This window comes from Gimesia sp., from assembly GCF_040219335.1.
GTDB lineage: Bacteria > Planctomycetota > Planctomycetia > Planctomycetales > Planctomycetaceae > Gimesia.
The window spans coordinates 173,014-215,161 of the sequence record NZ_JAVJSQ010000028.1 but is presented as its reverse complement, the minus strand read 5'-3'; the positions used below and the strand labels follow the sequence as shown (position 1 = coordinate 215,161).

The window sequence follows — 42,148 nt, the reverse complement described above, 5'->3', positions numbered from 1 at the left end:
GCCTGCCTGATGCGCTACAGATTGGCTCAATAATTTTAAATTGACCTGAATCGTTCTGTGACCATCCCGAAGGACAATCACATAACATTCTGGCATCCACTCTTAAAATTTGGGGCCACCAACCATTTTGTCAAAGATCATGAGCTAAATCGGGTGTGCGAACGAGTTACGCACGCCTGAATCAGCTCAGGTTCGTTAATCATAGCCGTCGCGCTCTGAGAGTCAATGAACTTGGTTACGAAAAATTTGAAATCTGGATGAAATCTTTTTCCGGCCTCCAATATCTTCTATACGTCAGCGTTGAGAATGCCCTCAAAACTTGTCAGACTCTGTCTATTGTGACAAGATAATCTGTCTTTTCCTGCGCGTTCACAACAAAGGTACAGTTAACCCAGCCTCAATCAGGAGGGCCTGCTGACGTGAGTGTTTCCCGAATTATTTCTCTCTGCGTACTCTCAACCGTCTCTGTAATCGCTGCCCCTGCCCTGCTCTCAGCTGAGGACTGGTTTGAATTTCGTGGTCCGACCGGCCAGGGACATTCTTCCCAGACATCGCTGCCGACCGCCTGGAGCCCGACCGAACATGTGCTGTGGAATACCAATATTCCCGGCGTCGGCTGGTCATCTCCGATTATTGTTGGCGAGAAAGTGTTTGTTACCACGGCCGTCCCCGAGGGGAATGGCCCCATGCCCGAACAGTCGCTGCGGGTCGTCTGCCTGGATCTGGAGTCGGGGAAGATTCTCTGGGATAACGAGATCTTCCAGGAAACCAAAGAAACCGCACAACGGATTCATAAGAAGAACAGCCACGCCAGCCCGACACCGATTTCAGACGGTAAAGTGCTCTACGTGCATTTCGGTACGCACGGCACCGCCTGCCTGACATTGGACGGAGACGTGATCTGGAAGACAAATGCCCTCAAATATGAGATGCAACACGGCAACGGAGGATCGCCGATCCTGGTCGACGATAAACTGGTTGTGATCTGCGACGGTAAAGGTTCCAACTTCATCGCCGCCCTGGATCGCAAGACGGGCGAGATCGCCTGGAAGGTGGAACGGAATGTCGATGGCCGGAAAAAGTTTTCGTTCGCCACGCCGCTGCTGATTACCGTAAACGGGGAAGAACAGATTGTGGCCCCGGGCACCGATGTGATCTCGGGACATTCTCCTAAGGACGGCAAAGAGATCTGGCACCTGGATTACACCGGTTACTCCGTCATCCCCCGCCCGATTTACAGTCATGGTCTGATCTTCGTGACGACCAGTTACGACCGCCCCACTCTGCTGGCGATTCGTCCGGACGGTAAGGGGGATGTGACGGAAACGCATCTGGCCTGGTCCAACAAGAACCAGATTCCGCATACGCCTTCCCTGCTGGTCGTGGGCGACGAACTGTATACAGTGAGTGACAAAGGGATTGCCCAGTGTTTTGACGCCAAAACCGGCAAACTACACTGGAAAGAACGCGTGGGTGGTAACTATTCTGCATCTCCGCTGTTCGCAGATGGCAAGATTTATTTCCAGAGCGAAGAGGGGGAAACCACGATTATCGCTCCCGGAACAACCTATAAAGAGATCAGCCGCAATCACCTGAAAGAGCCGACACTGGCGTCTTACGCCGTCGCCGGCGACACGCTGCTGATTCGCACGAAATCACAACTCTACCGGATTGGGAAGTAAGACCTCGATTCACAGTTAACCCTTTTTATTTGATCCGGCGTTCCCTGCCGATGTGAGCGGGCACTGCGGTCTCTGTTGTGTGAGATCCCTGCCCGACGCGTCCGAAGAGCGCCCCTGCACGATTGCTCGACACTAGAATTTCAAACGCATGACCGCTCCAGTACCTTCAGAAGAACCTGTTAAAAAAATTGTCGTTGCCTCCGACCACGCCGGTTATCGCTACAAACGACGAATCATCGAATACCTGACGCAACAGGGCTACCAGGTCGAAGATTTCGGCACCGATTCGACCGAGTCAGTCGATTACCCGGACTTTATCTTCCCCGCCGCCAAAGCGGTGGCTGCAGGTGAGTTCGAGCGAGGTATTGTGCTGGGAGGATCAGGAAATGGCGAAGCGATTGCCGCCAACCGGGTCAAAGGGGTGCGGTGTGCGTTGTGCTGGAACGAGAAGTCAGCCCGACTGGCACGACAGCACAACAATGCGAATATGATCTCGCTGGGCGAACGCATGGTCTCGATGCACGACGTGTATGAGATCATCGATATCTGGCTGAGCACCTCCTTTGAAGGGGGACGTCACCAGAGACGTATCGAAAAACTGGACGAGTAATACAAACAGGCTGTGGCACTTCCCGGGTGCCACAGCCTGTTTTTTTTGTACGCATCGCTTCAGTGAACTTCAAATCTCAGGGATTGCTTTTGAGATCGAACTGGAACGAGGTGTGATCGGCGTCGACAGTCGCTTTGAGGGTCGAGTCTTGATTGTACGCCGCGGGGATCTTGCCGGGAGCCGCTTTCTGCTTGCCCCCTTCATCCGAGTTCCCTGCATCGTCGGGTGCTTCTCCCATGCCTTCGGGAGTCCCCGCCATCCGAATGCGGACCGTTTTTTCACCGGTCAGACAACCGGACTTTTCAGTGTTGAACATCAGTTCGAAATTCCCGCTGGAGTCCGTCACCCCCGCGGAATAAGTGCCATCGGGAGCTTCGAAGGCAACCTCGGCCCCCGAAAGAGGCTGTCCGTCGAGGGTCACGGTTCCGGAGACATCGACCAGACCGAGCTGGCTGTAATCGGGATGGATCGAACCGCCACAGCCAACCGTTGCGCTGAGCAGACAAAGGGTCGCCAGCATGCGAACTGCGCGACCGGAAATTAGAAACTGTTTCATCAGAGATCACCTTTAAAATCAATCAGCATTGGATGTTACGGAGTCACAACTTCCCGGCCATTGCGTGTAGCCAGGCCGCGGTAGACGTTCAGATCCATATTTTCCGAGAGGAAATGAACCGAGCCATCCGCATAGGCCATGTGTCCGCCCCCGACGTGCCAGCTGCCATAAGAAAGTTCCATCAGATGTCCGCTGACGGTCGGTTCGGTACGACGGGCATTCATCCGGGGATAGGCTGAGCCGACGAATTCGGTGAACTCCGTTCCGCCTGTGCCGTTGTTGCAGCCGCAGGGATCGGTCTGGGGAGAACCGATGATCCAGTGGTCCATGGACTGCCCGTCTTTGCCGAACTCGATGTCCGTCTGTGTTTCGCCGAGCATGAAGGTATTGGAGGTTCCATCTTTGATATCGCGGAGTACGACGCTGCTGCAGGCGTAGAACAGACCGTTCTGCGTGGTATCTTCCAGCGACTTGGTACCTGAAATTTTGGTCGATTCATCATCCGAAGATGCTTCTGAGCCGGAGTTCCCGAGGTAAGTCGAGGGGGCCCGGTTCGGGATGCCGTTGAAGCTGTAGTGTTTTTTGATGGGAGCACTGGGACAGACGAGTACGGGGAGATAGGTGCTGGCAGCGGTGGTGTTGGCAGAGCCGGAGTCCCAGTTACCGTCGCCTGATTCCTGGAAGATGAGCGTGTTGTAAATATTGGCCCGATCGATCATGGGCAGAATCATGGCACTCCAACCGGCCCCGCGCTGATCCCAGCCGAAGGGGAGCAGACCGTGGACATCGTGGTAGTTGTGCATGCCGATGGCGAGCTGCTTGAGATTGTTTTTACATTGTGAGCGACGGGCGGCTTCGCGTGCCTGCTGAACGGCGGGCAGGAGCAAGGCGATCAGAATGGCAATAATCGCGATGACGACCAGCAGCTCAATCAGGGTGAAGCCGGTGCGTCGTCGGGGTGCGTGGGCGTTGGGTAACATTCGGTTTCCTCACATAAACGGGATAAAGCAATAACAAAACCGGAGGTGTTATCTCCACCGGAGTGAATCAGTCTGCGAGCCAGGCAGTGAAATTGCTGATGTTCCAGAAACTGCGGCGGCGGGTTGGGAGAGTGCAGGCAGCACAACCGGAATGAGCGGGAACTCAGCCTGTAAACGTGGTTTGTTATACCCGGCCTGTTGAAAGATTTAATGAAGCGCCGGTAAATACCGGGTAGCAGAGCGCACTCTTATTTTGAAAAAATGTGTACTGCATTTCGTGGTCTCAAGGTCACTCACGCCAACTCATAACCACTTTTCTAAAAGACACTTACAACCGAACCCCAAGCTATTCCACCAGGGTGTTCAGGACAATTTCCTGGCACTCTTCGGTGCTTAAAAACGAGCCATTTCGCCGCAGCAAGAAGATTTCGTGAGTTTTGTTTGAAGTTCTGGTCAATCTTATTCGAAGAACCGCGGTGCATAAAAAAACGCCCCGTAAAAACGGGGCGTTGTGAGGCTGGCGTTCGCTCTGCTTCAGGAGATCGCGCGGCGGATGATGTTGTGTGTAATTCGCTGCACACGTTCATCGGGTCCGTGCGGTCGGGACCAGTGTGACCAGGGAAGCATGTGCCCGGGCGGGCTGGAAAGATCCTGGCACCAGAAGATGGTCGAGGCGTTAAACACGAAGTTGTTCTTCGGGCCGGGGTAAATCGTAGCGGTCCACTCTTGTGGATTCACACCTCCCTGCAGGGCGGTTCCCTTAGCCACGACTTCGAGTCCGGGAATATCCTGGGGCGGATCGCCGTGATATTCCCAGCCGATGAGACCGGGAATCGAGTCGCCCTTTTTCATGCCCGTCCCTGCGAAGATCCAGTGGTCGGGCAGTTCGCAGACCCAGTCGCCGCCCCCGTTGACCGGATCAACATTACGGGATCCCATCAGGTAACCTTCGTCGGGACCGCGGTGCGGGAAGGGGCCGTTGTCTCGCTCACGGTCTTCGGCGTATTTATATTTTCCGCCGTAAGGACCACCGCGGAACATGATCCGTTTGGGACGCCCGTCGGTGCTGTTCATCAGCGGTGTGACCCAACAGACGGAATTACCAGAGAAGAAGAGCAGGTTCACGCCCGCGTCGCGCATTTTGACCGCCGACTCGTACTGGCGAATATCCCAGTATTCATCGTGGCCCACCGAGAGGAACGACTTACATTTCAGTCCGTGATCGGGGGTGATCATATCACTGTTGGAGCAGTAGGTCACATCGTAACCATGTTTCTCCAGCCAGTAGGCGAAGGGGAATTCAAAGCAGAGCCATTCCCCGGAACCGAGTGACTGCGGATTCTCATAGATCTGGGCATACTTGGCGTAGGGACGGTCAAAGCTGACGTCAGCCCAGGGCCCCTGATTCCCTTTAGGATGCGTGTAAACCGAATAGTTACTGGGCCACTTGTTGTAAGCCTGCCAGGTGTTATCGGAACACTGGAAGAGGATGTCCGCGGGTCGATCATCTTTGACGATGAAGACGACATAGCTCTGCCAGTAGCCGTGGCCGGTCTTGTCTTTGAGCGTGGAGAGCCGGCCCAGATAGACGCCGCTGGGCCAGTCATCGGGAATCGTCAGTGTGACCGCGGAGTCCCAATGGCATTCGTGCAGATTCTTTTTACCTGGCTTTGGAACGGGCTGCGGTTTGCCCTCGAACGGGCCGAGTGTGGTCATCAGCCGGGCACCGCGACCGCCGTAATAGCCGGTGCGGAAGATTTCGATTTTGAACTCTTGCGCCGGTCGGGTGGAGACCATGATGTCGATCGGCTCGCCGGCGGCGACGCTCTGCTTCGAACAGTAGCCTTCAATCTTGGATGAACGAAAACCGTTGCGGCTGTCGAGCATGACGCGGGTGAGCTGCCAGTCGGTGGATCCTTCTTTGAGGTTTTCCCGATGAATTAAATCGGGGTCTGCTTTCGCAGCATGGGCACTGTTGAGTGAGAAGTTTCCGGCGAGTGAAGCCAGCGATGTCGCGACGGCCCCTTTCAACAGATTCCGGCGATCTGCATCAATCTCTTTCATGTTACTGATTCCTAAATTCGCTGTGGTCGATTCGGTCGCAGAAATTCGGTGTGGCGGTTTCCAATAATTATTTAGGACGCTTAATTTTCTGCTTCTGCCTTTATGATAACCTTAACTTCATTAAAATAAGAAGTACAAATAAATGCTTTTTCATATCAGCCCATGATTCATCGGCTGTCGCGCAGACGGTCTGTCGGCATCATGGCAACGACGCGGAGTACTCAGTGGCCTCATTCTCAATAGATCAGACGGAAAGCCGAGCCTTTTATCAATCACTTACGAAACAACTGCATGAGGAGTTGGACGAGCTCGAGCCAACACTCATTCAAACACGACGCACACTGCATCAGAAACCGGAAATCAGCGGGGAAGAAAAAGAGACTTCGCAACTGATCTGCAACACGCTGCGGGAGATCGGCCTCGAACCGCGGCTGATGAATAACGACATCGGCGTGGTCGCCGACATGACGCTGGGAACGCCGGCCGAGGACGCACCGCTGATCGCGATTCGGGCCGACATTGATGCGCTGCGGATCACGGACCTCAAAGAGGTCGATTACTGCTCGCATAATCCAGGCGTAGGTCACCTGTGCGGTCATGATGCTCACACGTCGATTGCCCTGGGCGTGGCACTCGCTGCGGGTCGGGTGAAGGAGCTGTTCGAGAGCGAATGGCCGGGCCAGGGATTACGGCTGCGGTTCATTTTTCAACCGGCGGAAGAGATCTGCATGGGCGCCCGCTGGATGGTGGAACAAGGGGCACTGGAAGGGGTGAGTGCGATCATCGGGCTGCACATGGATCCGGAAATCCAGGCGGGAACGGCGAACATCCGCTATGGCGTGATGACGGCGTTCTGCGATGAAGTCCATTTTGAAATTCATGGTCGCGGCGGACATGCTGCCCGTCCGCATCATGGAAATGATCCGATCACCACGGCAGCCCAACTGATTTCGAGCCTGTATCAGAACCTGCCCCGTTCGATCGACTCACGCATGCCGGCGGTATTTACCATTGGTCAGATCTCCTCGGGGCTGGCACCGAATGTGATTCCCGAAATTGCGGAACTGAAAGGGAGCCTGCGTTCCACGAACGACCAGGCGCGCGAAGTCCTGCACAATCGGATTCAGAATATCGCCAGCGGCGTCGCTCAGAGTACGAATACCCGGATCGAGGTGTTGTTCAAATCACCCCTGCCTGCGGTCGTGAATGACAAAACGATTTCGGCTGCCCTGGAACAGGCGTCGATCGACGTGCTGGGGATGGAACAGGTCGGTCTGATCGATCTGCCCAGCATGGGTGGTGAAGATTTTTCCATTTATCTGCAGCATGTCCCCGGTTCGATGTTGCGACTGGGGTGTGCCCGTCCCGATCAAAAAACCGTGTTTTTGCATTCTCCCTATTTCGATATCGATGAGCGTGTGCTTAAAATAGGAAGTCGCATCTTACTGCAGGCTGCCCTGCTGCTTTCTCTCAACCCGCAACTCATCCAAAAAGGGAATTAGTACGATGGGGACCCTCTCTTTTGCCCGTAACGATTACCCGACCCTGGGTGTGGAACTGGAACTGCAGCTCGTCGATGCGGAGACGTTTGCCCTTTCGAATTCAGTTTCGGAACTGTTAAGTGGTCTGCCCGAGGGAATGGGCCAGTCGATCAAACCGGAGCTGATGCAGAGCTACCTGGAGATCAACACGGGCGTCTGTCGGACGGTGAGTGATGTCCGCAAAGATCTGACACGCAAACTGGAAGCGGTAACCAATGTCGCCGACGAGCTGGGGCTGAAGCTGTTCTGGGCCGCGACGCACCCCTTCTCTTCCTGGCGGGATCAGAAGATAACGGTCAACGATCGTTATTACGAACTCGTGGAACTGATGCAGGACGTGGCCCGCCGCCTGGTGACCTTCGGCCTGCACGTGCATGTGGGCGTTGATTCGGGCGACAAAGCGGTGATGGTCTGCGACCGGATGCTGCGTTACCTGCCACTGCTGCTGGCACTCTCGTCGAACTCGCCGTTCTGGGAGAACCGCAACACGGGTCTGCATTCGAACCGTTCCAAAATCATGGAAGGCCTGCCGACCGCGGGGCTGCCGCCGAACATGCGGAACTACAGCGAATACACGTGGCTGATCAACCACCTGATCAGCACGGGCTTCATCAATACGATCCGCGAAATCTGGTGGGACATCCGCCCGCATCATAATTTCGGCACCGTGGAGATCCGCGTGTGCGACATGCCGGCCAACCTGGAGCAGGTACTGTCGATCGCCGCGTTCGTGCAGTGCCTGGTGAAATGCATTTCGGATGAAATCGACGAAGGCGCCTACCAGTTGCAGCATCACCCGATGATGGTGCAGCAGAACAAGTGGCGGGCGACCCGCTACGGCATCGATGCGAGCCTGGTCAACAGCGACAGTTACCAGCTGTATTCGGTGATTGATTCGACGACGCACCTGGTCGACCTGGTCTCTCCGATGTCGGAGCGCCTGGAGTGTACGGACGAATTACAGCGGATCTACGATCTGGTTCATAACTCCGGTGCCAAGCGGCAGTTGGCCATCATGGAAGAGACCAATGATAAACGGGAAGTCGTGAAACGGATGATCGAGGAAAATAGCCTCTTCTGATTTCATGACGCCGCTTCTATAATCGTTTAGTCCGCGATCCATTCGAACTGTCACCCCGCGTTTGCAGGAATCTGATTTCGTGTCTGATTCAGACCCCCAGCCTCCAGAAGAAACTCCCACCGTTGAAACGACGTCCGCGTCGAGCGGGGAGACTCCGCAGACACCCCACGAGAAAGTGCGTACGTTTCCGACCACACCGGGTGTGTACCTGATGAAGGATGCGCAGGGACGTGTGATTTATGTGGGAAAAGCGGTGAACCTCAAAAGCCGTGCGTCGAGTTATTTCACGCAGGCAGCAGCGGTCGAACGCAGGACGGCGGAACTGGTAACCGAAATCGCGGACATCGATTATCTGGAGACCGAGACCGAGGTCGACGCCCTGCTGCTCGAAGCGCGGCTGATCAAGGATATTCGGCCCCGCTTCAATTCCGAACTCAAAGACGACAAGACGTTCCCCTACCTGGAGATCACCACCCGCGAAGATTTCCCCCGCGTCGAATTCACCCGCACACCGCAGAGCAAAGGGACGAAGCTCTACGGCCCCTTCACCAACGCGAAACAGCTGCGGGGGGCGATCACGGTGCTGCAGAAGATCTTCCGGTTCCGCAACTGTTCGCTGGACATCGATGAGGGGGACGAAAAGTGGCGCTGGTTCCGCCCCTGTCTGCTGCACAGCATCAATCAGTGCACGGCGCCCTGCAATCTGCGGATCAGCAAAGAGGACTACCGCAAGGACATCAACAAGCTGAAGCTGTTTCTGGACGGCAAGAAGGACCGGCTGCTGAAAGAGATGCGGAAGGAGATGCTGGCGGCGTCCGAACAGCGACTCTACGAAAAAGCGGCCCGGCTGCGGGATGAAATCGAGCTGCTGGACAACATCAACCTGCGGGGCAACCTGGAAGACCATGCGCAACCCGAGGTGTTTTACATCGACCCGAAGAAAGGCATGCAGGGGTTGAAGAAAGTCTTCGGCCTGGCTGAACTGCCGCGGCGGATCGAGGGAGTCGACATCGCGCACCTGCAGGGGGGCGAAACGGTGGCCAGCCTGGTGCAGTTCATCGACGGGCTCCCCTTCAAGCATGGCTACAAGCGGTTCAAGATTCGCACCGTCAAAGGGATCGACGACTTCGCCTCGATCCGCGAAGTGGTCAGCCGACGCATCCGGCGACTGCACCAGGAGGGGGAATCGTTCCCCGACATCCTGCTGATTGACGGCGGTAAAGGCCAGCTCAATGCCGCGATGACCGCGATGCGTGAATTGGGAGTCGAGCCCCCGTTCACAATCTCCCTGGCCAAACGCGAAGAAGAGGTCTACGTCCCGGGCGAAGTCGAACCCCGCCGCCTGAGCCGGCATTCCTACGGCTTAAGACTGTTGCAATACGTCCGCGACGAATCGCACCGGTTTGCGCAGCATTATCATCACCTGCTGCGGAAGAAATCGCACTTTGATGAGTGAGGGGGAGAAAACTTTACCCTTCTAATTAACTAAGATGTCGCTTTTTCAATATTCTCGACTTCCGGCATTTCATCCCAAGTTCGTCCATCGAGCAACCTTCCATTTTTCTTTTTATTAACTCCTCCCCATTGTTTAAAAAAGAATGGGACTTTATCTTCTTGACATTGATTAAGAATTGCTCTGACCCATTCTTCATGGATTGGTCGAGCGCCGGGTCCAGATTCTCCACCGACAATCACCCAATCAATATCTGTAAGATCTAGATCATCAATCGGACCTATAAGTGGCTCGATTGAAAGGAACTTTATATGAGCGTTCGTGTGTCTCAGATGATCGATACGGAAAGTATACTCTTGATCCTCAACACTCACTCCCATCCAGACATTTTCTGGCCAATCAATTACAGGGCTTAATTCTTCGAGTCGATCAGCTCTCTTGGTTAGGACTTGGAATCGATGCCAATACGCCCTTCTCATCACGTCGAATATTCGATAAATGTATTCAACTTCAACCTCTTTATGAAATAAGTCGCTCATAGAATTAACGAAAATTGTTTGTGGTTTCTTCCAACTTAAAGGACGTTCAAGCATTTGTGGTTGGAGAGTTAATTTGAATCCGTTTGAATAGTTCTTAAGCCCCATGGCATTAAGTCGTTTTGAAAGACGCTCTGCATAACAAAATTTGCAACCAGGACTGACCTTAGTACAACCTGTAAGCGGATTCCAAGTTGATTCAGTCCATTCAATATTCGATTTAGACATAATATGTCCTTATGGAAAAGTTACTTTGACATTATCGCCGAAAGTACCTTTTTTACGTTTATCAACTGGAGGGTCTGTGGATATTTTATTCTGTTTTTCCATGAGCTTTAAAATGTCTTTATAATTCTTCGAGACAAATCGCCTCCCAACATGATGCTCATTAAAAATATCAATCATTTTCATAGTTCTGCCACTAAACACATCAAGTAACATCTCTCCTAGATCATCAAGTGGTCTTGAGAGTTCAAAAAGTAAACCTTGGCTTTTTATAGAAGGGTTGTATTCAAATGTTGGTACACCTTGTTCTTCCTCAGAGCTTTCTCTTGCCATAATGTCTTTCATTATCTCGTACCCACGAATATTTTTGGACACGAAAATTAAATGATGACTTGTTCTGACTCCTTTTTTGTTTCGAAAACGAAATGGTAAGACATATTTCCCACCCATTTCCTGCAAAGCATCACCTATTGCCTCCACGATTGTAAGTTCGCGGTCTTCAGGACGTAAATCGTTAAGTTCTTGTCTTAATAAATCAGCGCGTGCCTCACCAAATAAAGCATCCATATGCGACTTTACTATCGAATTGTTTAGACCCATATTTATGCGATTATAATTAAAGAAAAAAACGCAATCGCATCCCCAATGCTTAAGAACAGAATTAATTAATTGGAGTGATAGTCCTTTATATCCCCAAGGGTCAACAAAGAAAAAAGTAGGAACGAGCCTAGTTTTCTCAAAGATCTTTACGATATCTTCACCAACTTCACCTGTGTAAATAGTTGGTCTGTACTTTAAATTTTCGACGCCGGGTAGCTTTTTAATTTCATCAGCTAATTTATCTGTAGAAGTTCCCTCTTTATCATTAAATATTGTAACTAATCTTTCCCGTAAGAAATCATCTTCAATCGCTTGTTCCAAAACCAACAGTGGCGTTGACTTTGTTCCATCATTATATCGCCCCGGACCAGCAAACAGATCGATATAAGCTAGCTTTGAATTTTTTTGAATGACGGCTCTCTTTATAACTTTAGCCCAAACACTGAAGTACTTTGAGACTATTGAAGTTTTGATTACAGATTGCTCTAAGGATTCAGTGAAAAAATTCTTTGACATTTCTCGAAAGTTCCTCACAACAATTATCAACGACCGCAAAATATACAATTGACCACGTCTCTTAATGTTATTATATGCACTGTTTTAATAGAAGACTAAAAATGCCAATAAATATATTTTGAGACTACAGATTGTATGTAATTGTATTATTAAGAGCCTGTTTTTCATTATTGAAATGTGACGTCTTTGTAATGGTAAATGAAGAAGTTACTGACTACATACACTTGGACAATCTGTCGCAACAAAACACAGTTTTTTTAAGTAAGTATTCCAGCTTGTTCAGCTACAGCATTAATCAAAGTTACGGTAACTTGGAATTACTTGCTCTAAAGAAATCGCACTTTGATGAGTGATCTGCTTAGCGCGATCTCCTACAGCGAATCGCGAAACAGATAGGACAGATTCTCGGTCAGGAAGAGTTCCACTTTTTCGTCGGAATCGTTGATTCCCGGATAGACGCCGCAGGCCTGGTAGCGTTCGTAGAAATCGGCGGCCAGGGGATCGGGGATTTCTTTGACGGTGCCTTCCCCGGGGGTGAAGCAGTAGCCGGGTCGATGCGCTCCGATGGCGTCATCGCGTGGCTGCTTGAACGAAATCAGCCCCGTTAAGCGGGTCCAGAGCGTTTCGTCCGGTCGACGGGCGACGATCCAGCTGTTCGTGTTATACCGCAACCGATTATGGTGCTCCAGATAATACTGGCTGAGTGCTTCATCTTCGATCAGCAGCAGCAGTTCCGTGTTGATATACAACGAACGGGGATCCAGATTGGGTGAGCCAAGTACTGTCTTTGTGCCATCAATGATGAAATACTTGCAGTGCAGGGTCGTGTGGAGTTGCTCATACTCAAAGGGATTGGCTCCAAAGCCGGAGGCTGGCTGTTCGTCCGTTTTCTGATTCTCATCAGCAAGCCTTGGAAAGCTGGGAATAACTTCAGCCACATCTTCAGGAACCGCACGAATTTCATGCAGAGAGGCGTGGAACAAGTTGATCAGCTTTTTTCGTTGTTTGAGTCCCGCCGCATAGGTGTAAAGGTTGTCTGTGGAAACCAGGCTGTTTGTAACAATCGAGAGCAGAAACCCGTCGTTTTGCTCACGCAGTTTTTCCAGTCGCTCGAACCACGAAAGAGGAAAGATCGTAATCGGCGAAGTGAGATGAATGCTTTTCCGGGCTGAGGCCAGAGCCTCTTCCAGCCAGTTCCCCGTCTCGTCCGGTAACCGGGTGTCGACACGAGGCTGATCATAACAGAATTCGATCGAGCGGGGCTCAAAAATGCGCGCGGTATAGTCGGGGCAACACTCTGCTGCGATGGTTGAAAAAGGTTCCGGCAGATTAGAAGCGGCATCAGAATCAGACGGTGCCGTGGCATCCTCTTGCTCCGTTGCGAAATCCAGCAGGTTCACACTCAGATCGTGATCCCAGAAGCGGGCAAATGCGTCGTGTGCTTCGGGGACGACGGGACCGCTGACCAGAATTTCCGTATCGGTAAAACAGCGGAAACGGTGCATGTCGAAATACTCGTCACCCAGATTTCGGCCTCCCAGGATGACGCAGGCATCGTCAAACAAGGCGATTTTACCGTGCATCCGGCGGTTCAACGTGTCGCCTGAAAGCGCCGCCGCCCACATGACTTCCACATCCCCGGGTTCCATCTTCTCTACAACGGGGTTAAACAGCCGTACTTCAACATCACTCGAATCTGCGAGCTGACGCAGGCGTGGTAAAATTGAGTCTTCTGATTGCAGCGTGACCCAATGGTCGAGCAGGATCCGTACTTCCACACCTTCCCGGGCACGGCGTTCGAGTTCGTTGACCAGGAAGTTTCCCGCCCGGTCATTCCGCCAGAGAAAGGTACTGAACCAGATGCGATGCTGCGCGTGGCGGATCAGTCGTTTGCGGCAGTCAAATGCGGAAAGCCCTTCGCTCAGCGGTATGCATCGATGCTCGCTGGCGGGAACCAGAAAAGAGGAAAGCACGGAAGAGGCCGAACTGCTTCGACTCATATCAGAGTTTTAATTCCACTTTAACAGGAAAATGATCAGAGGCTTGACGCGCGCCTGGAGAGGCGAGTACCTGGCTGGGCTGAGGCTTCAGAGCCCCACCCGTGAAAATACGATCTAATTGTAGCAATGGAAAACGGCTGGGGAAAGTGGCACGCGGCTTTCCTGTCGGAATGCACTCTGACAGCAGGGTACGAAGCCTCCTGATCGCCCGCGACTGTCCGGTTGTATTAAAGTCTCCCAGCAGGATCGATGCCTCATGTTCGGTACCGGTCTGTTGAATCAACTCACACAAAGCTTGCATCTGGAGCAGATTTTCCCGGCGGTGCACGCTCAAATGCGTGTTCAGGATCGAAATCGATTTCCCCTGCCACTCTGCCTGGATTTGAAAGACACCCCGCGGCTCGCTTAACGGGCTCAGCAGGGGCAGGTGAAACTCCCGGGAATCAATCAGCCGTAAGTCTTTACGCGACAGAAAAGCCAACCCGTAGCGCCCCTGCTTTTCATGTCGACTTTGAAACTGAGTCCAGTCCACCAGACTGAAAAAGTGTGGCGTCATCTCCAGCCTCCGACCGATCTCTTCCGCCTGATGAATTTGATCTGTGCGGGGGCAGTCTACATCCACTTCCTGCAGAGCGACCACGTCCGGCTGAGCATCACCAAGCACATTCACCACATCATCCAGAGACGGTTCCAGCCTGGCTGAGCGACACGAATGAATATTGTATGACACAAAGCGGAGTGAGTCTCTCTGCACATTGTCCCTTTCAAGAGAGGACACCCTGATCTTCCGCCTGCACTTTTGAGCTACCGCAACGGGAGACCAGCGGGTGTCTCCGGAAGTTCCTGTTAAACTTCCTCGTCAATTTCATTCTCAGCATTATCGAAGGAGTTCTCCAGATTTTCCCAGGCGGTATCCAGATCCTGTTTGAGACCTTCCCAGGCATCCGCAGAGGCGTCATTAAACTCTTCGAGTTTCTCACTTACGTGGTCGCGCTGGACTTTCAATTCGTCCATCTGCTCGTTCCATTTGACTTTCGCGTCATCTTTCAGATCGCTGCCTTTTTCCTGCAGTTGATCGATTTTGACGTTCAGTTCTTTGAGCTGTTCATCCAGCTTGGCCGCGTATTCATCGTGCTTCTGCTGCGTGAACTTTTTAGTGGTGTCGTAAGCTTCGCCGAATTCCTTAGAAACGTCCTCTTCGGTTACCGGGTCAGTGATCGGTTTTTTCACGACGACCGTTTCAGAAGTATCCTCGTTCGCACAAGCGACCAGGAACAGACTGAGACACAGACAACAGGGGGTTACATATTTCATGGCGTTCTCCTTTTTGTTGGTGAGGGATTCTTTTTAAAGCGGCTACAGCCGCAATCGCCTCTGTGTGACAGACTGTCGCAAAACACATGCCAGTGCCTGATCGGCCCGATCTGGTGGAAATACTGGTTTCTGACCGCGCAGCCTGCTTGCTGATCTGTCACCAAATGAATTGTCAGAGAGCGGGCGCTCGTTGTCATTTCATTCGCGAACCACTCCAAGTTCGGTTAAAATTCAGATTGCTGCTGAATTGACTTTCTTTTCAACGAGTTATGTAAACGACAGAGGAGTCCCCGATGGTGCGCTTCGCCGGGAGAGTGTTCTGGTTTGTGGTGTTACTGCTGAGCATGCCGATGGTTGTGACCGCGGCACCGTTGAATGTGGTCTATATCATCGTCGATGATCTCGGCGCCCACGACCTGGCCTGTTACGGGAATACGTTGCATCAGACGCCGCACATTGATCGACTGGCGCAAGAGAGCATGAAGTTCACGCAGGCGTACGCGGCTTCGCCGGTCTGCAGTCCGACGCGGGCTTCGCTGATGACGGGAAAGAACCCGGCCCGACTGAAGATGACCGTCTGGCATGAACAGGCCAAGTCGCACCGCAAAACAAAGCGGCCGCTGATCGAAGGGAAGTCGCTGCCCAACCTGACGCACGATGAAACCACCATCGCCGAACGGCTGCACCAGGCAGGTTACCGGACGCTGCACGTCGGCAAATGGCATCTGGGCGAAGCGGGCTTTTATCCTGAGAGTCACGGCTTTGAAGTCAACATCGGCGGCACACTGTGGGGCGCACCGCAGACGTTCTTTTATCCCTTTGCCGGGGACAGACATTACGGACACGAGTTTCGCTATGTGCCGGGTGTGCTGGAGCGGAGTGACAAAGACGACTACCTGACCGATCGGCTGACGGACGAAGCGATCCGCCTGCTGAAGTCGTCGGCTAACGGTAAGCGTCCCTTTTTTCTGAACATGGCTTATCACACGGTGCACACACCCATCGAGGGGAAGCCGTATGTGGTGAAAGCGTACGAGAAAAAAATCCAGCCGGACTCTCCCTGGCAGAACGCCGAGTATGCGGCGATGGTGGCCAGCCTGGATGAGAACGTGGGCCGGATTCTGAAAACGCTGGAAGAGTTGAAACTGGACGACAGGACCGCGGTGCTTCTGATGTCGGACAACGGCGGTTTCATCAACCAGTATGAAGGCAAGACGGTCACGAACAATCACCCACTTCGTTCCGGGAAAGGGTCGCTGTATGAAGGGGGGATCCGCATTCCCCTGCTCGTCCGCTGGCCGGGCGTGACGACTGCGGACAGCGTCTGTGGAGAGCCGGTAGTGACGTCTGACCTGTATCCGACCCTGATCGATCTGCTGGAACTGGAAGCAGACCAGGAGCAGCGGGACGGGGTTTCGCTGAAGCCGCTGCTCACCGGTTCCACACAGAAACTGAAACGCGACCGACTGCACTTTCATTACCCGCATTACTATCCCACGACCACGCCCGCCAGCGCAATGCGGGCCGGGAACTGGAAGCTGATTCATTACTACGAAGACGATCGCAATGAGCTGTATGACCTCAGCCGGGATCCGTCAGAGACGACCGATCTGTCAGCGGAGAAACCAGAGCAGGCACAACAGTTGTGGAATCAGTTGCACGCCTGGCTGAAAGGCGTCGATGCGAGTTTTCCACAGGAGAATCCGGAGCGGCGGAAGTAATGAGTCACCCTCCCCCATCTCAAGACGACGAAGCATGGAAACCAGCGGCTGCCGGCTGTTTATGGGGGATTGGCACATGGGTTGTTCTGATTGGTATCGCGATCCTGATTGAGTTCTTCCTCAACTCAGGCAGCGGTCCGGGAGCAGGAAGCCCGGGGATGGCTCCCATTCCAGCAGTGTTCCTGGTCGCCCTGTTTCTGGGCTGGATTCCGGCCGGCATCGCTGGTTTCTGGAAGTATCGGAAACAGAAATCCAAATGACAGAACCGGATTACCGTTCCCCCGGCTTTCGTGGGGAGATGCGTATTTTCTCGCCGGTAAAGGGGTTGGTGATTTCTACCGCTTCGGTTGCCGATGGTTTAAAGTCCAGCAGATCGATGCCGTTGAGCCAGAGCTCAAAGAACTCCGTGAGCGAATAGTTCTGCGGCGTGAGTGTGCCAGCATCAAAGGTCGTGATGAGATGCCGGGGATCGTGGCAATCCACGCAGGAAAAAATATTGTCGCCCCATTCGCAGAAGGGGAGCAGACCGGGCGGCCAGATTTCCCCTTCCGATTCGTGATCGGTCTTCAGTTGCTGATATGTTTCCAGAAGATCGCCAAAGTCGGACGTGGCTCCCCCAGCAAGCCCCATCACACCATACCCGGGCCCGAAACCGCCGTTTGCGAGTTGCAGGTAAACCTCGCTGAGTAAGGTGGGAAGCGAAAAACCCAGCTGCTGTTCGGTGTGTTGGAGCATAACCGATGAGACGGGAGGGAGCAGGTCTACGGAAGACTTTGCCTTTGTGAAAGTTTTGATTCTCTCAATCAGCTGTTCATGCATGATTATTTGGTTTATTCAATATCTCAAGTATTGTTTCGAAATCAGGATGCATGATGTACTTCCGGCTGACCTGAACCGGTTGAAGCAATCTCAACACCCTATTCCTTCGTTCCACCTGGTGGTCTGTGATAGACGTGTAAGCGCGGTCGATATTCAGCATCGACATAAGCAAGAATTTCAAGCCGTTCTTTTTCAGAAACATGCTCTGAAAATTGGATTTGTTTTTCGTTTACATCCAGCACTGCCGCCAACGGTTCCACTTCTGAAACGAGCTGTCGCAGGAAAGCAGTCCGGGGATATTCCGTCTCCAGAACCAAGGGACGATTATTTTTAAAGCGATGACGTGTTCTCATCCATTTACAGAGATCCATGATCGCGGCTCGCAGATTGAGTCTTCCCAGTTTTTCTTCCAGCGGTTCCAGCATGACTCCTGCTTCACCGCGATTGAGAAAGTCTGCTAATTCGTTCCAGATATCATGCATAGGACAATCACTCTCGTTAGTCCCTATTGAGTTAATCATCTCTTTTAATATTTATCGAAATTTGAAATCAAACCATTTCAGAACCTCGGAAGCAATCAGATCCGGTTCGTCCAGCGAAAGCGGTTCTGATCGATCGTTTGCCTCGTTAGCCAACTGGATCTGGCCGGTCCCTTTTTGTCCCACAACAACTAACTTCAGAGACTTTTTGAGAAACGCGTTGCGGGCTTGAGAAGTCATTTCGTTATATAATTCGGAAGGTTCCGTATCTTCCCAGGGAAGGGTATAGAAGTCGTTCACGATCTTGACCACCGCAGTTCCGCCGGTTGAGAGAAACGACTCTTCCGAAAAACGTTGCAGTTTTCCCCGGGCCACGCTCGCTCCCTGAGGTTTATTTACAAAGGGAACCAGAAACACCCCTGCATTGTTTTTCAATATATCCAGAAAGACCACCGCTGTGCTCCTGTTATTTCACGATCTGTAATGAGGGAAACGCTATACTAATAAATTCCTCAGAGTGATTCATTGAAAATCTGATCCCGCGCTGTATTCCAGAGGTTCATCAGAACTAACAGAAAAGCAGAACGCATCACATTTCATCGAGCCACTCGGTCAGTTCTGCCTGCAGAAATTCGCTGAAACTCGCGTTCAGAGTCTGTGCGATTTCGCCAACCATGTTATCCCAGATGACGACGGGGCACTCGTTGTCCCCCCTTGACTGGGAGGTATCGAGACAAAAATACTCCTCATCGTTTTCGTTGCGGAAGATGACCAGTGATGCCGGCAGCCCGATCTGCTCCCGTTTGCGTAAGGTAAACCAGACACAGTTGGGAATGCCGGAGTGATCGAAATCAGCATTCGGCGTCAGACCGTAGTATTCGTAGCCGTTAAAACTCAGATTCCCCCACTGCGACAGGTACGCGCGGAAGGAAGCGGGAAAGGTGACTCCCAGCCGGTCCTCAGCGGCTGCGATCATTTCGTCCGACTGTCCGCCGGCGATGCAGGCGTCCGCCTGTTTCAATAGTTGCTCGATATCGTCATTGGGGGCCATGCAGTCATCCTGTGCGCTGTTGCTGGACTGGGGGAACAGAGATCGCAATCATAATAGCAGATCTCTGCCGATTTATAACACAAGCTTCATTATTCCCGTCTCCCGATCTGTTACACTCGACTGATTCTGAACGATTCAGCGTCGGTTGACTGGTTTTCAATCCCGGATCGTTTCCCGCCCGGAATTCAAATCGTACCTGCATAAGCGAACCCGTTGATTCGAAATCAGAAAGATGCGTCCCGTGTTGAAATTGACTTCCTGTCTGTGTCTGTTGACAGTCTGCTGCAGTCTGACTCTTCCCGCCCGAGGTGAAGAGAAAGCCCGCTGGGAACATACGAAAAACTACGAGAAGATGATTGTCGAGCCGACACTGCCGGTCGCCACCGATGTACCGGACCGGATTCTGCTTTCGTGGAAGCAGGACCCTGCCCGTTCCTTTTCCGTCACCTGGCGGAGTAAAGCGGGAGCCGATGCGGTTGCTGAAATTGCGCCCGCCGAAGCGGGTCCGCAGTTCGTTAAGCAGGCCCGTCTCATCCCGGGTAAAACGTCGCCTCTCAAAACGAACCTGGGAACTGTTCACATGCATGCGGCGACTTTTGAGGATCTGAAGCCGAACACGTTATACGTCTATCGCGTGGGCAGCCGCAGAACGGTTCCGCTTTCCAAAGCAGATCAGGAAGACGTGGAGCCGCTGACTGCGGAGTACGCCTGGAGTGAATGGACACAGTATCGCACTGCACAGAAATCGACAGGGGACGTGGTGGCGCCGGTTCGATTTGTGTACGTCGGCGATGCACAGAACGATGTGAAAAGTCACTGGTCGCGGCTGATTCGAGAATCGTTCCGCGATGCTCCGCGGATGACTTTCATGCTGCATGCCGGCGATCTGGTAAATCATGGCAATCACGACCAGGAGTGGGGCGAATGGTTTTACGCCGGCACTGGAATCTTTTCTGCGATCCCCCAACTGGCGGTCCCCGGCAATCACGAATATGCGCGCGATCCGTTTTCTGAGAAACCTGAAGGGGAGGAGTCGCTGCCCAAAACACTCAGCCGTCGCTGGGAACAACGCTTTGAGTTCCCCGACAACGGGCCCAAGGGTTCTACAGAAAATATTTTCTACGTCGACGTCCAGGGCGTGCGGATCATCGGCCTGGATTCGAACCGGGAGATTGAAGCCCAGACCGAGTGGCTGAAGAAAGTCTTAAGCGACAACCCAAATCGCTGGACGATTCTGACGCACCATCACCCGATCTATTCCTCCAGCGTGAAACGCGATAATCCCGAACTCCGTAAGACGTGGCAGCGTCCGTATGAAAAGTACCACGTGGACCTCGTGCTGCAGGGACACGATCACAGCTACGGACGGACCGGACCGATTTCGCTGCAACTGAGTCGGAAACTCGAAACCGAAGAGAACGTGGCGACCGGCCTGCGGGTGGCGGATCAATCGGGCGGCCCGGTGTATGTGGTCTCCGTCAGTGGCCCGAAGATGTATGAATTAAAGCAGTACCCCGCCGAAGCGATTCAGACAGATCCCTTCCGCCGCCGCGCCCAGGGCAAGCAGTTGTACCAGGTGATTACCGTCGAGCAGGATCGCCTGGTCTATCAGGCCAAAACGGTGACCGGGAAGTTGTACGATCAATTCACGATTACCAAGGACAAAGCGGGGAAAAACGTGTTCGAGGATCAGGCACCGCCGCTGGAGGATTAGGTAGAGCAACGGAATTGAACTCAACTCAGTTTTTCGGTTTCTGAGCATGCTTGATAATTTCAGGATGGAGATGGTAGCTGAGTGAACTGATCAGTTTGAAGTCAGGAATCCAGTTTAACTCCAGACATCCGGGATAACCGAGTTCACTGTTGTATCCCTTCGCCAGACCGGAACACCTCATTGACTCCACAACACGGAGTTCCCAGACGTCAGACTCTTCAGGTTGGGGGACAGACGGATCTAATGGTTCCAGACTGAATCTTCTGAAAATGCCATCACGCTGATCAAAGTCCAGACTCTTATCGAGTGCTCGTCCATCGATATGGGTCACGTAAAATCGCATGATGCGTACCGTTCTTCGATCACGGAAGACTCTTTCTCTCTTCCAGACACCACGGATCGTTGAATACTCTCCCACAGGTTTACCAAGCCTGCCGATAACCCGGTATCGATCTCGAAGATCAAGGAAGTTGATGTCGCCAGGAGACTGCAGTTCTGTTGTCTCATTGGATTTTTCAGTATCTCCCTGCCCTGCAGGAAGAGGATCCGAATGTACCTTACGGGGCAGGTCTGCCACCTTCACGAATTTTGAACGCACGTAGAAAAGGTAACTTGTTAATTCAAACGGCTGATTCCGAGATTCCTGATTTTCCTTAGCGTAGTAGAGTTCTAGCTTTGTCTGACTACCGGTCTCTTTCCAGTAATCGTCCGGAAGCCCCGTAAATCCGATTTTTTCAAATACGCGGTATTCGCAACAAAAGAGATCGCGATGCTTCCAATATGTCGACGTCTCGGGATCGATCTTCAGTTTTGAAGTAAACATGTCACTGCCGCACTTAATCAATTGGTTCTCAGGAAGCAGCAGAGGCTCGCGTAAGCATTTAAAGTCAATATGCGTGATCAACAGATAGAGCTGTTTTGATGAAAAATCAATACGCTTCCATGTTCCATGGATGGTATGAAACGTCCCTACTGGTGCTCCGAGTCGGCCTATGATTTGGTGATTGTTCTTTAAATCATCAAAATGAATTTCTGTCCGTTGGGGAGTATTTTTTGGAGGCTGACCATGCAATTCTACTGAAAGTAAAGAACAGGCTAACCAGCCACTCATAAGCAAACAGGAAAGTTTCATTTTTAAACTACTTCGCTGGTTCAGTTAATTTGGAAGTGTATCTAACGATCTTGGGACGGCGATGAAACAGGAGGCCATCATATAACTCAAACACGCTGTTGTGCTGTTCGATCAATCCGGATTCCCGGTTATATCCTGCCGCCATTCCCTTATGTCGCATAACTTCGACAACACGCATCTCCCAGATCTCTGACTCTACAGGTTTGCCTACCGGAGGATCGAAGGGGAGTCCTCCATAGCTTTGGACGCCACTCCATTTACGATCGAAAATGATTGGTTTCTCAAGAGCACTCCCATTCAAGTGGGTTACATGAAAAAGTAACAGATGATAGACATCACGCCCTCGAGGAATTTTTCCTTTTTGCCAATAACCACGAATAGTAGAATACTCGCCCAATGGTTTTCCGAGTCGGCCGATAATCTGATACTGGTCGCGCAAATTGTAGAAGCTGATATCCCTTTTTTGAGGCGATGATATAAGCCTGCTGTCTGCCACCGTTAATTTTGCTAACCTGCGATTCGCCTCTTCCTCATTCATGCTCCGCACCTTGACATAATTCAATTCACTGGTGAGTTCCAAAGGCAGGAACTCTTTCTCGAATTTAATTTTGATACCGGGCAGGACACCAATCGATTCTGGCAAACCGGATTCCTTCCAGAAATCATCAGGGGTTCCAAAATATTCCAGGGATTCCCAGACTCGGTATTCATATATGAGGGAATGGTCTGGATCGACTCTTGATTGATCGATTTCCCAAGGTAACGCCACTTTGAAATGCCGTTCAGGATAGAGCTGGGGCTCCGTCAATTGCTGAAAATCTACATGGGTGACTTCAAAAAACAACTGACGCCCGGAAAAATTGAAACGCTTCCATGTTCCATGAATCGTATGAAATGTTCCTACTGGTTTTCCGAGTCGGCCGATAATCCGGTAGTCGTTCTTTAATTCATCAAAATGAATCTCGGGGCGAGGCGAGGTATTTTCCTGAGGCTGCTCAGGTGTTTCTGCGGACAAGAGAGATCCGAACAACAGAGAAAACAGCATCAGCCATCCGGCTGACTTTCGATTACCTAGTGGTCTCACTTCCCTGCGCCTCCGTTTGTTCCCAAAACTTCCTAAGTACCTCTCGCATTTCAGCACCGGGTATCATAGTTTAGAGCGTGGAACCGGGCTAGTATTTTTTGACACAGACTTTACGCACAGTAGATTATGGGCATGACGGAATCCGAAGCCAACACCGATCCCCACCCTGACAGCAGGTTGGATCGGGTTGTTGCGCGGATCACCGCTGCCATCACGCTGTTGTTGTGGGTCGGGCTTAGTATCTGTTACGTCTGGCAGCCGGATGTGTGTGCTGCGGTAACCGTTTATCCGAGCTGGTGCTGGTTTGGCTGTGGTGTGGGACTGGCGCTGATCTTGTTACGGGCGCAGCGCAGACGTTTCGCCCTGGCGTCGATCGGGCTCTGGTTGCTGTTCCTGGTGGTGTTTGCGGATACGCCGCTCAGCCTCTGGCGGGGAACATGGCATGATGCCGATCCGGCCTGGCGGGAACAGGCGGGAGAGTGGGTTCCATTGCGGGTTATCTCACTCAATGCACATGGCAGCAGTCGCGCGGTGGCGGCACTCGAACAATATCAGGCGGACCTGATTCTGATCCAGGAAACGCCGAGTGTGATTCAACTCCGCGACATCAGCCAGCCGCTCCTGGGAGAGGATGCAGGCCTGCTGGCGGGTGTGGACTCTTCGATTTTGAGTCGCACGCCAATCCAGCCGCTGGCATCGACGGTCAGCTTTGTGATTGGCAGAGTGCGCCTGCAGACCGGTCGCGAGATCGCCGTGGTTTCGCTGCGACTGACACCGCCTCCATTCCGGTCGGATCTGTGGAACCCGGAATGCTGGCGTGCGTATCGTGATCAACGGATTCAGCAGCGGGACGAACTGCGTACACTCAGTCGCCGACTAACAGAGCTTCCGGCAGACCTGCCGCTGATCGTGGGTGGGGACTTCAACGTCAACCCGCGGGATCCGATCTTCGGGGAACTGCCTCCACGGCTGCGCGATGCTTTTACGAGCGCGGGAGCGGGCTGGGGCTGCACGATTACCAACGCGGTCCCCTTCCTGCGGATTGACCAGGTGCGGTGCGACACTCGCTTTCAGCCGGTCCGCGTCGTAGCCCAACAGGCCGAAGACACGGACCACCGGGCCGTGATCGCGGATCTGCTGCTGGACTGAATTGACAGACGAACACGTATTACGTGGCCAAACTCTCTGCCTTTTTTTCGTGCATAATTTGCGCGCATATTCGGCATATGCTCTCCGGGCAGGCACAGATTGCCTGTTGTCTTCCCGGCAGCAGACAATTTTCTCCAGATTGGACGTCTGCAGGGTGTCAGGTCGGAAGGGCTCTATTTCCGGGGGAATAAGTGGTGAAAATCCCGTACCTCTGCTTCCGGGTGTCCAAAACATCCGTTCCGGGTTCAACGGGAAGTCGATTGTGACAGTAAATCGGGTTATCAGCTGCGGTTTGGCACACCTTCTGCTATTGTTAAGAAATATTCTTCTTCACAGGAAGTTCTGAGCCAATCTGGTGTAAGCTCGCGGGCGATTCACCCGCCGAGCGACTCCAGTTTCGAAATCAATCACATAAACATAATTAGATATAACCTCACTCAGAATCTCCGGATGCGGGTTCCCTTGAGCGGCACGTGGCAATGACTGCCCGGCGACGTGAACGGATCAGGCCGCCAGGCCCGCACTCTTGATTATCCTGGATGAATCTCCGTTTCACCGGTGATGCGCTTCACGTATGAGTGGTATCGGCCGGTTGTTTTGTCAGTCGTATTAATCGCCCTATGAAAAGGTCAAAACAGTGAACACAGCAACTTCGAGTGCGTCCACTTCGTATTCCGGTGGCAGCAATGGCACCAAAACCACCGTTGGTTCAACCCGTTCCGCCGCCATCGCCGCAGTCACCAGCTACAAGCCAAGTTATCCTCCGATGAACTACAAAGAAGAACCCACCGCACAGCTTTTCAATGCCAACGTCTTCTCCAAGTCAGTTATGAAAAAACGACTGCCGAAAGAAGTCTACAAGAAGCTGGTCAAAACCATCGAAGCTGGTGAGAAACTGGACTGCTCGACTGCAGACGTTGTTGCTTCCGCAATCAAAGACTGGGCCATCGAAAAAGGTGCCACTCACTACGCACACGTTTTCTACCCCCTGACCGGTTCCACCGCAGAAAAGCACGACAGCTTCCTCTCTCCCGATGGAGACGGTGGTGCGATTGCTGAATTCAGCGGTTCACAGCTGATCCAGGGTGAGCCCGATGGTTCGAGCTTCCCGACCGGTGGTATCCGTGTGACATTCGAAGCCCGCGGTTACACCATCTGGGACGTCACCAGCCCCGCTTACATTCTGGAAAACACCAACGGAACCACACTGTGTATTCCGACCGCATTCGTTTCCTGGACCGGAGAAGCTCTCGACAAGAAAACTCCCGTGCTGCGTTCGATGCAGGCTCTGAACACCCAGGCACAGCGAATTCTGAAGTTGTTCGGTCATACTGACGGCAGCCTGGTTTCTTCGACCGCCGGTCCCGAACAGGAATACTTCCTGGTCGACAAGAACTTCTACTATGCCCGTCCCGACCTGCTCAACGCCGGTCGTACCCTGTTTGGCGCCAAGCCTCCCAAGGGACAGGAATTTGACGACCATTACTTCGGTGCCATCCCCGACCGTGTTCTGTCTTTCATGTTTGAAGCCGAACGCGAACTGTTCAAACTGGGGATTCCCGTTAAAACCCGTCACAACGAAGTGGCTCCGGGTCAGTTCGAAATTGCTCCGCTGTTTGAATCTGCGAACATCGCAACCGACCATCAGCAGCTGCTGATGACCACGCTGCGACGCACTGCAGAAAAACATGGCATGGTCTGTCTGACACACGAAAAGCCTTTCGCTGGCGTGAACGGTTCAGGGAAACACGTCAACTGGTCAATGGGTAGTTCCTCTCAGGGCAACCTGCTTGATCCTGGCGATACTCCTCATGAAAACGCACAGTTCCTGCTGTTCTGTGGTGCCGTCATCCGTGCGGTTCACAAGTTCCAGGGCCTGCTGCGATCCGTTGTCGCATCTGCCAGTAACGACCATCGTCTGGGTGCTAACGAAGCACCTCCAGCCATCATTTCAGTATTCCTGGGTGATCAGCTGACTGACGTCTTCGAACAGATCAAAGCCGGTGGTGCTAACTCTTCAATTCCGAAGGGTACACTGACCGTCGGCGTCGACGTACTGCCTCCGCTGCCGAAAGATGCGGGCGACCGTAACCGAACCAGCCCGTTCGCTTTCACCGGTAACCGGTTTGAATTCCGTGCTGTCGGTTCCAACCAGTCTATCGCCGGTCCGCTGGTTGCGATGAACACCATCGTCGCTGAATCACTGGATTACTGTGCGACTAAACTGGAAGAAGCCACCGGTGGCGATCCTGCCAAACTGAACTCTGCCCTGCAGACACTGCTGACCGAGATCATGAACGAACATGGTGCCGTCATCTTCAATGGCGACGGTTACAGTGACGAATGGCACGCTGAAGCGGAAAAACGGGGTCTGCTGAACCTCAAAACCACCGCAGACGCTCTGCCGATTCTGCAGACAGAAGAAGTCAAAGAACTGTTTACCAAGTACAGCGTCCTGTCGGAACGCGAACTGGAAAGCCGTCTGGAAATCTACCTTGAGCAGTACGTCATGTCGATCAAGGTCGAGTACAACCTGACACTGAAGATGGCCAAGACCATGATCTTCCCGGCTGTCATCCGTTACCAGGGCGAACTGGTTTCCAACTGTGCCAGCCTGAAAATGCTGGACTACGAGTTCGACACCAAGACCCTGGACAAGGTAACTGCACTGGTTAAAGCCCTGCAGGACAGTATTGGCGAACTGGAAGCCGCTGGTGCCGAAAACGGATCGGAAGATCTGCTGGCCGAAGCGAACTACTACTGCCATACGATTCTGCCGCTGATGAACAAAGTCCGCGAATATGCAGACGAACTGGAAGGTATTGTGGCCGACGATCTGTGGCCGCTGCCAACCTACCAGGAAATGCTGTTCATCAAATAATCGTCTTGATGAATAAGCTGGATTTTTCGGAACAGGAGCCGACCGGCACAGTGCTGGTGCGGCTCCGTTCCTATTTGAGCCACCGCCTTCGATTCCTTCCCGCGCGTTGACGAGCAGACGAGCCATGACGGAACCTGAATCACACATTTCGACCGCAGGGAATCAGCGCCGACCTCGTCACTCAGGTCCGTTCCGCAAAATCATCACGGGGATCTCGCTGTTTTTCGCAATCTGTCTGATTGCTGTCATCGGCTATGTTGCTGCAGGCTGGAAACTCGAAGACTCAATCTACATGGTGATCATCACGATCTTCGGCGTCGGCTACGGCGAAGTGCAGCCGGTGGAATCATCGGCACTGCGCGCGTTGACCATCATGGTGATCATTGCCGGCTATGGCGCGGTGATCTATACAATCGGCGGTTTCATGCAGATGCTGATTGACGGTGAAATCAACCGGGCACTGGGAGCGAGAAAAATGGCGAAAGAAATTGAACGCATGCAGGGCCACACGATCATCTGCGGCATCGGTCGCATGGGATCGATTCTGGCCAGAAACCTGTTCGCCGCGGGAAAACCATTTGTGGTGATCGACTGTGACGAGCGTCGTCTCAAGGCGGCTGAGGAACAGGGCTACTGGGTCATCTACGGGGATGCTTCGGAAGAAACGACTCTGGAACAGGCGGGCATCGCTCGCGCTGCGGTGCTGGCGACGGTACTTTCGGAAGATGCGACCAACGTATTCGTGACGATCACCGCCCGCGAGATGAATGCGGACCTGATGATCATCGCCCGGGGTGAAAATCCGAAAACCGAAAAGAAACTGCTGGGCTGTGGTGCGAACCGGGTCGTGCTGCCCACCGCGATCGGGGCAAGCAAGGTTGCGCAACTGATCATGCGACCCACCGCGGAAAACATGCTGGAAGAACTGACCAGCGAAGGCGCCATCAAAGATGAACTGGGGCACTTCGGTCTCCAGTTTGAAGAACTCCAGGTCACCGCCGGTTCCGCGTTTGTGAATAAGACGCTGGAAAAGATTGAGGTCCGCAGCGAACGGGGCTACCTGGTGGTCGCGATCCGCCGAGCCAACGGCGATGTAGAAAAAGATCTCACGCCGGATACGACACTGCAGGAAGGGGATACCGTGATCGTTTTAGTCCATGATACCGACGTGCCCCGCATGACAGAGAAGTTCGCTTCGAAGGGAATCAAGATCCGCTATCGAGGTGCGACCGCGGAGATTTGAGATCCGGTTCACCTCATCTCAACCATGCGCGACTGCCCCATTTTCAGGCAGGTCTGTCGCTGGCGCATGACCTTCGAGTGCTTCCAGCCGGGTGCGGAGTTCGTCGTTTTCTTTCTGCAGTTGTAACAGATGGAGTGTGACCAGATTGAACAATACGAATATCCCGATCGCAACAAATTCAGTGCCCTCACGGCTGAACCAGATTGCGATCGAGGAAAAGACAGCGGTGACCAGGAGCATCCAGGGGTTCATTCTTTGCATGGGTCAAACCTTTCGAATTGCAACAGTTTACTTCCGGACGGGCTACTCAATCGGAACCAGCCAATTGAACGCATGTTACATACCAGCTATGATAACAGCCTGACGCAGTGTGATACAGCCGAAACTGTGATCTGCCTGCCCCGTGAAACATGAATAAGGAGATTCTGTCCGATGGCAATCAAGCGATGTCTTTTTCCAGAGCGAAATACCTTCCGGGGATTGCGTTTTCCATGCGCGGTTCTGATTCTGTTAACGTGTGTCTCCACAGCTGGCCTGCAGACTGCCCGGACCGATGAGGCGGAGCCCAGGAAAACACGTCCCGAGCAGAAATGCTTTATTAAATCGCTGATGTACTTTAATGAGGTTTCCTGGAAAGAGGCTGTGGATATTTCAAGTGAGTATCATCGTGCCCTGAATCAGTTCGATTCAACAAACTGGAGTATGCTCAGAAAATATCAGGCCCCGGGGTTTTCTGGTCCGGGTCCCGGCCCGTTAAATCCCCCGGTCAACAATGAAGATGCGATGATTATGCTTCTCGGGTATATGCATTCAGGAAATAGAATCGGAGAATTGATCGACGCACTGCTGGATAAAATCAACCAGAAACAAAAAACCTATTATTTTCCTTCAAACAGATACAAACTGTTCTGTCGTGAACAACGCCCGGCCTATCATGCCCTCTGCTATATGGGGCCCAATGTAGTCCATGCCACTTTAAGAAAAATTGGCCAGGAACCGGAGAAAGAAAACCGCTACTACATGGCCAAGTTACTATGCCAGGTTTTGCGCAAAAAGTTTGCGTTACTCTATCTGGAAGACCAACAGGAACAGGTGGCTGCGAATGATAAGCTCACGGCCGCACAGAAAACGGAAGCACTGGCCCGCTACAGCGAAGCGATTGCGGCGGTGAAAGAGATGGAAGACAGAGTACGCCACTGATGTTTCTGTTGCACTAAAAAATAAATAACTAATTTCCAGAGATAGAGATCAATGAACTCTTTCACACAATTCCTATCGGCGACGCTCAATGTTTTCGAAGCCCAGAAGCAGATGGCAGAAGCCGTGGATGGCATCGTGGCTGATTATCAGCGGTGAGCGTGCCTGCCTTCATATCTGCTCGATCTGCTCTATTTCTGAGTGACACTTCGATCGGCATAAATGGTCATACAGCCACAGCACCAGTTATCTTCGATGCGGCACTGGGGAATGAATCGATGCAGTTCTTCAGCGGTATCCATGTCAATTTTGCTGCGATAAAAATTGAGTCTTTTCAGATGTTCCAGATGGCGTAACTGCAGCAGTCCCGCATTCGTAATCGGCGCATTATTCAGCTCCAGTCTCTCGAGAGTTCGACATTGACCGAGGTAACCCAGTCCCTCATCGGTCACAGGAAAACCATTCAGGTCCAGCCCCTTGAGATGCGGTAAGTTCTGGAGCAGTTTCAGGCTTGTCATGGAAAACTGCGGCTTTTCGGTTTGTGGCGGCCAACCCCTGTTAAACGAAATTTCTTCGAGTGATGTCACGTTCCCCAGTGCAGCCCAGAGATCATCCGAAACGAGATCCACCTGCACTGTGATTTTCTTGAGGCTGCTCATATTTTTCAGACATGCCAGGTCGGCTGGCTGAAGCTGACTGGGGTCTCCACTGAGATACAGCTGATCGACCTGGGCACAATGGCTGATTGCTTCCAGAGCTGGCGCATTGATGAGCCCCACCCTCAATTCGTTCAGAGTGGGAACCTTTGCCAGGGCAAGCAACCCCGATCGGTCGAGCGGAGCTTCAGAGTTTTTCCCGATACCGATCGCGAGAATCTCCAGTTCAGGCAGCGCCTGCAGGTGTTTCAGTTGCGAGGTATCGCTGATTCCGCGTGTGAGAGTCACATCCACTTCCCGGATCTTTTTAAAATGAGTCAGATAAATCAGGTGACGATCTTCAATCCACCGGTAATCTGGAAACGGTGGTTTCTGCAGCGATTTCAAGCGTGGCAATAAGCGGAGGTCGGCATCATCAATCTGAACTCCCTTTAGTTCCTGCAGGGGGAGCTTTTCAAAATCACCAATCGTATTATCATCCAGCACCATCCGTTCAACCGACAGGCTCTTCAATCGTGATAACCGACTCAAGTCGGGCAGGAGGGCGGCGGTCAAAGAGGTCTGACTCAGGTTGAGCCTCTGCAGGCTGGTCAACTGCGCCAGCGACTCTCCGCAGGCATCGGTAAATTTAAAATTGCCGCTCAGATCGAGATGTTCTAATTTTTTCAAAGGCTCCAGGTGACGCAGCCCTGCATCGGTCAGCTGGTAATTCACACTCAGGTCGAGATAACGCAGTTTTTTCAAATGCCCCACGTGACGCAGGCCGTCATCTGTGAAGTGGTTTCCCTTAATCGTATGCACGCCCCGCAGCGTCAGCGTCTGCACTTCGGGCAGTTCTTTCAGAACGGTCAGATCTTCATCGGCCAGGGGGAGTCGCTTCAGGAACAGCCAGTACACCTGCCCATGCTGATTCTGCTTCCAGCGAGCTCCCAGCTGTTTCAGTTTGTCCAGAGTTGCCTGAGACGTCGGCGCTGGAGGCGGAGCCTGCTGCTGTACCATGGGGGTTTTGACTTCGGGAGCGCGGTGCCAGACATAGGCAGCGCAGACGGCTGTCATACAGAGGGTCAGCAGCACGAGAAATTTTCGGGAGGGTTTACGCATCGCTCTATCATAATCGATCAACCAGAGCAGAAGACAGCCTGCTTACCAGAATTTCCACCAGGGTTTGTCTGGAGTGGTAGAGAGAGTCTGGCCGTCCGGGAAGATGATTTCCCCCTGGCTGCTCACGCCGAAGAAGCCTACCTGGTGTTTTTCAGCGAGTTGCCTGGTGACGAGATACGCTTCATCCGCGCAGGACCAGGCGAACGCAATATAAATCACGTGGGGTCCGATGGAGTAATCGGACATGTGCGGATCATCCACATCATCGGTGGCCAGTGGCCCGTTCATGGGCGGCCAGTTCTGGATCATCTCATCGAACCAGCTGCGGAGTTCGGGTGTCGTTCCGGCGGGATCGTTGTAGTCATAAGTCTCGGACCAATCGACCTGTGTGGAGTACCAGTCAAGAAAGGCCTGTTGCTCGCGTGGTGCCGCCTGTGAGTCGAATACCAGTAAATCGTAGCTCATCGCAACAATCCTTGATGAATCGGGATTACAGTTCTGGGAGCCGTTTAGCCTTTCATAATAGCCAGGCCGGTCGCTTGCGAAAAGCCGATTTAATCTTCAGACTGAGACTGATACAGACAACTCACGCGGAAAGGGATTTTAGATGGAACATTTCTCTCAATTCATGTCGGCGACACTCAATGTTTTCGAGGCTCAGAAGCAGATGGCGGAACGGGCGGTGGCACAGGTTTCTGATGAGGGGCTCCGCACTGCTCTCGACGCGCATACGAACTCGATTGCGGTGATCATGAAACATGTCGCCGGGAACCTGATTTCGCGATGGACCGATTTCCTGACGACCGACGGCGAGAAGCTGGACCGGAACCGGGACGACGAATTTGTGGATTCATTCTCAAACCGGGACGAGCTGCTGGTCTACTGGGAGCGGGGTTGGGGGATACTGTTTGATTCCCTAAAAAGCCTGTCCCCCGGCGATCTGGAAACGACCGTCTATATCCGAGGGGATGCCCACACCGTGCCGCTGGCGATCCAGCGTTCCCTGGGACACACCTGTTATCACGTAGGACAGATCGTGCAGGTGGCCCGGATTCAGGCCGGCGATGACTGGAACACACTGACGATTCCCCGCGGCCAGTCGGAACAGTTTAATCAAGAACGCTGGGGAGAGGGGAAGCCGGGAAAATGACCTGAGTGGACTTGCGCTCCTTGTAATGCTCAGATTTTAGAGAGCAACAAACCACGAAGAAGAATGGGTGGGCTCGAATGTAATTCGGGCCGAGCGCAGCGAGCAGGAGGTCGCAGTTACCGCGTCGAACCTCAAACCGATTTTTCCTTGCTGAACGGAAACAGATTCAGGCGCAATACAGCACCAGTCTTCGCTCACTACGCAACCTCCTGTTGTCTGCGACAACCACGAATTGCATTCGCGGCCACCCGCTGCTGGTTCTGGAAACAGTGTTTTACATTTTACCGGTGGCGAGTGCCATTCTGCTCACTTGGTTGGGGCGTCTGTTCCCTGTTCGATTTCCAGCAGGCGTTTTTTGCGCCAGAGGCCGCCGCCGTAACCGGTGAGGGTGCCGTCGGCTCCGATGACGCGGTGGCAGGGGATCAGAATCGCGATGCGGTTATCGCCGTTGGCGCGGGCCACGGCTCGGACTGCGGTGGGCTGCCCGATGATCTCGGCCTGTTCGGAATAGGAGCGGGTGGCACCACAGGGAATGGTCCGCAGGGCGTTCCAGACTTTTTCCTGAAACTCGGTACCCGCCAGGACCAGGGGGAGATCGAAGTCGGTTCGTTTCCCGGCGAAGTAAGCCTGGAGCTGGCCGTCGAGCTGCGGGAACCAGGGACTGTCGCCGGGGAGTGCGCGGGCGTTGAGTCGTTTCTGCAGGCGGTTGAGCTGCGTTTCGAGCATCCGCCGATCGGTGAATTCGAGCAGGCAGATCCCCTGCTCTGTCGCGCCGGCCAGCATCGGTCCCAAGGGTGTCAGCAGGCGACTGACGTTGATCACCTGCTGGTCATTACTTCTGGCGGGCGCGTTGCCCATCGCTTTTTTGAAGCTCTCGCCGAACCCGCTCAGCGATTCGTAACCGCTGTCGAGTGCGGCGTCGGTTACCGTGGATTTGTGTTGCAGCTGGCTGAAGGCCTGGTTGATCCGCCGCATCCGCAGGTAGGAGGCGAAGCTCATGCCGTGCAGCTTTTGAAACCAGCGGCGGACGCGGACCGGGTCGAGGCCCCGTTCCCGCAGGTCGTCAGCGGTCAGGCGGAGAGTGGCGTCCTGATCGACTTCTTCAATCAGCGGCTGCAGCCAGTCGGGGGTGGAGCCGAGTGAGACGAGCGGGCGACAGACCTTGCATTCCCGGTAGCCGTGCGCGAGGGCAGTTTTCGCATTGGCGAAGTATTCGACATTCTCCGGTCTGGGTTTGCGGGCCGAGCAGGAGGGCCGGCAGAAAATTCCGGTGGTGCGAATGGCGGCGACGAAGACGCCTTCATAGCTGCTGTCCCGCTGGACCAGGGCGGCGTACATCGTCTCCCGGTCCGGCAGCGATTCGGTTTCGGTAACTGGTCGATCTGTCTGTTTCATCTCGGGAAGTCCTGCAATATCTGGTGACTGTGCTATCATGGTATCGGTTCACCAGAGCGTGACAACCGGGAAATGAACAGGGAATTGGGATTTGTGGGATCAGCTGAAGTCTCTATTGATGTTCCCTGTCCGTAAATTATGTGATGAGTTGAAGTACAGATATTTAGCTTTTGAATGAAAGCCTCACTATGAATTCCCCTCTCACACGTCGTCAGTTTCTGCAAACCGCGGTCGCTGCCACTGCTCTGCCTGCAGTGGTGAGGGCTGCGGATTCGGAAATTCCCTCCATCGGTTCGGAGCGTCAACTGTTTCTGGATGATCTGCTCCTTGATACCGGGCGGACCCGCGGCGTGACGCGGCGGTTGAATTCGCCGACTGCGATTGAGCGAGTGCTGAAACCGGAGCAGCCTTCCGCAGCGCTGGGGTTTATCTTTTACTGCAGCGTCGTGGATGACAACGGGACCGCGAAACTGTTTCATGGGAGTTATGACGCGGAGAAGAAGAAACATTTCGCCCTGGCGACCAGCAAAGACGGCATTCACTGGGAACGTCCGCAACTGGGGCTGAAGGAATACCAGGGGAACCGGGAGAACAACCTGCTGCCGGTAGAGGCGGTGGAAGCGAGCGTGTTCCTCGATCCGCGTGCCCCGGCGGAGAAGCGGTATCGGCTGCTGTATTCCCGGTACTGGCCCGATCCCCAGAAGGCGGGCGTGTATGTGGCTTCGTCGCCGGACGGGGTGCACTGGAGTGAATCGGAAACGCGGATGCTCCCCTTCGTGCCCGACAGTCAGCATTGCGGCCTGTGGGACGAGGCGTTACAGAAGTATGTGATTTATACCCGCTGCTGGAATCCGGTGCGGGCCGTCGCGCGGGTGGCCGTGAAAGATCTCGAAACGCCCTGGCCTTATGACGCGTCCGTTCCGCCGTACCATATCTGGGGCAAAGACAAAGTTCCCACGTTGAGTCGTGAACTGGAAACGGTGATGGCCCGCGACGATGATGATCCGCCGGGCGTGCAGCTGTATACGAGTGCCGCGGTGAAGTATCCCTTCGCCCCGCACGTGTATCTCGCCTTTCCCGCCGCCTACCAGACATTCAAAGGGCCGGACTGGCAGGACCGCGCGCTGAACGGTAATGACGGGACGTTTGATGTGCAGTTTGCCGCGAGCCGCGACGGCGTCAACTGGCACCGCTGGCGAACGCCTTATATTCCTGCGGGCTTTTATGACGGACTGGACCTGCGGCTGGTGAGCATGGGACAGGGGCTGATCCGCCGGGGCCGCGAGCTGCATCAGTATTTCGTCGGCTGGCCGCACACGCATGGCCGGCCCGTGGTCTGGGATCGGGATCTCAAAGACCGGGCCGCGTGGCTGAAGAAGGATCTGGGAGGCATCTATCGGGCAACGCAGCGCGTGGACGGTTTTGTCTCGCTGGATGCAGGTTATCCCGGCGGCGTGGTCACGACAAAGCCGCTACGATTTACCGGCGATTCCCTGCGGCTCAACCTGAGCACCGCCGGCGCGGGAGGTGTGCGGGTGGCGCTGCTGGATCTTGAAGGGACTCCCCTGCCCGGTTTTGGTCGCGAGGATTGTGCGTGGATCAACGCGGATGAGATCGATCACCGGGTGGAATGGAAGTCCGGCAGTGATCTGAGCCGACTGGCGCGGCAGCCGGTACGTGTGGAATTTACGCTGCGGAACGCCCGGCTGTTTGAGTTTGAGTTTGGTGAGGCGGGGTAACGCGTGGACTGGTCAGGGTAGAATGGTTCATTCTGTTCCCCCTGCCAGTCTGAATTCTATTGAGAGTCCCCAGGCGGGAGGACACATGGGTCCTCCCCTACATTTCTGGAGATCGCATGCTGTTGCCGGGTTGATCGCTTGTGCTGACAATTTCCTGCTCGCTGCGCTCGGCCCGAATTTCATTCGGGCTTACCCATGATGTTTGGTATCGGTAGATGATATTCAAGAGCGACCCTTCGTTGTTCCACTCAGGAGGCAGGGTGTTCTCTTGCGGACTTGTGTCTGGTATCATGGCACTGATCGATTTGCCGATCTGTTGGTCCTTTCTTTCCTGTCTCGTGGGTTTTCAACGCCTATGATTACGATCCGCCTGGAAACGCCCGATCAGCGTCATCTGCTGGATCCCGACAGCATCATTGCCGATCTGACCGAGCGGTTTCCCGGCACCCGCGTGACGGTGGAAGATTTTCATGCGCAGCGGCGAAAAGTGATTCGGGACTTCGCAGCCGCTGAAGCTGCCGCAGGCAGGCCCTGGATTATCAAGGATCGCGTGGAAGCCGATATAGACCGAAACGAACGCAGACTCGGTCCAGCCCGGAATATTTCGATTCCCCTGAATGATCGGGGGGATGAGATCGAAGGACTGGTGTCTGCTTCCCGGGTCCACCTGAAAACAAAGGTGCCGACCGATTTTGAGACCGTGCGCACGATCGCGGACTACCTGAATTCACTGGCCTTGGGACAACTGTCTGTGCAAGATGATAAGGATCCGGAGAATCAACGCCGTCTCAGAACACTCACTGCCCGGCAACATATGCTGTTGGATGGGGGGATCGATTTCGATGATCTCCTGCTGCCTCCCCGGCTGCGGGAAGCCGTGGAGTGGTTGCGCAAGGCAGGGGTGCGGATTTCTGCGGGCATCAAACAGGGTGCGCTGAATTTCCACCTTTGTATCCTTGATATGGATGAGACTGATCATCTGTGGGAAAGCATGCGAGAATTGAATCCGCTCGCGAACCTTTCGATCCAGAACGCGCCACTGACGAAACGGGGGCTGGCAACTCTGGCGGGGCTACCGCGACTGCAGGATTTGCATCTGCGAAAAACAACGACCCCCGGTTCGGCGTTTCAGTACCTGACTTCCTTTCCCCAACTGACAAAGCTCTGGTTAGATGCTATGAAGTTGGACGATACTACGCTGGCGACGATTGGTGAGCTACACGGACTGCGCCACCTCAGGTTCCGGGAGACACCACTGAGCGACGTCGGCTTTCGACAGCTGGCGTACCTGCAGAACCTGACGACTCTGAACCTGCATTGTGTTCCCGTGAATGAGGGGCTGCAGGAACTCGCGGCACTGGAACAGTTGACGTTCCTGGGGCTGTCAGCGATGCCCCAGGTGACCGGTGATCTTCTGGCAATGGTGGGACAGCTATTCCGGCTGGAGGGACTGGCCCTGGAGGTCGCTACGCTGCGAGATCAGGATCTCGCTCACTTGCGTGGATTGAAGCAACTGTGGCAGATGAGCCTGCGTCACACAGGTGAGGATTCGCCCCCGCGAGTAACGGCAACAGGAATTCGCGTCTTCGCAGATCTGCCGGAACTGAAGCAACTGACACTGATTGAGGTGCCGGTCGATGCAGCGGGAGTTCGAGAATTGGGGCGGCTGACACAACTCCGCTACCTGGGTCTTAATCTCCCCGGGATCCCCATGGAACTACTTGAGGAGTTGAAAGCGCAGCTGCCGGAATGTCATGTGTCCTGGGTCAAACCAGAGAAGCAGGTTTGAGAACGCTCTACTGCCTCTATGTGAGTTAAGTATCCACCGGAGACCGAAAACCTGACTGCCACTGCGATTCTGGAATCATTCGTAGACTCTGCTCTTTCGACCAGATATGATCAATGTACAGCACGGATCTCAGCCTGCAGGTCAGCGTCTTGAAGGCGTTTCTGCCTGGAGCGAGATTCCCCTTCTCAGCAGATCTGACACCTTTCACTATCAAGGAATACTGTCATGCGCTCAACCTTAAAACTGTTGCCGCTGTTGCTCATCTTCCTGAGCCTGGCCCCTGCCTCGGGAGCAGATAAGACGACCTGGGCGAAACCGATTGTGCTCCAAACTCGGGAATTCATACTGATCGTTCCCCAGTCTCGGGACAAACTATTGGCCTTCAGCATGGAATCTGGTGACTGGTCGCAGACGAAAGTCGCAGGCAAACCCTCTGCAGAGGCACTGGCGAAACTTCAACCCACTGTCTCGTCTGCAATGGGGATCTGCCCGGTCGGACGAGATCTCTACGCGTACTCGTCTGCATCCGGGAACTGGAGCCGACTGCGTGTGCCGGAAGAAGCCAAATTCAGCTATAGTGTCGGTGATAATTTCGTATTCGCCCAGATTGAAACCGAAGCAGGCGCGACTGAGTATTACCTGTTCGGCGAAAATTCGATTGAGTGGTCGGGCGTCGATCTGACAACGGGGAAGCTGTTGTCTGTGAATGCGAAAACCGAATAGGGCGATTCTGCGACTAACCTGGCCCCCTCGCAAGACGTATAATGAGAGCGTGCAGGACTGAGAGTTTATCGATTCATATTTAACGGGAGACGATACGATGAACAGGTCCATGATCTTTAGCGGCTGGGGATGTTTAGCCGTGTTGCTGGGATGCTTGAACAGTGTCACGGCAGGCGATGTGGTGCAGTATGGCAAGATGCATGAAGTGATCGGACAGCAGCAGCACCAGGGACGCGTTAAATTTGCGAAGCTGGTAAAGCAGCCGCACTTTTATGGGGTCGGCGCACTGGAATCGCTCGGAGGTGAGGCGACGATCCTTGACGGCAAAGTGACACTCACACAAGTGAAGCCGGATGGGAAGCTGCAGACGCTCAAGCTGACGCCCCAGACCCAGGCTGCCCTATTGGTTGGCGGGTATGTGACTGACTGGTCGAAACATCCACTTTCACAGGCGGTCTCTTCGGACGATTTGAACTCCCTGATTGAACAGGATGCCCGCCAGGCAGGTCTGGATGTCAAAGCGCCGTTCGTGTTTGTGATCGAGGGCGATTTTCAAAATGTCGAGCTCCATGTGATCAACGGCGCGTGTCCGATTCGGGCCCGGATGCGGAAAGAGACGCTGCCCGCCGACAAGCGGCCTTTTGAGGCGGATCTGCCAAAAGTCAGTGGCAAGCTGGTCGGGGTGTTCGCCAAAGATGCAGCCGGCAACATCACGCATCCGGGGACTTCGGTGCACATGCACCTGCTGTTTCAAGATGCGAAGTCCGGAGAAATGCGCACGGGACACGTGGAAAAACTGACCGTTACCCCCGGCGCGACATTGCTGTTGCCTGAAAAGTGAGAATCCGCGAGACTGGGGTCGTCCTGAAATCGGGCGGGAGGAACGTCATCCCGCCTGTGTCTCGTCGCTTTACTTTGCTGGAAATGTTACTGCATGGATTCCCCCTTCTCCGCTGGTCAGAGGCGTTACTTGCCGTGGTCTGAATATCGCAAGCTCGAACAGGAGATCGGTGAGGAATCGCTGATTGGCAAGAGTGACCTGTCGTCAGATAAAGTCAGCAGTCGGATCCGGGAACTGATCGGTTTTGAGAAACGGTACGGCATTGTCTACCTGGGGGAACGAAAGTGGCTGGAGTTACTATGCACGGTCAATACTCCAAGGAACTATGCGCTCTGGGTCCTGTATCAACTCAACACTCTGTTTGACATGGGACTGACAGAGTCATCCGGCGATCTGGAGGGGGACTGGTGGTATGGATACACCGAAAATCTGGCTCCTGTCTGGCGTCCGCCGGAGTTAGCCGATGCGTGGATTCAGGTCGATGATATTGACCTCGTGCTGCCGGGAGGTGACACTGGCGTCGACGATGAAGCGCTGTGTGAAGCCTTTCGCATTCTGCATAATCTGGCTTACTACCTGCATAACGTCCCCCACCAGGATTCGCGTCAGGTTACCCTGGATAAGATTACGGTCGAACGCGAGACGGGGTACTGGTTCGTGGATGTGATCAGCGAGTATGGTAGTGGGTGGTCGGTGGAATTTTTCGGGAATGAGGTGCGTCACACGGGTTAATGTGTCGACGCTGGATCAACTTCACTCTGTTACCCGACGTGATGAGTCAGCTCTGCGCCCCGTTTGCCGGCGAAGAATTCTTCGATATTGGCGTAGGTGGTTTCGGCGATGTTATCCAGGGCTTCGTTGGTCAGGAACGCCTGGTGCGAAGTGATAACGACATTATTGAATGTCATCAGTCGGGCCAGTACGTCGTCGTCGAGAACCTGGTTCGAGATATCGTGAAAGAAAATCCCCGCCTCTTCTTCATAGACATCCAGGCCGGCGTAGCCGATCTGGCCGGTCTTTAAGCCGTCGATCAGCGAGACCGTTTCGACCAGGCCGCCCCGCGAGGTGTTGATGAGCATCACCCCCGGTTTCATGCGGGCGATGGTTTCCTGGTTAATCAGGTGATAGGTCTCTTCGAAGAGTGGCACATGCAGCGTGATGACATCGGACTGGGAGAGCAGTTCATCCAGGTCGACGTACTTTGTCTGTGGCAGGCTGGCGACTTCAGGATTTTCGTGCACGTCATAAGCCAGCACGTGACAGCCGAAGCCGGTCAGAATCTCGACGACACACTGCCCGATCTTCCCGGTGCCGATAACGCCGACGGTTTTGCCGTGCATGTCGAAGCCGGTCAGTCCATCCAGAATGAACGCCCCGGCCCGGTTCCGCAGGTATGCCTGGTGTAGATGACGGTTGAGCATCAGCATCAACGCCACGGTATGTTCGGCGACCGCATGCGGCGAGTAGGCGGGCACCCGTACGACGCTGATGCCATATTTGCGGCAGGCTTCGAGATCGACATTATTGAAGCCGGCACAACGGAGGGCGATCAGTTCCACGCCCAGTTCCGCGAGCCGTGCGATGACCGGCTCGTGTGCTTCATCATTGACGAAGATACAGACCACCTTGCAGCCCGCAGCCGCGGAGGCTGTCTGTTCATTGAGGGGCGATTCGATGGCGATCAACTGGAAGCTGTCGTCGTTTCGTGCGGAAAATGAATGGAGGTCGTACTGCTTTGCATCGAAAAAGGCGATCTGTCGGCGGCCCTCGGAGTCGTGTCCGTCCAACGGCAGAGTCGCGTGTAACTCGGCCAGCATGCGTTCGTACTTCAGAGGATTGAGTCCCGACTGCGACTGTAACTGTGCGATGAAATCCTCAAGCCGTTCCCGATCATTCCTGTCTGCCACTGCTGAAATCCTTTCCCTAACTCTTGCTACTGCGTGTACTCTGCGCGCCTGATATGATTATAGAACAATGCGGCGGTTCTGAACATTGACTGCTGGATTTCAGATCGTGTCCTCTGCCCGAATGGCTTCGATCATGATAGCCGGGGGCTGGTTGATCATGCCGGCCCAGAAATCTGCTTCGTCGGCTGCTTCCGGGGAGAGACAGAGCGAATGAAACACAATGTCGCGAAAGCCGGCGGCTTCCAAAGCGGAGGCATACGCTTCCTCGGGGAGGTAATAGTTCACGACTTCGAGTTGGGAGCCATCTTTGAGACGGCCCGTCCAGCGGATCAGGGCGCCTTCGCGTACCTGGTCTTCGAGATGAATCTGGAAGCCGTACTTCTGGTAATCGAACTCGGGGAAGAAATAGAGCTGCGGATTGGTGGTCAGCGTGACGAGCCGCCCTCCGGGCCTGAGCTGACGCGCGAGGCCCCGGCACATGGCAGCCAGTTCCTCCCGGTCGTGCGCGTAGACGAGTAACCAGGCAGCGACTGCGAGATCATGGTCGAGCCGGGGGCCCTCTGCCCGCACGTCTTCGACGAGGTAGTCGATGCCCAGCGGTTCAGCCTGTTCCCGCTCGGTCGCCAGTTTGATCATCTCGTGGGAGACATCGGTACCGACGATTGAGGCGGCCCCCTGCTGTCTGAGTTTGCGGGTGAAGAAGCCTTCGCCACAGGCGAGGTCGACGACCTTCAGGCCAGCCACGGGGCCGATCAGTTGGAGCAGCGAATACTCTTCGACCAGCGACCGCCAGGGGCGTCCTTTGACTTCGCGGTACTGCTCGGCGATTTTGTTATAGTCGGTGGTCATGGACGGGGTTCACTGTGATGGATTTGATTACTACCACGAAAGGCACGAATTATTTCGCATCCAGTTACCTGAAGAGTTTCTGCATAACATCAGTCGTAATTATTTTAGCATCCCGATTGTACCAGAGAGTGATGAAACCATAATCTGCAGCCAGATCAGATATATGAAGATCATACTGCCTGACATTTCCAACCGCCACGATCGACTTATAACCGGTCCCAAAATGGACATCAAACGGCGTATACAAGGCGCTTTTGGAGATGAAGATCAATTCAACGTCCACAGGAATAGATACCAGGCCATCCTCGTCGAAATCAAACTGATATTCACACTCCTCGATCAGATCCCGAGCATCGCTCATGATTTTTTC

General features: G+C 53.7%; 39 protein-coding genes (1 of these 39 cut by a window edge). 18 read left to right on the top strand and 21 right to left on the bottom strand.

From position 1 onward, the window contains the following. The first annotated feature begins 419 nt into the window (after window positions 1-419). Both RID21_RS21925 and rpiB read left to right on the top strand, forming a co-directional pair. Window positions 420-1,682, top strand: a complete 1,263-nt coding sequence (locus RID21_RS21925) for a PQQ-like beta-propeller repeat protein (protein WP_350192600.1) — start codon at window positions 420-422, stop codon at window positions 1,680-1,682. Between the two features lie 148 nt (window positions 1,683-1,830). Continuing rightward, entirely contained in the window at window positions 1,831-2,292 is a 462-nt protein-coding gene (gene rpiB, locus RID21_RS21920; RefSeq protein WP_350192598.1) for a ribose 5-phosphate isomerase B, read from the top strand. 76 nt (window positions 2,293-2,368) lie between these two features. On the opposite strand, the gene RID21_RS21915 is transcribed toward rpiB, so the two are convergent. From RID21_RS21915 to RID21_RS21905, 3 genes are all read right to left on the bottom strand, one after another. Next, window positions 2,369-2,848: a transthyretin-like family protein gene (locus RID21_RS21915; RefSeq protein ID WP_350192596.1), complete on the bottom strand. Its 480-nt coding sequence runs from the start codon at window positions 2,846-2,848 to the stop codon at window positions 2,369-2,371. 35 nt (window positions 2,849-2,883) lie between these two features. Continuing rightward, window positions 2,884-3,828, bottom strand: coding sequence for a DUF1559 domain-containing protein (locus RID21_RS21910; protein WP_350192594.1), 945 nt, complete (start codon window positions 3,826-3,828; stop codon window positions 2,884-2,886). A 534-nt stretch (window positions 3,829-4,362) separates the two neighbouring features. Then, on the bottom strand, window positions 4,363-5,892 hold the full coding sequence (locus RID21_RS21905) for a N,N-dimethylformamidase beta subunit family domain-containing protein (RefSeq protein WP_145438966.1): 1,530 nt from the start codon (window positions 5,890-5,892) through the stop codon (window positions 4,363-4,365). 224 nt (window positions 5,893-6,116) lie between these two features. Between RID21_RS21905 and RID21_RS21900 the strand changes: the two genes are divergently transcribed. The 3 genes from RID21_RS21900 (at window position 6,117) to RID21_RS21890 (ending at window position 9,970) form a co-directional block, all read left to right on the top strand. Beyond that, a complete protein-coding gene (locus tag RID21_RS21900) occupies window positions 6,117-7,394 on the top strand; it encodes a M20 metallopeptidase family protein (RefSeq protein WP_350192592.1) in 1,278 nt (425 codons plus the stop codon). Window positions 7,395-7,398: 4 nt separating this feature from the next. After that, window positions 7,399-8,514 carry a carboxylate-amine ligase gene (locus RID21_RS21895; protein ID WP_145180910.1) on the top strand — a complete coding sequence of 372 codons (1,116 nt, stop codon included), beginning with the start codon at window positions 7,399-7,401 and terminating at the stop codon, window positions 8,512-8,514. A gap of 79 nt (window positions 8,515-8,593) precedes the next feature. Then, window positions 8,594-9,970: an excinuclease ABC subunit UvrC gene (locus RID21_RS21890; RefSeq protein WP_502892626.1), complete on the top strand. Its 1,377-nt coding sequence runs from the start codon at window positions 8,594-8,596 to the stop codon at window positions 9,968-9,970. A 29-nt stretch (window positions 9,971-9,999) separates the two neighbouring features. Here the strand turns inward: RID21_RS21890 and RID21_RS21885 are convergent, their stop codons facing one another. The 5 genes from RID21_RS21885 to RID21_RS21865 form a co-directional block, all read right to left on the bottom strand. Next, window positions 10,000-10,734, bottom strand: a complete 735-nt coding sequence (locus RID21_RS21885) for a DUF5131 family protein (RefSeq protein ID WP_350192604.1) — start codon at window positions 10,732-10,734, stop codon at window positions 10,000-10,002. Between the two features lie 6 nt (window positions 10,735-10,740). After that, entirely contained in the window at window positions 10,741-11,844 is a 1,104-nt protein-coding gene (locus tag RID21_RS21880) for a three-Cys-motif partner protein TcmP (RefSeq protein WP_350192590.1), read from the bottom strand. 371 nt (window positions 11,845-12,215) lie between these two features. Continuing rightward, window positions 12,216-13,844, bottom strand: a complete 1,629-nt coding sequence (locus tag RID21_RS21875; RefSeq protein WP_350192588.1) for a phospholipase D-like domain-containing protein — start codon at window positions 13,842-13,844, stop codon at window positions 12,216-12,218. Window position 13,845: 1 nt separating this feature from the next. Then, window positions 13,846-14,574, bottom strand: a complete 729-nt coding sequence (locus RID21_RS21870; RefSeq protein WP_350192586.1) for an endonuclease/exonuclease/phosphatase family protein — start codon at window positions 14,572-14,574, stop codon at window positions 13,846-13,848. Window positions 14,575-14,690: 116 nt separating this feature from the next. After that, window positions 14,691-15,158, bottom strand: a complete 468-nt coding sequence (locus tag RID21_RS21865) for a sll1863 family stress response protein (RefSeq protein WP_350192584.1) — start codon at window positions 15,156-15,158, stop codon at window positions 14,691-14,693. A gap of 293 nt (window positions 15,159-15,451) precedes the next feature. Between RID21_RS21865 and RID21_RS21860 the strand changes: the two genes are divergently transcribed. Together RID21_RS21860 and RID21_RS21855 are read left to right on the top strand one after the other, a co-directional pair. After that, complete coding sequence (locus tag RID21_RS21860; RefSeq protein ID WP_350192582.1) at window positions 15,452-16,879, top strand: sulfatase; 1,428 nt, start codon at window positions 15,452-15,454, stop codon at window positions 16,877-16,879. Continuing rightward, window positions 16,879-17,139 carry a hypothetical protein gene (locus tag RID21_RS21855; protein WP_350192580.1) on the top strand — a complete coding sequence of 87 codons (261 nt, stop codon included), beginning with the start codon at window positions 16,879-16,881 and terminating at the stop codon, window positions 17,137-17,139. Before RID21_RS21860 ends, RID21_RS21855 begins: the two co-directional genes overlap by 1 nt. 10 nt (window positions 17,140-17,149) lie before the next feature. Here the strand turns inward: RID21_RS21855 and RID21_RS21850 are convergent, their stop codons facing one another. The 4 genes from RID21_RS21850 to RID21_RS21835 form a co-directional block, all read right to left on the bottom strand. Next, window positions 17,150-17,698, bottom strand: coding sequence for an SMI1/KNR4 family protein (locus RID21_RS21850; RefSeq protein ID WP_350192578.1), 549 nt, complete (start codon window positions 17,696-17,698; stop codon window positions 17,150-17,152). Window positions 17,699-17,796: 98 nt separating this feature from the next. Next, window positions 17,797-18,123, bottom strand: coding sequence for a hypothetical protein (locus RID21_RS21845; RefSeq protein ID WP_350192576.1), 327 nt, complete (start codon window positions 18,121-18,123; stop codon window positions 17,797-17,799). A 108-nt stretch (window positions 18,124-18,231) separates the two neighbouring features. Further along, window positions 18,232-18,630 (bottom strand): hypothetical protein, encoded by a 399-nt coding sequence (locus RID21_RS21840; protein ID WP_350192574.1) that lies wholly within the window; start codon window positions 18,628-18,630, stop codon window positions 18,232-18,234. 136 nt (window positions 18,631-18,766) lie between these two features. Further along, window positions 18,767-19,228 (bottom strand): SMI1/KNR4 family protein, encoded by a 462-nt coding sequence (locus RID21_RS21835; RefSeq protein WP_350192572.1) that lies wholly within the window; start codon window positions 19,226-19,228, stop codon window positions 18,767-18,769. Window positions 19,229-19,469: 241 nt separating this feature from the next. Here RID21_RS21835 and RID21_RS21830 point away from each other — a divergent pair, with 241 nt between their 5' ends. Then, entirely contained in the window at window positions 19,470-20,942 is a 1,473-nt protein-coding gene (locus RID21_RS21830) for a purple acid phosphatase family protein (protein ID WP_350192570.1), read from the top strand. A gap of 25 nt (window positions 20,943-20,967) precedes the next feature. On the opposite strand, the gene RID21_RS21825 is transcribed toward RID21_RS21830, so the two are convergent. Both RID21_RS21825 and RID21_RS21820 read right to left on the bottom strand, forming a co-directional pair. After that, window positions 20,968-22,074, bottom strand: a complete 1,107-nt coding sequence (locus tag RID21_RS21825) for a hypothetical protein (protein ID WP_350192568.1) — start codon at window positions 22,072-22,074, stop codon at window positions 20,968-20,970. Between the two features lie 7 nt (window positions 22,075-22,081). Beyond that, window positions 22,082-23,119 carry a hypothetical protein gene (locus tag RID21_RS21820; protein WP_350192566.1) on the bottom strand — a complete coding sequence of 346 codons (1,038 nt, stop codon included), beginning with the start codon at window positions 23,117-23,119 and terminating at the stop codon, window positions 22,082-22,084. 171 nt (window positions 23,120-23,290) lie between these two features. Between RID21_RS21820 and RID21_RS21815 the strand changes: the two genes are divergently transcribed. The 3 genes from RID21_RS21815 to RID21_RS21805 all read left to right on the top strand — a co-directional run bounded on the left by RID21_RS21815 (window position 23,291) and on the right by RID21_RS21805 (window position 28,431). Beyond that, window positions 23,291-24,307: an endonuclease/exonuclease/phosphatase family protein gene (locus tag RID21_RS21815; protein ID WP_350192564.1), complete on the top strand. Its 1,017-nt coding sequence runs from the start codon at window positions 23,291-23,293 to the stop codon at window positions 24,305-24,307. A gap of 766 nt (window positions 24,308-25,073) precedes the next feature. Continuing rightward, the gene (locus tag RID21_RS21810) at window positions 25,074-27,188 is read left to right on the top strand and encodes a glutamine synthetase III family protein (RefSeq protein WP_350192602.1); all 2,115 of its coding nucleotides are present in this window, start codon (window positions 25,074-25,076) and stop codon (window positions 27,186-27,188) included. A 124-nt stretch (window positions 27,189-27,312) separates the two neighbouring features. After that, complete coding sequence (locus tag RID21_RS21805) at window positions 27,313-28,431, top strand: potassium channel family protein (protein WP_145438938.1); 1,119 nt, start codon at window positions 27,313-27,315, stop codon at window positions 28,429-28,431. A gap of 18 nt (window positions 28,432-28,449) precedes the next feature. Here the strand turns inward: RID21_RS21805 and RID21_RS21800 are convergent, their stop codons facing one another. Continuing rightward, the gene (locus RID21_RS21800; protein ID WP_350192562.1) at window positions 28,450-28,692 is read right to left on the bottom strand and encodes a hypothetical protein; all 243 of its coding nucleotides are present in this window, start codon (window positions 28,690-28,692) and stop codon (window positions 28,450-28,452) included. Window positions 28,693-29,133: 441 nt separating this feature from the next. Here RID21_RS21800 and RID21_RS21795 point away from each other — a divergent pair, with 441 nt between their 5' ends. Continuing rightward, window positions 29,134-29,631 (top strand): hypothetical protein, encoded by a 498-nt coding sequence (locus RID21_RS21795; RefSeq protein ID WP_350192561.1) that lies wholly within the window; start codon window positions 29,134-29,136, stop codon window positions 29,629-29,631. Window positions 29,632-29,819: 188 nt separating this feature from the next. Here RID21_RS21795 and RID21_RS21790 read toward each other — a convergent pair whose 3' ends face one another. Next, window positions 29,820-31,385 (bottom strand): leucine-rich repeat domain-containing protein, encoded by a 1,566-nt coding sequence (locus tag RID21_RS21790; protein WP_350192559.1) that lies wholly within the window; start codon window positions 31,383-31,385, stop codon window positions 29,820-29,822. Window positions 31,386-31,427: 42 nt separating this feature from the next. Then, window positions 31,428-31,850, bottom strand: coding sequence for a hypothetical protein (locus RID21_RS21785; RefSeq protein ID WP_350192557.1), 423 nt, complete (start codon window positions 31,848-31,850; stop codon window positions 31,428-31,430). A gap of 142 nt (window positions 31,851-31,992) precedes the next feature. On the opposite strand from RID21_RS21785, the gene RID21_RS21780 reads away from it, so the two are divergent. Next, a complete protein-coding gene (locus RID21_RS21780) occupies window positions 31,993-32,535 on the top strand; it encodes a DUF1572 family protein (protein ID WP_350192555.1) in 543 nt (180 codons plus the stop codon). Between the two features lie 306 nt (window positions 32,536-32,841). On the opposite strand, the gene RID21_RS21775 is transcribed toward RID21_RS21780, so the two are convergent. Continuing rightward, on the bottom strand, window positions 32,842-33,930 hold the full coding sequence (locus RID21_RS21775) for a bifunctional transcriptional activator/DNA repair enzyme AdaA (RefSeq protein ID WP_350192553.1): 1,089 nt from the start codon (window positions 33,928-33,930) through the stop codon (window positions 32,842-32,844). A 188-nt stretch (window positions 33,931-34,118) separates the two neighbouring features. Here RID21_RS21775 and RID21_RS21770 point away from each other — a divergent pair, with 188 nt between their 5' ends. The 5 genes from RID21_RS21770 (at window position 34,119) to RID21_RS21750 (ending at window position 39,754) form a co-directional block, all read left to right on the top strand. Continuing rightward, complete coding sequence (locus tag RID21_RS21770) at window positions 34,119-35,669, top strand: glycoside hydrolase family protein (protein WP_350192551.1); 1,551 nt, start codon at window positions 34,119-34,121, stop codon at window positions 35,667-35,669. A 355-nt stretch (window positions 35,670-36,024) separates the two neighbouring features. Continuing rightward, window positions 36,025-37,458: a leucine-rich repeat domain-containing protein gene (locus RID21_RS21765; protein ID WP_350192549.1), complete on the top strand. Its 1,434-nt coding sequence runs from the start codon at window positions 36,025-36,027 to the stop codon at window positions 37,456-37,458. A 225-nt stretch (window positions 37,459-37,683) separates the two neighbouring features. Then, on the top strand, window positions 37,684-38,181 hold the full coding sequence (locus RID21_RS21760; RefSeq protein ID WP_350192547.1) for a hypothetical protein: 498 nt from the start codon (window positions 37,684-37,686) through the stop codon (window positions 38,179-38,181). A 97-nt stretch (window positions 38,182-38,278) separates the two neighbouring features. Continuing rightward, window positions 38,279-39,022, top strand: coding sequence for an acetolactate decarboxylase (locus RID21_RS21755; RefSeq protein ID WP_350192545.1), 744 nt, complete (start codon window positions 38,279-38,281; stop codon window positions 39,020-39,022). A 93-nt stretch (window positions 39,023-39,115) separates the two neighbouring features. Then, window positions 39,116-39,754, top strand: a complete 639-nt coding sequence (locus tag RID21_RS21750; protein WP_350192543.1) for a hypothetical protein — start codon at window positions 39,116-39,118, stop codon at window positions 39,752-39,754. 29 nt (window positions 39,755-39,783) lie between these two features. Here the strand turns inward: RID21_RS21750 and RID21_RS21745 are convergent, their stop codons facing one another. The 3 genes from RID21_RS21745 to RID21_RS21735 all read right to left on the bottom strand — a co-directional run. After that, a complete protein-coding gene (locus tag RID21_RS21745) occupies window positions 39,784-40,839 on the bottom strand; it encodes a 2-hydroxyacid dehydrogenase (RefSeq protein ID WP_502892627.1) in 1,056 nt (351 codons plus the stop codon). 189 nt (window positions 40,840-41,028) lie between these two features. After that, window positions 41,029-41,778: a class I SAM-dependent methyltransferase gene (locus tag RID21_RS21740; RefSeq protein ID WP_350192539.1), complete on the bottom strand. Its 750-nt coding sequence runs from the start codon at window positions 41,776-41,778 to the stop codon at window positions 41,029-41,031. A gap of 64 nt (window positions 41,779-41,842) precedes the next feature. Then, window positions 41,843-42,148 carry the 3' portion of a hypothetical protein gene (locus RID21_RS21735; protein WP_350192537.1) on the bottom strand. It continues 48 nt past the right edge of the window, so only the last 306 of its 354 coding nucleotides appear in the window; its start codon lies off the right edge, out of view; the stop codon is at window positions 41,843-41,845.

Coding starts and splice junctions, on each gene's coding strand:
- RID21_RS21905 (WP_145438966.1), bottom strand. CDS start 5,892: ATGAAAGAGATTGATGCAGATCGCCGGAATCTGTTGAAAGGGGCCGTC.
- RID21_RS21820 (WP_350192566.1), bottom strand. CDS start 23,119: ATGCTGTTTTCTCTGTTGTTCGGATCTCTCTTGTCCGCAGAAACACCT.
- RID21_RS21860 (WP_350192582.1), top strand. CDS start 15,452: ATGGTGCGCTTCGCCGGGAGAGTGTTCTGGTTTGTGGTGTTACTGCTG.
- RID21_RS21750 (WP_350192543.1), top strand. CDS start 39,116: ATGGATTCCCCCTTCTCCGCTGGTCAGAGGCGTTACTTGCCGTGGTCT.
- rpiB (WP_350192598.1), top strand. CDS start 1,831: ATGACCGCTCCAGTACCTTCAGAAGAACCTGTTAAAAAAATTGTCGTT.
- RID21_RS21790 (WP_350192559.1), bottom strand. CDS start 31,385: ATGCGTAAACCCTCCCGAAAATTTCTCGTGCTGCTGACCCTCTGTATG.
- RID21_RS21880 (WP_350192590.1), bottom strand. CDS start 11,844: ATGTCAAAGAATTTTTTCACTGAATCCTTAGAGCAATCTGTAATCAAA.
- RID21_RS21875 (WP_350192588.1), bottom strand. CDS start 13,844: ATGAGTCGAAGCAGTTCGGCCTCTTCCGTGCTTTCCTCTTTTCTGGTT.
- RID21_RS21800 (WP_350192562.1), bottom strand. CDS start 28,692: ATGCAAAGAATGAACCCCTGGATGCTCCTGGTCACCGCTGTCTTTTCC.
- RID21_RS21785 (WP_350192557.1), bottom strand. CDS start 31,850: ATGAGCTACGATTTACTGGTATTCGACTCACAGGCGGCACCACGCGAG.
- RID21_RS21815 (WP_350192564.1), top strand. CDS start 23,291: ATGACGGAATCCGAAGCCAACACCGATCCCCACCCTGACAGCAGGTTG.
- RID21_RS21755 (WP_350192545.1), top strand. CDS start 38,279: ATGAACAGGTCCATGATCTTTAGCGGCTGGGGATGTTTAGCCGTGTTG.
- RID21_RS21780 (WP_350192555.1), top strand. CDS start 31,993: ATGGAACATTTCTCTCAATTCATGTCGGCGACACTCAATGTTTTCGAG.
- RID21_RS21835 (WP_350192572.1), bottom strand. CDS start 19,228: ATGGCCCCCAATGACGATATCGAGCAACTATTGAAACAGGCGGACGCC.
- RID21_RS21810 (WP_350192602.1), top strand. CDS start 25,074: ATGAACTACAAAGAAGAACCCACCGCACAGCTTTTCAATGCCAACGTC.
- RID21_RS21915 (WP_350192596.1), bottom strand. CDS start 2,848: ATGAAACAGTTTCTAATTTCCGGTCGCGCAGTTCGCATGCTGGCGACC.
- RID21_RS21805 (WP_145438938.1), top strand. CDS start 27,313: ATGACGGAACCTGAATCACACATTTCGACCGCAGGGAATCAGCGCCGA.
- RID21_RS21770 (WP_350192551.1), top strand. CDS start 34,119: ATGAATTCCCCTCTCACACGTCGTCAGTTTCTGCAAACCGCGGTCGCT.
- RID21_RS21850 (WP_350192578.1), bottom strand. CDS start 17,698: ATGCATGAACAGCTGATTGAGAGAATCAAAACTTTCACAAAGGCAAAG.
- RID21_RS21825 (WP_350192568.1), bottom strand. CDS start 22,074: ATGAAACTTTCCTGTTTGCTTATGAGTGGCTGGTTAGCCTGTTCTTTA.
- RID21_RS21845 (WP_350192576.1), bottom strand. CDS start 18,123: ATGCTGGAACCGCTGGAAGAAAAACTGGGAAGACTCAATCTGCGAGCC.
- RID21_RS21895 (WP_145180910.1), top strand. CDS start 7,399: ATGGGGACCCTCTCTTTTGCCCGTAACGATTACCCGACCCTGGGTGTG.
- RID21_RS21775 (WP_350192553.1), bottom strand. CDS start 33,930: ATGAAACAGACAGATCGACCAGTTACCGAAACCGAATCGCTGCCGGAC.
- RID21_RS21865 (WP_350192584.1), bottom strand. CDS start 15,158: ATGAAATATGTAACCCCCTGTTGTCTGTGTCTCAGTCTGTTCCTGGTC.
- RID21_RS21745 (WP_502892627.1), bottom strand. CDS start 40,839: ATGCTGGCCGAGTTACACGCGACTCTGCCGTTGGACGGACACGACTCC.
- RID21_RS21740 (WP_350192539.1), bottom strand. CDS start 41,778: ATGACCACCGACTATAACAAAATCGCCGAGCAGTACCGCGAAGTCAAA.
- RID21_RS21765 (WP_350192549.1), top strand. CDS start 36,025: ATGATTACGATCCGCCTGGAAACGCCCGATCAGCGTCATCTGCTGGAT.
- RID21_RS21795 (WP_350192561.1), top strand. CDS start 29,134: ATGCTCAGAAAATATCAGGCCCCGGGGTTTTCTGGTCCGGGTCCCGGC.
- RID21_RS21760 (WP_350192547.1), top strand. CDS start 37,684: ATGCGCTCAACCTTAAAACTGTTGCCGCTGTTGCTCATCTTCCTGAGC.
- RID21_RS21910 (WP_350192594.1), bottom strand. CDS start 3,828: ATGTTACCCAACGCCCACGCACCCCGACGACGCACCGGCTTCACCCTG.
- RID21_RS21855 (WP_350192580.1), top strand. CDS start 16,879: ATGAGTCACCCTCCCCCATCTCAAGACGACGAAGCATGGAAACCAGCG.